Annotated in this window: 58 protein-coding genes (2 of these 58 cut by a window edge); 29 read left to right on the top strand and 29 right to left on the bottom strand. The window is 61.8% G+C overall.

Annotation, left to right across the window (positions count from 1 at the left end; translation table 11 throughout):
* The 6 genes from HRQ64_RS10760 to HRQ64_RS10735 all read left to right on the top strand — a co-directional run.
* Positions 1 to 480, top strand: the 3' portion of a protein-coding gene (locus HRQ64_RS10760; protein ID WP_172123277.1) for an SH3 domain-containing protein. The gene continues 27 nt to the left of window position 1, outside the view; the window shows 480 of its 507 coding nt (coding positions 28-507); its start codon lies beyond the left edge, outside the window; the stop codon is at positions 478 to 480.
* Between the two features lie 152 nt (positions 481 to 632).
* Positions 633 to 1,106 carry a BA14K family protein gene (locus HRQ64_RS10755; protein WP_172123276.1) on the top strand — a complete coding sequence of 158 codons (474 nt, stop codon included), beginning with the start codon at positions 633 to 635 and terminating at the stop codon, positions 1,104 to 1,106.
* A gap of 230 nt (positions 1,107 to 1,336) precedes the next feature.
* Positions 1,337 to 1,573: a hypothetical protein gene (locus HRQ64_RS10750; protein ID WP_172123275.1), complete on the top strand. Its 237-nt coding sequence runs from the start codon at positions 1,337 to 1,339 to the stop codon at positions 1,571 to 1,573.
* 101 nt (positions 1,574 to 1,674) lie between these two features.
* Positions 1,675 to 1,971 (top strand): DUF2934 domain-containing protein, encoded by a 297-nt coding sequence (locus HRQ64_RS10745; RefSeq protein WP_172123274.1) that lies wholly within the window; start codon positions 1,675 to 1,677, stop codon positions 1,969 to 1,971.
* A 268-nt stretch (positions 1,972 to 2,239) separates the two neighbouring features.
* Entirely contained in the window at positions 2,240 to 4,252 is a 2,013-nt protein-coding gene (ftsH, locus tag HRQ64_RS10740; protein WP_172123273.1) for an ATP-dependent zinc metalloprotease FtsH, read from the top strand.
* Positions 4,253 to 4,284: 32 nt separating this feature from the next.
* Positions 4,285 to 4,977 carry a VIT family protein gene (locus HRQ64_RS10735; protein ID WP_127753001.1) on the top strand — a complete coding sequence of 231 codons (693 nt, stop codon included), beginning with the start codon at positions 4,285 to 4,287 and terminating at the stop codon, positions 4,975 to 4,977.
* A 100-nt stretch (positions 4,978 to 5,077) separates the two neighbouring features.
* Here HRQ64_RS10735 and clcA read toward each other — a convergent pair whose 3' ends face one another.
* Positions 5,078 to 6,418, bottom strand: coding sequence for a H(+)/Cl(-) exchange transporter ClcA (clcA, locus tag HRQ64_RS10730; RefSeq protein ID WP_172123272.1), 1,341 nt, complete (start codon positions 6,416 to 6,418; stop codon positions 5,078 to 5,080).
* A gap of 890 nt (positions 6,419 to 7,308) precedes the next feature.
* On the opposite strand from clcA, the gene HRQ64_RS10725 reads away from it, so the two are divergent.
* From HRQ64_RS10725 to HRQ64_RS20165, 7 genes are all read left to right on the top strand, one after another.
* The gene (locus HRQ64_RS10725) at positions 7,309 to 8,472 is read left to right on the top strand and encodes a transporter substrate-binding protein (RefSeq protein ID WP_210258539.1); all 1,164 of its coding nucleotides are present in this window, start codon (positions 7,309 to 7,311) and stop codon (positions 8,470 to 8,472) included.
* The gene (locus HRQ64_RS10720) at positions 8,469 to 9,077 is read left to right on the top strand and encodes an ANTAR domain-containing protein (RefSeq protein WP_172123271.1); all 609 of its coding nucleotides are present in this window, start codon (positions 8,469 to 8,471) and stop codon (positions 9,075 to 9,077) included. The genes HRQ64_RS10725 and HRQ64_RS10720 overlap by 4 nt, the downstream gene beginning before the upstream one ends.
* Positions 9,055 to 9,969 (top strand): ABC transporter permease, encoded by a 915-nt coding sequence (locus tag HRQ64_RS10715; protein WP_172123270.1) that lies wholly within the window; start codon positions 9,055 to 9,057, stop codon positions 9,967 to 9,969. Before HRQ64_RS10720 ends, HRQ64_RS10715 begins: the two co-directional genes overlap by 23 nt.
* The gene (locus HRQ64_RS10710) at positions 9,966 to 10,886 is read left to right on the top strand and encodes an ABC transporter permease (RefSeq protein ID WP_172123269.1); all 921 of its coding nucleotides are present in this window, start codon (positions 9,966 to 9,968) and stop codon (positions 10,884 to 10,886) included. Before HRQ64_RS10715 ends, HRQ64_RS10710 begins: the two co-directional genes overlap by 4 nt.
* Positions 10,887 to 10,940: 54 nt before the next feature.
* Positions 10,941 to 12,557, top strand: coding sequence for an ABC transporter substrate-binding protein (locus tag HRQ64_RS10705; RefSeq protein WP_172123268.1), 1,617 nt, complete (start codon positions 10,941 to 10,943; stop codon positions 12,555 to 12,557).
* Entirely contained in the window at positions 12,547 to 13,491 is a 945-nt protein-coding gene (locus tag HRQ64_RS10700) for an acetamidase/formamidase family protein (RefSeq protein WP_172123267.1), read from the top strand. Before HRQ64_RS10705 ends, HRQ64_RS10700 begins: the two co-directional genes overlap by 11 nt.
* Before the next feature lie 64 nt (positions 13,492 to 13,555).
* Positions 13,556 to 15,328, top strand: a complete 1,773-nt coding sequence (locus tag HRQ64_RS20165; protein ID WP_248308203.1) for an ABC transporter ATP-binding protein — start codon at positions 13,556 to 13,558, stop codon at positions 15,326 to 15,328.
* 9 nt (positions 15,329 to 15,337) lie between these two features.
* Here the strand turns inward: HRQ64_RS20165 and HRQ64_RS10690 are convergent, their stop codons facing one another.
* The 4 genes from HRQ64_RS10690 to HRQ64_RS10675 form a co-directional block, all read right to left on the bottom strand.
* Complete coding sequence (locus tag HRQ64_RS10690) at positions 15,338 to 15,718, bottom strand: PLDc N-terminal domain-containing protein (protein WP_172123266.1); 381 nt, start codon at positions 15,716 to 15,718, stop codon at positions 15,338 to 15,340.
* A 131-nt stretch (positions 15,719 to 15,849) separates the two neighbouring features.
* Positions 15,850 to 16,890 carry a GTP-binding protein gene (locus tag HRQ64_RS10685; protein WP_172123265.1) on the bottom strand — a complete coding sequence of 347 codons (1,041 nt, stop codon included), beginning with the start codon at positions 16,888 to 16,890 and terminating at the stop codon, positions 15,850 to 15,852.
* A complete protein-coding gene (locus HRQ64_RS10680; protein WP_172123264.1) occupies positions 16,887 to 17,195 on the bottom strand; it encodes a hypothetical protein in 309 nt (102 codons plus the stop codon). Before HRQ64_RS10680 ends, HRQ64_RS10685 begins: the two co-directional genes overlap by 4 nt.
* Before the next feature lie 24 nt (positions 17,196 to 17,219).
* The gene (locus HRQ64_RS10675) at positions 17,220 to 18,119 is read right to left on the bottom strand and encodes a polysaccharide deacetylase (protein WP_127752991.1); all 900 of its coding nucleotides are present in this window, start codon (positions 18,117 to 18,119) and stop codon (positions 17,220 to 17,222) included.
* 216 nt (positions 18,120 to 18,335) lie between these two features.
* Between HRQ64_RS10675 and HRQ64_RS10670 the strand changes: the two genes are divergently transcribed.
* The 5 genes from HRQ64_RS10670 to HRQ64_RS10650 all read left to right on the top strand — a co-directional run bounded on the left by HRQ64_RS10670 (position 18,336) and on the right by HRQ64_RS10650 (position 24,727).
* The gene (locus tag HRQ64_RS10670; RefSeq protein ID WP_172123263.1) at positions 18,336 to 19,313 is read left to right on the top strand and encodes an asparaginase; all 978 of its coding nucleotides are present in this window, start codon (positions 18,336 to 18,338) and stop codon (positions 19,311 to 19,313) included.
* Positions 19,314 to 19,564: 251 nt separating this feature from the next.
* Complete coding sequence (locus HRQ64_RS10665; RefSeq protein ID WP_127752989.1) at positions 19,565 to 20,653, top strand: efflux RND transporter periplasmic adaptor subunit; 1,089 nt, start codon at positions 19,565 to 19,567, stop codon at positions 20,651 to 20,653.
* 4 nt (positions 20,654 to 20,657) lie between these two features.
* On the top strand, positions 20,658 to 21,863 hold the full coding sequence (locus HRQ64_RS10660) for an FtsX-like permease family protein (RefSeq protein WP_172123262.1): 1,206 nt from the start codon (positions 20,658 to 20,660) through the stop codon (positions 21,861 to 21,863).
* Positions 21,860 to 22,534, top strand: a complete 675-nt coding sequence (locus HRQ64_RS10655; RefSeq protein ID WP_172123261.1) for an ABC transporter ATP-binding protein — start codon at positions 21,860 to 21,862, stop codon at positions 22,532 to 22,534. Before HRQ64_RS10660 ends, HRQ64_RS10655 begins: the two co-directional genes overlap by 4 nt.
* 273 nt (positions 22,535 to 22,807) lie before the next feature.
* Positions 22,808 to 24,727, top strand: coding sequence for an FUSC family protein (locus tag HRQ64_RS10650; RefSeq protein ID WP_172123260.1), 1,920 nt, complete (start codon positions 22,808 to 22,810; stop codon positions 24,725 to 24,727).
* 9 nt (positions 24,728 to 24,736) lie between these two features.
* On the opposite strand, the gene HRQ64_RS10645 is transcribed toward HRQ64_RS10650, so the two are convergent.
* From HRQ64_RS10645 to HRQ64_RS10590, 12 genes are all read right to left on the bottom strand, one after another.
* Positions 24,737 to 25,969, bottom strand: a complete 1,233-nt coding sequence (locus tag HRQ64_RS10645) for an SLC13 family permease (protein ID WP_172123259.1) — start codon at positions 25,967 to 25,969, stop codon at positions 24,737 to 24,739.
* A gap of 70 nt (positions 25,970 to 26,039) precedes the next feature.
* On the bottom strand, positions 26,040 to 27,275 hold the full coding sequence (locus HRQ64_RS10640; RefSeq protein ID WP_172123258.1) for an ammonium transporter: 1,236 nt from the start codon (positions 27,273 to 27,275) through the stop codon (positions 26,040 to 26,042).
* 51 nt (positions 27,276 to 27,326) lie between these two features.
* Entirely contained in the window at positions 27,327 to 28,313 is a 987-nt protein-coding gene (gene yut / locus HRQ64_RS10635; protein ID WP_172123257.1) for an urea transporter, read from the bottom strand.
* Between the two features lie 18 nt (positions 28,314 to 28,331).
* Positions 28,332 to 29,267: an urease accessory protein UreD gene (locus HRQ64_RS10630; RefSeq protein ID WP_172123256.1), complete on the bottom strand. Its 936-nt coding sequence runs from the start codon at positions 29,265 to 29,267 to the stop codon at positions 28,332 to 28,334.
* A 4-nt stretch (positions 29,268 to 29,271) separates the two neighbouring features.
* Positions 29,272 to 29,916, bottom strand: a complete 645-nt coding sequence (ureG, locus tag HRQ64_RS10625; RefSeq protein ID WP_172123255.1) for an urease accessory protein UreG — start codon at positions 29,914 to 29,916, stop codon at positions 29,272 to 29,274.
* Positions 29,917 to 29,939: 23 nt separating this feature from the next.
* Complete coding sequence (locus tag HRQ64_RS10620; protein WP_248306961.1) at positions 29,940 to 30,653, bottom strand: urease accessory UreF family protein; 714 nt, start codon at positions 30,651 to 30,653, stop codon at positions 29,940 to 29,942.
* The gene (gene ureE, locus HRQ64_RS10615) at positions 30,650 to 31,294 is read right to left on the bottom strand and encodes an urease accessory protein UreE (protein WP_172123254.1); all 645 of its coding nucleotides are present in this window, start codon (positions 31,292 to 31,294) and stop codon (positions 30,650 to 30,652) included. The genes HRQ64_RS10620 and ureE overlap by 4 nt, the downstream gene beginning before the upstream one ends.
* A gap of 39 nt (positions 31,295 to 31,333) precedes the next feature.
* Positions 31,334 to 33,052 (bottom strand): urease subunit alpha, encoded by a 1,719-nt coding sequence (locus HRQ64_RS10610; protein ID WP_127752979.1) that lies wholly within the window; start codon positions 33,050 to 33,052, stop codon positions 31,334 to 31,336.
* 32 nt (positions 33,053 to 33,084) lie between these two features.
* Positions 33,085 to 33,498: an urease subunit beta gene (locus HRQ64_RS10605; protein WP_172123253.1), complete on the bottom strand. Its 414-nt coding sequence runs from the start codon at positions 33,496 to 33,498 to the stop codon at positions 33,085 to 33,087.
* Between the two features lie 16 nt (positions 33,499 to 33,514).
* Complete coding sequence (locus tag HRQ64_RS10600) at positions 33,515 to 33,817, bottom strand: urease subunit gamma (protein ID WP_127752977.1); 303 nt, start codon at positions 33,815 to 33,817, stop codon at positions 33,515 to 33,517.
* 352 nt (positions 33,818 to 34,169) lie between these two features.
* Positions 34,170 to 34,607, bottom strand: coding sequence for a CrcB family protein (locus tag HRQ64_RS10595; RefSeq protein WP_248305282.1), 438 nt, complete (start codon positions 34,605 to 34,607; stop codon positions 34,170 to 34,172).
* Positions 34,608 to 34,629: 22 nt separating this feature from the next.
* Complete coding sequence (locus HRQ64_RS10590) at positions 34,630 to 35,019, bottom strand: CrcB family protein (RefSeq protein ID WP_172123252.1); 390 nt, start codon at positions 35,017 to 35,019, stop codon at positions 34,630 to 34,632.
* A gap of 403 nt (positions 35,020 to 35,422) precedes the next feature.
* Here HRQ64_RS10590 and HRQ64_RS10585 point away from each other — a divergent pair, with 403 nt between their 5' ends.
* The gene (locus HRQ64_RS10585) at positions 35,423 to 36,022 is read left to right on the top strand and encodes a HupE/UreJ family protein (protein WP_172123251.1); all 600 of its coding nucleotides are present in this window, start codon (positions 35,423 to 35,425) and stop codon (positions 36,020 to 36,022) included.
* Between the two features lie 257 nt (positions 36,023 to 36,279).
* Positions 36,280 to 39,099 (top strand): cation-translocating P-type ATPase, encoded by a 2,820-nt coding sequence (locus HRQ64_RS10580; protein ID WP_172123250.1) that lies wholly within the window; start codon positions 36,280 to 36,282, stop codon positions 39,097 to 39,099.
* 35 nt (positions 39,100 to 39,134) lie between these two features.
* Here the strand turns inward: HRQ64_RS10580 and HRQ64_RS10575 are convergent, their stop codons facing one another.
* Positions 39,135 to 39,443, bottom strand: coding sequence for a hypothetical protein (locus HRQ64_RS10575; protein WP_127752973.1), 309 nt, complete (start codon positions 39,441 to 39,443; stop codon positions 39,135 to 39,137).
* A gap of 345 nt (positions 39,444 to 39,788) precedes the next feature.
* Between HRQ64_RS10575 and HRQ64_RS10570 the strand changes: the two genes are divergently transcribed.
* Both HRQ64_RS10570 and HRQ64_RS10565 read left to right on the top strand, forming a co-directional pair.
* Positions 39,789 to 40,034, top strand: coding sequence for a hypothetical protein (locus tag HRQ64_RS10570; RefSeq protein ID WP_172123249.1), 246 nt, complete (start codon positions 39,789 to 39,791; stop codon positions 40,032 to 40,034).
* Positions 40,034 to 40,474: a thermonuclease family protein gene (locus HRQ64_RS10565; protein WP_248308254.1), complete on the top strand. Its 441-nt coding sequence runs from the start codon at positions 40,034 to 40,036 to the stop codon at positions 40,472 to 40,474. The genes HRQ64_RS10570 and HRQ64_RS10565 overlap by 1 nt, the downstream gene beginning before the upstream one ends.
* Before the next feature lie 826 nt (positions 40,475 to 41,300).
* Here HRQ64_RS10565 and HRQ64_RS10560 read toward each other — a convergent pair.
* Complete coding sequence (locus tag HRQ64_RS10560; RefSeq protein WP_172123248.1) at positions 41,301 to 41,987, bottom strand: outer membrane beta-barrel protein; 687 nt, start codon at positions 41,985 to 41,987, stop codon at positions 41,301 to 41,303.
* A 409-nt stretch (positions 41,988 to 42,396) separates the two neighbouring features.
* Between HRQ64_RS10560 and HRQ64_RS10555 the strand changes: the two genes are divergently transcribed.
* Positions 42,397 to 43,446, top strand: coding sequence for a hypothetical protein (locus HRQ64_RS10555; protein WP_172123247.1), 1,050 nt, complete (start codon positions 42,397 to 42,399; stop codon positions 43,444 to 43,446).
* Positions 43,447 to 43,468: 22 nt separating this feature from the next.
* The gene (locus tag HRQ64_RS10550; RefSeq protein ID WP_172123246.1) at positions 43,469 to 44,158 is read left to right on the top strand and encodes an SOS response-associated peptidase; all 690 of its coding nucleotides are present in this window, start codon (positions 43,469 to 43,471) and stop codon (positions 44,156 to 44,158) included.
* A gap of 87 nt (positions 44,159 to 44,245) precedes the next feature.
* On the opposite strand, the gene HRQ64_RS10545 is transcribed toward HRQ64_RS10550, so the two are convergent.
* On the bottom strand, positions 44,246 to 45,400 hold the full coding sequence (locus HRQ64_RS10545; protein ID WP_172123245.1) for a DUF4214 domain-containing protein: 1,155 nt from the start codon (positions 45,398 to 45,400) through the stop codon (positions 44,246 to 44,248).
* 468 nt (positions 45,401 to 45,868) lie between these two features.
* Between HRQ64_RS10545 and HRQ64_RS10540 the strand changes: the two genes are divergently transcribed.
* From HRQ64_RS10540 to HRQ64_RS10520, 5 genes are all read left to right on the top strand, one after another.
* Positions 45,869 to 46,318: a MucR family transcriptional regulator gene (locus HRQ64_RS10540; protein ID WP_349236694.1), complete on the top strand. Its 450-nt coding sequence runs from the start codon at positions 45,869 to 45,871 to the stop codon at positions 46,316 to 46,318.
* A 267-nt stretch (positions 46,319 to 46,585) separates the two neighbouring features.
* Positions 46,586 to 47,257, top strand: a complete 672-nt coding sequence (locus HRQ64_RS10535) for a LuxR C-terminal-related transcriptional regulator (protein WP_172123244.1) — start codon at positions 46,586 to 46,588, stop codon at positions 47,255 to 47,257.
* 455 nt (positions 47,258 to 47,712) lie between these two features.
* Positions 47,713 to 48,363, top strand: coding sequence for a BTAD domain-containing putative transcriptional regulator (locus tag HRQ64_RS10530; RefSeq protein ID WP_172123243.1), 651 nt, complete (start codon positions 47,713 to 47,715; stop codon positions 48,361 to 48,363).
* 24 nt (positions 48,364 to 48,387) lie between these two features.
* Positions 48,388 to 48,942, top strand: a complete 555-nt coding sequence (locus HRQ64_RS10525; protein WP_172123242.1) for a hypothetical protein — start codon at positions 48,388 to 48,390, stop codon at positions 48,940 to 48,942.
* A gap of 88 nt (positions 48,943 to 49,030) precedes the next feature.
* Complete coding sequence (locus tag HRQ64_RS10520; RefSeq protein ID WP_349236693.1) at positions 49,031 to 49,537, top strand: MucR family transcriptional regulator; 507 nt, start codon at positions 49,031 to 49,033, stop codon at positions 49,535 to 49,537.
* A gap of 219 nt (positions 49,538 to 49,756) precedes the next feature.
* Here the strand turns inward: HRQ64_RS10520 and HRQ64_RS20160 are convergent, their stop codons facing one another.
* The 9 genes from HRQ64_RS20160 to HRQ64_RS10475 all read right to left on the bottom strand — a co-directional run.
* The gene (locus HRQ64_RS20160) at positions 49,757 to 50,161 is read right to left on the bottom strand and encodes a WGxxGxxG family protein (RefSeq protein ID WP_248308202.1); all 405 of its coding nucleotides are present in this window, start codon (positions 50,159 to 50,161) and stop codon (positions 49,757 to 49,759) included.
* Positions 50,162 to 50,356: 195 nt separating this feature from the next.
* Entirely contained in the window at positions 50,357 to 50,851 is a 495-nt protein-coding gene (locus HRQ64_RS10510) for a hypothetical protein (protein ID WP_172123241.1), read from the bottom strand.
* Entirely contained in the window at positions 50,848 to 51,123 is a 276-nt protein-coding gene (locus tag HRQ64_RS10505; RefSeq protein ID WP_172123240.1) for a hypothetical protein, read from the bottom strand. The genes HRQ64_RS10510 and HRQ64_RS10505 overlap by 4 nt, the downstream gene beginning before the upstream one ends.
* A gap of 30 nt (positions 51,124 to 51,153) precedes the next feature.
* Positions 51,154 to 51,516 carry a hypothetical protein gene (locus HRQ64_RS10500; protein WP_172123239.1) on the bottom strand — a complete coding sequence of 121 codons (363 nt, stop codon included), beginning with the start codon at positions 51,514 to 51,516 and terminating at the stop codon, positions 51,154 to 51,156.
* Positions 51,517 to 51,530: 14 nt separating this feature from the next.
* A complete protein-coding gene (locus HRQ64_RS10495; protein WP_172123238.1) occupies positions 51,531 to 52,241 on the bottom strand; it encodes a hypothetical protein in 711 nt (236 codons plus the stop codon).
* A 695-nt stretch (positions 52,242 to 52,936) separates the two neighbouring features.
* Positions 52,937 to 53,950 carry a late control D family protein gene (locus tag HRQ64_RS10490; RefSeq protein ID WP_172123237.1) on the bottom strand — a complete coding sequence of 338 codons (1,014 nt, stop codon included), beginning with the start codon at positions 53,948 to 53,950 and terminating at the stop codon, positions 52,937 to 52,939.
* A gap of 3 nt (positions 53,951 to 53,953) precedes the next feature.
* Complete coding sequence (locus HRQ64_RS10485; protein WP_172123236.1) at positions 53,954 to 54,175, bottom strand: tail protein X; 222 nt, start codon at positions 54,173 to 54,175, stop codon at positions 53,954 to 53,956.
* 1 nt (position 54,176) lies between these two features.
* A complete protein-coding gene (locus HRQ64_RS10480; RefSeq protein ID WP_172123235.1) occupies positions 54,177 to 54,614 on the bottom strand; it encodes a phage tail protein in 438 nt (145 codons plus the stop codon).
* On the bottom strand, positions 54,614 to 55,632 hold the 3' end of the coding sequence (locus HRQ64_RS10475; protein WP_172123234.1) for a phage tail tape measure protein. Its footprint extends 1,222 nt past the window's final position; 1,019 of the gene's 2,241 nt are visible here — the last part of the coding sequence; its start codon lies off the right edge, out of view; its stop codon occupies positions 54,614 to 54,616. Before HRQ64_RS10475 ends, HRQ64_RS10480 begins: the two co-directional genes overlap by 1 nt.

The raw sequence follows: 55,632 nt of genomic DNA, 5'->3' as shown, positions 1-55,632 counted from the left end.
GCCGGCGCGACCGCGCTGTCGGCCTTGCTGGGCTTGGGCGTCGCCGCTCAGGCTCAGGTGGTGCAAGGGGAGGAACATTGCGTCGTCAACATCCCCGCCACTGATGCGCTCAACGTCCGCTCCCGTCCGGGTGCCAGCAGCCGGGTCGTGACTACCCTGCCCTATGGCAGTTGCGGGGTCATGGTCATGGCGGCATGCCAGGGTTCATGGTGCCCCATCGAGGACGGGCACTATTCCGGCTGGGTCAACCGCCGCTATATCTCCATGGTATCGCCGGCAATCTATTGCGTCAGTGGCGTTGCGCGGAATGACGTCCTTAACCTGCGTGCTTATCCCTCCCCAAGCTCGCGCATCCTGACGGGCCTTAGCCCACGTGAATGCGACATCGCCTTCCTGCCCTATGCAGTTGGCAGCTGGCAGAAGGTGCGGGCCGCTGGCTGGGAAGGCTGGGCTAGCCGCCGCTATTTGTCAGGCCAGTGAGGAACACTGGGGCATCTCCTCGCCCGCGGCTTTATCGCCCGTTTGATGTAGATGCTCTCGATCTGTTGAACTTAATTTTCGTTCATACCCGAACGATTTATCCCCCGCGGCATTCCCTAATCATCGCGGTGGGCGAACAAGGAGCAAAAAACATGAAAAAGATTATGGCGGGCGCCTGCGCCGCTCTTATGGCAATCACCAGCTTTGGCGCAGCAAGCGTCCCGGCAGCAGCACAGCCGCTGCAAATCACTTCCGAAGCGCAGTTCCTCACTGTCCAGAACCGTGGATGGGATCGCGGTCGTGACCGTGACCACCGCCGTGGTGGCTTCGAGCGCCGTGGCAACTATGGCTACTATAATGGTCACCGTGGCTCGCGGGAACGCCGCTCGGGCTGGCGTCAGCACAATGGCTACTGGTTCCCACCGGCGGCCTTCATCGCTGGTGCCATCATCGGTGGTGCGATTTCCAACCAGAACAACAACAACAGCAATTCGGGCCCGGTCCGCATCACCCGCGAGCATCTGCGCTGGTGCGAAAGCCAGTACCGCTCGTACCGCGCTTCGGACAACACCTTCCAGCCCTTTAACGGGCCGCGCCAGCAGTGCGTATCCCCCTATATGCGCTAAGCGCGTCTAAAATCCTCCAGCGAGGCGGCTCTTCGGAGCCGCCTTTTTTGTTTTGGGCGGAGCTTACCGCGGCACCTGAACACTGGCGATCCGGAACCAAAACTGCCGGTCCGCCGCCGATTGATCCTTCCGGTGTGCATGTCGGTGCCTGCGGGCGATCAGCCCTAGACGGCGCAGCACCGGTGTTAAAAACTTGCCCCTCCGTGCTAGACTGCAGCTTTGGAGTGAGCATGAGTACCAGCGAGCAGCACGAATATCGGGTGGAATCCTACAACACCGATCCTGAGGGGCGCGCCCAGCAGTCGGAGGTGAGCACGGTATTCGCCTCCACCCCGGAAGCGGCCGCGATGAAAGTGCTGCACGAAGAACTGCACACCATCGGCGATATCACCCGCCTGCGCGCCCGGGTGACGCAACTCAACCAACCAAGCCCGGAGCGGGTCACGACGCTTTACAGCAAGGCGTGATCGCTGGTCCGCGTCCGGGAAACATCGGGCGCTAACCTGGGCAGCAATGGCCGAACCCTCCCCTTTTGTCGCGCATTTCGGGCGCTAAGGAGGAGATCCAAATGCCGACACTCGACGACGAAGACATCAAGCGCCGCGCGCACCAGATCTGGGAACGGGAAGGCCGACCCGAAGGACGTGAGTTCCAGAATTACATGGATGCCGTCGCGGAATTGACGGCGGAAGACGAGAACAGCTCGGATCGCCCGACCCAGGCGCTGTCCGGCCTCAGGACCAATCTGCAGCCCGGCGGCATTGCGCCGGTCGGCGGGGCGCCCAACGTGGGCAGCATTGGCACCGGTGGCGGCCAAACCGCTGGCAACGCCACCGGCACTGCGCGGGGCGAAAATTCCGAATAGCGCCAGGGCGCCCTTCTCGCGGCGACCGCGCCAGGGGCCCTAGCCCGCGCCCCTTGCCCGCTCCGTTTCGCCGCGGAGCGAGCGAGGCACAATCCTTAAGGATAAGTCCCGCCTTGCCCAGGTAGGAGCGGAACCAATGGTTTTCGCCCTCCGTTTGCCTGCATTGAGCTGAGGCGCACCACGCCCCGCCATTCCTTCAATCATCCAGTGATGACCGTAGCACATCGACTTAGACTTCGTTGTCCAGCTTAGCTTCAAGGTGGGATGAATGTCAGGAAACCAGGCCAGCATACCGCCGGAGCGCAAACCGCCCGAGCGCACGCCGACGGGCACCAAGCCGCAGCCGACAATGCCATCCCGGCGTACTTGGCTGTGGTTCCTGGCGCTGCTGGCAATCAACTATCTCGTCGTCAGTTTGTTGTTTCCGGCGCCCGGAGCCCCCGAGCCGATCTCCTACACGACCTTCCGTGCGGAACTGGCGCGCGACAATGTGGAAGCCATCCATACCCAGGGCGACCGGGTCGAGGGCAGGTTCAAGGCGCCCATCGAATGGGCGCCGCCCGCCACGGAGGGGCAACCCGCCGGCACCCCGCGCACCATTCAGGATTTTACCACCATCCTGCCCATGTTCGTCGACCCAGGGCTCGATACCGAGCTGATCGAGCATGGCGTGGATATCCGCGCCACCCCGCTCCAGACCGAACCCAATCTGTTTGTCACCCTGCTTTATGCCTTCGGGCCGGCCCTGATCATTATCGGGCTTTATGTCTGGCTGTTCCGCCGCGCCGCCAAGCAAGGCGGTGGCATGTTGGGCGGCATGGCCGGTATATCGGGGATCGGCAAAAGCCGGGCCAAACGCTTCGACAAGGAAACCGACAGCAAGGTTACCTTCAACGATGTTGCGGGCATCGAGGAAGCCAAGAACGAACTGGTGGAAATCGTTGATTTCCTGCGCAATCCCGCCAAATACACCCGCCTCGGCGGCACCGCGCCCAAGGGGGTTCTGCTCGTTGGTGCGCCCGGCACCGGCAAGACACTGCTCGCTCGCGCCGTGGCCGGAGAAGCCGATGTGCCGTTCTTTTCCATGAGTGGTTCGGAGTTCGTGGAAATGATCGTGGGCGTTGGCGCCGCCCGCGTGCGGGACCTGTTTCAGGATGCCCGCAAACATGCACCCGCCATCATCTTCATCGATGAGATCGACTCGATCGGTCGCGCCCGCGGCCAGGCGGTGCTCGGCGGCGCCAGCGAACAGGAGCAGACCCTCAACCAGATCCTGACCGAAATGGACGGTTTTTCTAGCCGCGAGGGCATCATCGTGCTCGCCGCCACCAACCAGCCCGACGTGCTGGACCGCGCCCTGCTCCGCCCCGGCCGCTTCGACCGCCGTGTCGTGGTCAATCTTCCCGACAGCAATGGCCGCGAAGCCATCTTCAAGGTGCATACCCGCAAGATCCCCTTGGCCGCCGATGTGGATCTTGCCCATCTCGCCAAAACCACGCCGGGTCTGTCGGGCGCCGATATCCGCAACCTCGTCAACGAAGCCGCGCTCCTCGCCGCTCGCCGCGAAGAAGAAGAAGTGCATCAAAAGGACTTCATCGATGCGCTTGAAAAGATCATCCTGGGTCCCGAGCGCCCCATCATCCTGAGCGAAGCCGACAAGGAGCGCGTCGCTTATCACGAAGGCGGCCACGCCATTCTGGGCCTCGTAGTCCCCGGCGCCGACCCGGTGCAGCGCGTCACCATCGTGCCCCGCGGGCAGGCCTTGGGCGTAACCTATCAGCGGCCCCTCACTGACCGCTACAACTATCCAGAGAGCTATCTCCTGGCCAAGATCGTGGGGATGCTGGGCGGGCGCGCCGCCGAAGAAATCGTTTATGGCACCCGCACCACGGGCGCGGAAAACGACATCGAGCAGGCCACCCAATTGGCCCGCCAGATGGTCACCCGCTGGGGCATGAGCGACAAGCTCGGCATGGTGCAACTGGCCCCGCGCCAGAACGCCTGGACCGGCCAGGGCATGCTAGGCAATGACAAGCCCTATAGCGAGGAAACCGCGCGGCTGGTGGACTCCGAAGTGCTGCGGATCATCAATGAGTGCCATGAGCAAGCCAAAGCCCTGTTGCGCGAACATCGCGGCAAGCTCGATGCCCTTGCCCATGCCCTCCTGGACCGGGAAACGCTTGACGAGCACGAGATTCTGGCCGTCACCGGCCTTTCCGGGGAAACCAACCAGCCAGACCAGCCGCCCCAGGAAGCGCTGACACCCGCTGGCGCCGACTAGATGGGGCTGCAGCCCCGCGCCAAGGAACCCTCATGGCCGCGCATCGGGAAGACCATGTTACCAATCGGATCGGCTGGCTGCGTGCCGCAGTTCTGGGCGCCAATGACGGACTGCTTTCAACGGCTAGCCTCGTTGCCGGTGTGGCCGCCGGCTCGGGCGACAGGACCGCTATCCTCCTCGCCGGACTGGCCGGGGCGATCTCGGGCGCTTTGTCGATGGCGGCAGGCGAATATGTTTCGGTCAGTTCGCAACGCGACGCCGAGCGCTCGGACCTTGCCCGCGAAACCCAGGAACTCCAAGCCGACCCCGAAGGTGAACTCAACGAGCTCACTGCCATCTATGCGTCGCGCGGGCTTGATGAAGCCCTGGCCCGCACCGTCGCCACGCAGATGATGCAACACGACGCGCTGGCCGTGCATGCCCGCGAGGAACTCGGCATCGATCAGGGCACCCTGGCTCGCCCGGTGCAGGCCGCCGCTGCTTCTGCCGCCAGTTTTGCCGCCGGCGCCATCATCCCCGTTGCCACAGCCTATTTCGCCGCTGCCGGTCAAACCCTGCTGCCGCTGTATGCGGTAACGCTGGCAGGGCTCGCTCTTCTGGGAGGGCTTGGTGCCTGGGCCGGCAAAACCCCGATCTTCATGCCCATGGTCCGGGTGGTCGGCTGGGGGGCGCTCGCGATGGTGATCACCTCGGCTGCCGGCTGGCTCTTCGGCGTCGCCCTTTAGCTGCCGGCGGCCCCGGGGCCACAATGCAGAGCCGGTAATCAGCCCGGCAAAAGCGCTTTTCGGCAAGCCCTTGCGCCGGGCCATCACCCCGGCGTCGCCGTTATCCATCATTGGCCGGCTTTGCCGGTGCTTTGATGCCGGCCAGCGTGAGCGTGCGCTCCAGCAACTGCTCGTAGATCGGTCGGCCGCCTAACCACTGCGCAGCCAGATTGGCTGCAAGGCAGGTGGTCAGCAGCGGCACCGTCGCGCCGTAGGCACCGGTAAGTTCGAGCGTCAACACCACCCCCACCATCGGCGCGCGGACCGAGGCGGTGAAAAGTCCGCCCATTGCGGCAATGGCAAAGGCCGCCGGCACCACGCCGGCATCGGGCATTGCAGCACTGGCAAGGGCGGCGAAGGCCAGCCCAACGCATCCCGCCAGCGACAGGATCGGCGCGAAGATCCCACCCGGCACGCCCGTTGAATAGCTACCGACCGTGGTGCAGAACCGCGCGGCCGCCAGGGCCAGCAGCACCACCACGCCGGGCTGCTCACGCACCAGTGCCGGGATCAGCGCTTCTCCGCCCGTCACCGTTTGTGGAGACAGGGCCAGCAGCGCCCCCACCAGCAGCCCGACCACGGCCGGGTACAGATAGGGCGCCCGTTCCTGCGCTGCTCCGGCAAAAGCCAGGGCCTTGAGGATGCAAGCGTTGAGCGCGACGCCCACACCACCAAGCACACAGCCGAGCAGCACGAACAAGGGCAGCATGGGCAACGGCACTTCCGGCGCAGCGAGCACAAGGTCCGGGGCAGCGCCGCCGATCCATTGGGTCACCACGGTGGCGAGCAGCGCGGCAATGATCACGCCCATATAGGTGCTGTAGCGATAGGGAAATTGCCGCCGCATTTCCTCGATCACGAACAAAACCGCGGCAATCGGCGAATTGAAGGCACAAGCCAAGCCCGCGGCCGCGCCCGCCGCCAGCAAGCCGCTGCGCTCCGTGGCCGTCAGCCCGAAGCGCGCCGAGACCATCGCCGCCACCGACGCGCCGATGTGGATGGTCGGCCCTTCGCGTCCCAGCACCAGCCCCGAGCCGATCGCCGCCGCACCGGCGAAAAACTTGATCGGCAGCACTCGCGTCCAGTGGATCTCGCGCAGGCCATCCATCGCCCCTTCCACTTCCTGGACACCGCTGCCGCTGGCCTCGGGCGCCCAATGGCGCACGAGCGCCACAGCTGCCACCGTTACTGTCATGGTGATCAGCGCTGCCGCGAGTACCAGCAGCGGCCCGTCCACAATTTGGCGCAGCTGCGCGGGCCATTGCAGCAGGGCATTGATCGCGAGGTGGAACATCGACCCGATCGTCCCCGCGATAATCCCCACCATCACGGCCAGGGCGAGATACCGCCGCTGCGCCCGGCGCTCGTCGGGTCTGGATCGTGCTGGAGCAGGATAGTCCATGCGTCCACCCCTCCGGGCCAACACTGCGGCGGCCCGCAGCTTCAAAGGCTGGCCAGCTCTGAAGGGTTACGCGCGAGGGCGGGAAACGAACCCCCTGCCGGGACAAGTTTGTTTAACCATGGTTTCCACTTCCATTCGCGCAGCCGGCATCCGCGCGCCGCCCTCCGGAATTCGAGGCTCCGCTGTGCACCCCACCACAAGGGCTCCGGAGGTCCAAAATGCGCGGAAATGCGCGGGAGCCCTCATGGTGAGTTGCGAAGCGTAGCGCAGCCTCGAACCACGAGGGCGGCCATCACCACCCCCAAAACTTATCCCCGCCCCCGAAAACCTCAGGCACAATCCCCTTGTTCCCGGGCAAGCTGCGCGGTCGCGACGAACGGTCGGTGCGGGAATATCGGATGGGTTTGGGGTCGCCCAAATTCCTTCGGGACGAGGATGATCCGGGACCGATTTCATCCCCCGGTCCATGAAGCCCCAGGGCTTCTGGCGTTTGGCACGGGTCTAGCCACGGACGGTCCTCACCGAAGAGTCTCCGATAGAACATGGGGCGAAGCTTGCTTCACCTTCTATTTCCCGCCGGACGACCGGCACCGAGGCGAACTTCGCCCCATGTCGCAGTTCTTGCTGCGATGCCCGCCTGCCCCATACCCGCACGGCCCAAGGCCGGTGCGGCTTTTAGTGCAGGCGCGTCAGCTCGCTGCCGCCACAATGTGAGCACTCTGCCCAATGGTTCGGCACCGCAACTTCTTGCCCAACACGAAGGCCTATTCTGATTGACTTGGCTCCAAGCCGGTGCTGCACTGCCAAGAACATAAGCCTTGCGGGCATTTGCGCCCCATTCGGACGACCATCTGGCCGCCGGGTGGGGCTTTTTTGTTTTGGAGCCTGGTTTGTCCGTTCTCGAACAAACTGTGACAGTTGGCCTACTGTTCTCCACCACCGGCGCCTATGCGGCGCTCGGGCGCGAAGGCCTTGCCGGGGCGCAGCTCGCCGTCCAGGCGCTTAATGCCAGCGGCACCCTGCCCTTCCGCATTCTAGCCGAGCATCGCGATCCGCATGGCATCACCGAGCGCTATGCCGGCATGGCGGCGGAGATCATTGCAACCGGCGCCCGCCATATCATTGGCTGCACCACTTCATGGAGCCGCAAGGAAGTTATCCCCGTGCTCGAAAAGCACGACGCAACCCTCTGGTACCCCTGCCCTTATGAAGGCTTCGAGTGCAACGAGCAGGTGGTCTATCTCGGCGCCTGCCCCAACCAGCACATCCTGCCGCTGCTGCAGCACATCCTGCCCCGCTTCGGCAACAACGGCTATCTTGTGGGCTCCAATTATATCTGGGGCTGGGAAACCAACCGCATCGCCCGCGACATCATCGAGCAGTCCGGGGGCTCAGTTGCGGGTGAACGCTATGCGCCTCTCGGCGACGCTGATCTCGGCCATATCCTGCGGGACATCCGTCTCAAGCGCCCCGACTTCGTGCTCAATACGCTGATCGGTCCATCTTCCTATTCGTTCCTCGAGGCGTATCATGCCCTGGGTGAGGCCGATCCCGATTTCTCCATGGAGAAGCGCCCGGTGGTGAGCTGCAATCTGGCCGAAGGGGAAGCGGCGCTGCTCGGCCACAAGGCCGCGGGGCTCTACACGATCGCCCCCTACTTCCAGGCCCTGCGGACATCAGCCAACCAGCATTTCCTCGGTCAGCTCGACGCCACCAGCCAGCCGGTCTCGGCCTTCTTCGCCCAGGCCTATAGCGCCGTCCAGCTGCTCGTCGCCGGCCTCCTTGCAGCGGAAACGGAGGACGGCAGATCCGTGCTCGCCTCGCTTAACCAGGCCACGCCCTCCACCCCCCTGGGGCCGCTGCAAATCATGGCTGCCAACAACCATGCCGTTCTCACCCCTCACATCGCCCGGGTCACCGCCAGCGGCGCGCTCGCCATCATCGAGCAGCGCGACGAGCCGATCGCACCCGAGCCCTATCTCGCCCATACCAGCCTCGTCGTTTCCGCCGCGGACCGGGTGCGCGCCGGCAGCAATTTGCGAGTGGTGAAATGAGAACGGCCGATCTCACCCCCAATTTCGTCGGCCAGCGCGCCGCGATCCTGCACCGCCCGCATGCCGTGGTCGACGCCATTGTGCGCCAGCTCGAACAGCTGGGCATCCGGCCAACCCTGTGCTGGCCCGAACTGCCCTCCGACTCCGCCACTGCCCCCGCCGACCTGCTGTTTTTCGACGCCGATATGGGCCACGACGGCCAGTTCCCCTGGCCTGCCGGCACCGCGCCCATGCCCACCATTGCCCTCATTGGCTCGGAAGCGCCCGGGCGGCTCGCTTGGGCTCTCCGGCAAGGCGCCGATGCGCATCTGCTCAAGCCGGTGGGCAGTGGCGGCATCTATGCGGCACTGGTGATCGCCACATCGGCCTTCCGGCAGCGCACCGCGCTCCAGGCCGAACTGTCGGGGCTACGCGACCAGCTCGCCGGCCGCCAGGTGGTGGCGGAAGCCACCGCGCAGCTGATGGCCGCAGGCGCCGGCACGGCCAGTGCGGCCTATGACATCTTGCGCCAGATGGCGATGAGCGAGCGCGTCACCATCGAGATCATGGCTGCCCGCTTGGTGCACCAGGAAGGGGAGCACAATGACCGACGTTCTCGCGCCTGAACTGGCGCCCGGCGGCGTTCCCGCCGCGCCGGTCAAGCCCGCTTCGGTGCTGTCCCAATTGCTCCATCGCCCGCTCGCGGTGATCGGCCTCCTCATCATCACCCTCGTCGTCGCAGCCGCGGTCCTTGCCCCATTGGTCGCCCCCTATGATCCGGGCGAGCAGTTTTTCGAGGGCCTCACCATCGAAGGCGCCCCGTTGCCGCCCAATGCGCAGTTCTGGTTCGGCACGGATCTCCTCGGCCGCGATCTCCTCAGCCGGCTGATCTATGGCGCCCAGACGTCGCTCACCATCGGGGTCGTCGCCAACGGCATTGCCGTGACCATCGGCGCGCTGGTCGGAATCACCGCCGGTTATTTCCGCGGCATCATCGGCACCGTCCTTATGCGCTTCACCGATCTGATGATGAGCTTTCCCGCCCTGCTCCTCGCCATCGTGCTCGCGGCGATCTTCCGCCCGAGCCTCTGGATCGTCGCCATCGTCATCGCCATGGTCAACTGGGTGCAGGTGGCGCGCGTCCTTTACGCCGAAACCAGCTCGCTGGCGGAACGCGACTTCATCACCGCCGAACGCTCGCTGGGTGCCGGCTCGGCCCTCATCCTCTTCCGCCACATCCTGCCCCATCTCGTGTCCACCATCATCGTCTGGGCGACGCTGGGGATCTCCACCACCGTGCTGCTCGAAGCCACGCTGAGCTTTCTGGGTGTCGGGGTGCGGCCGCCCACCCCCTCCTGGGGCAACATCATCTTCGAGAACCAGAGCTATTTCGCCTCCGCGCCCTGGCTCGTCTTCATCCCCGGCTTTGCCATCATCCTCCTGGCCCTGGGCTTCAACCTTGTCGGCGATGCGCTGCGCGACATTCTCGATCCCACCTCGCGGGGGCGCCAGCCATGACCCTTTATGTGCTCCGGCGTCTGCTCCAGGCCGTGCTGATCCTCTTTGGCATCAGCCTCATCACCTATGCCCTGCTTTATCTCCTCCCCGCCGATCCCGTGCGCCAGATCGCCGGCCGCAGCGCCACCGCCGAAACGGTGGAAAGCATTCGCCAGCAACTGGGCCTCGACCGGCCCGTTTACGAGCAATACTGGCGCTATCTCACCGGCCTGCTGCAGGGCGACCTCGGCCGCTCCTATCTGCAGCGCACCGAAGTGGCCGACCTCATCGCCTCGCGCTTGCCGGCGAGCCTCCTGCTGATGGCCGGCGGCATTTTTTGCGAGCTGGTGATCGGCCTCACGTTGGGCGTGCTGGCGGCAGTGCGGCGCGGTTCCGCCTTCGACAATGCCCTCATGGTGGCGTCCTTCGTCGGCGTGTCAGCACCGCAGTTCGTCGCCGGCATCCTGCTGCTTTATGTATTCGCCGTGCAGCTGGGATGGTTCCCCATCGGCGGCTACGGCACCTTCCAGCATCTGGTGCTGCCGTCCCTGACCCTTGGGCTGCTCGGCGCCGGCTGGTACGCCCGGATGATGCGCTCCTCCATGATCGAGGTGCTGCGCCAGGATTTCATCCGTACCGCCGAGGCCAAGGGCATCAAGCGCCACCAGGTGCTGCTGCGCCACGCCGTCCCGAACGCCATCCTGCCGATCCTCGCCATGATCGGCATCGATATCGGTATCTTCATGTCCGGCATCGTCGTGGTGGAAAGCGTCTTTAGCTGGCCCGGCATCGGCCAGCTCGCCTGGCAGGCGATCCAGCGCGTCGACATCCCCATCATCATGGGGGTGACGCTGGTTTCCGCCTGCGCCATCGTCATCGGCAATCTGCTCGCCGACCTCGCCGCCCCCTTCATCGATCCCCGCATCAAGCTGCGCTGAGCGAGGATCCAAATGTCCGTTCAAACAAACGCCGTTCAAGGGAGAAACCACAAGATGCGCAAATCACTGCTGGCGGGGGTCGCCTTCGCCGTCCTTCTCGCCGCCTCACCCACAATGGCGCAGGACGCCAAGCAGGGTGGCGCCATGATCGTCACCTATCAAAACGACGTGGCGACGCTCGATCCCGCCATCGGCTATGACTGGCAGAACTGGTCCATGATCAAGTCGCTCTTTGATGGCCTAATGGATTACGAGCCGGGCACTTCGACCCTGAGCCAGGGCCTCGCGGAAAGCTATGAGCTTTCCCCCGACCAGCTGACCTATACCTTCAAGCTGCGCCCCGGCGTCAAATTCCACAACGGCCGCGAGATGACCGCCGATGACGTGAAATACTCCTTCGAGCGCGTCACCGCTCCCGCCACCCAGAGCCCCGGAGCCGGCTTCTTTGCCTCCATCGAGGGCTTTGATGCGATGGCTGCGGGCGAAGCGACCGAGCTTTTGGGCGTTATGGTGGTTGATCCGCTCACGGTCTCGGTCAAGCTCACCCGCCCCGACGCGACCTTTCTCCATGTCATGGCACTCAACTTCGCGTCCATTGTCCCCAAGGAAGCGGTAGAGGAATGGGGCGCCGATTTCGCCACCCACCCCGTCGGCACCGGCGCCTTCAAGCTGGCGGAATGGACGCTGGGCCAGCGCCTTGTCTTCGAGCGCAACGCCGATTACTGGGAGCCGGGTCTGCCCAAACTCGACCAGATTACCTTCGAGGTCGGCGTCGAGCCCAGCGTGGCGCTTCTGCGCTTCCAGAACGGCGAGATCGACATGCCCGGCGACGGCATTCCGCCCGCCCAGTTCGTCCAGGTCAGCCAGAACCCGGATTATGAGGGCCTCATCGTTGAAGGCGGCCAGCTCCACACCGGCTACATCACCCTCAACGTCACCCAGCCGCCCTTTGACGACCTCAAGGTGCGCCAGGCCGTCAACATGGCGATCAACAAGGATCGCATTGTTCGTGTGATCAATGGCCGGGCCGTTCCCGCCAACCAGCCCCTGCCCCCGACCATGCCCGGCTATGCGCCGGACTATGAGGGCTATGCTTATGATCCGGAAGCGGCCAAGGCGCTGCTGGCCGAGGCCGGCCATCCCGATGGCTTTGCCACCGAGCTCTTTGTCTACAACACCGATCCCAATCCGCGCATCGCCCAGGCCATCCAGCAGGACCTAGCCGCCATCGGCATCACGGCCGAAATCAGCTCCCTCGCCCAGGCCAATGTTATCGAAGCCGGCGGCAATGGCTCGGCCCCGATGATCTGGTCGGGCGGCATGGCCTGGATTGCCGACTTCCCCGATCCCTCCAACTTCTATGGCCCGATCCTTGGCTGCGCCGGCGCGGTTGAAGGCGGCTGGAACTGGTCCAAATACTGCAACGAGGACCTCGACGTCCAGGCCGTTGCCGCCGACTCCGTGACCGACCCAGCCCGGCAGGCCGAGCGCGAGCAGATGTGGCGCGACGTATTCCTCGGCGTGATGGAGGACGCCCCCTGGGTGCCCGTCTTCAACGAGCAGCGCTTCACCCTTCGCTCCGAACGCCTCGGCGGCCCCGACGCCATCTTCGTCGACCCCGTCCACATCCCCGTCCACTACGATCACGTGTTTGCCAAAGATGTGCAGTAACTGCGACTACACCATTCACCGCGCGCATCATCATTTCGGGTGGGATCGTTCGATCCCGCCCGTGCAAACGGTGGCGCCCGGTTCAACTGTTCTGTTCGAGTGTCACGACAGCGGCTCGGGTCATTTTACCCCCGACAGCACCGTGGCCGATGTCCCCACGCTTGACTTCTCGAAGGTCAATCCCGTCACCGGCCCCATCCTGGTCGATGGCGCCCAGCCCGGCGATGCGCTCAAGATCACCATTGATGGCTTCCAGCCCTCGGGCTTTGGCTGGACGGCCAACATCCCCGGCTTCGGGCTCCTTGCCGATCAGTTCACCGATCCGGCGCTCCTGCTCTGGAAATATGATGCCGCCTCCATGAGCCCCACCTTGTATTCCGACAAGGGCAAGGTGCCGCTCAAGGCCTTCCCGGGCACGATCGGGGTGGCGCCCGCCGAGGCGGGCACTCATTCCGTGGTCCCGCCTCGCCGGATGGGTGGCAATCTGGACATCCGCGATCTCAGCACTGGCACCGTTCTCTACCTGCCGGTCGAGGTGGAAGGCGCGCTGTTCTCGGTGGGCGACACCCATGCCGCCCAAGGCGATGGCGAAGTCTGCGGCACCGCGATCGAGAGCCAGATGAACATCGCGCTCAAGTTCGAGCTGATCAAGGGCGCCAATCTTGCCTTCCCGCGCTTCACAACCCCGGGCCCGGTCACCAGCCATCTCGACACCGAGGGCTTTGAGGTCACCACCGGCATCGGACCCGACCTGATGACCGGGGCCCGCGCCGCCGTCGGCGACATGGTGGAGCTGCTGGGCAAGCTGCACGGCATCAGTGCCGAGGATGCTTACATGCTCTGCTCGGTTTGTGGCGATCTGCGCATTTCCGAGATCGTCGACATGCCCAACTGGGTCGTTTCCTTCTACTTCCCCAGGATCGTCTTTGAGTGACCCCCTGCCCAGCCATCGTGGCGACCAAGGCTTGCGCTCTCCCCTTCCGGGGGAGAGCCTAGCCATGGCGGCGCCGCTGCTTGCCCTGTCCAATCTGGTGATTGAAACCGCGGGGCCCCACCCGACGCGGCTGGTGGATGGGCTCTCGTTCACCCTCGAGCGCGGCAAGACCCTCTGCATTGCCGGGGAAAGCGGCTCGGGCAAATCGCTGACGGCATTGTCGCTGATGCGCCTGCTCGGCCCCGGCCTGCGGGTCAGCAGCGGCACCGCTCTCCTCGACGGCCAGGATCTGCTTAAACTAACACCTGAACAGATCCGCCAGGTCCGGGGCCGGCGCCTCGGCATGATCTTTCAGGAACCCATGACCTCTCTCAACCCGATCCAGACCGTCGGGCAGCAGCTGGGCGAGGCCATCAATGCCCATCAGCGCCTGAGCGCCGCCGACACCGCCCACCGGGCGCGCGAACTGCTCGACCAAGTGCAGATTCCCGAACCCGCCCGCCGGCTCAAGCAGCATCCGTTCGAGCTCTCCGGCGGCATGCGCCAGCGCGTGATGATCGCCATGGCGCTGGCCCAAAGCCCCGACCTCATCATCGCCGACGAGCCCACCACCGCCCTCGACGTCACTGTCCAGGCGCAAATCCTTGCCCTCTTGCGCAAGCTGCAGGCCGAGACCGGGACGGCTATCATCCTCATCACCCACGATATGGGCGTCGTCGCCGAAATGGCCGACGACGTGCTGGTGATGCGCAAGGGCGTGATGGTAGAAAGCGGCCCGGTGGGCCAGATCTTCTCGTCGCCCCAGGCGGACTATACCCGCGCCCTGCTTGCCGCCGTGCCGCGCCTTGGCGAGATGACCGGCACCACAACCCCCAAGCGCGCCTCGGCTCCGGCGCCAGCTGAGAAACTGATTCAACCCGCTGGCAGAGTCGTTGAGGTAAAGGACCTAACCGTCCGCTTTGACATTCGTTCTGGCCTCTTTGGCCGCGCGGGGCAACGCGTCCACGCCGTCGAAGGCATCTCCTTCGGGCTCGATGCGGGGGAAACGCTGTCCCTTGTCGGCGAAAGCGGTTGCGGCAAGTCCACCACCGGCAAGGCCTTGGCCAATCTCGTGCCCTTCCGCGGCGACGTCGTCGTCAATGGCTCCAATCTCAAAGGGCTGTCTGCTCGCGAGATGAAGCCGGTGCGCCGCGACATCCAGATGATCTTCCAGGATCCCTATGCCTCGCTTGATCCGCGCATGCGGGTCGGTGACCTCGTAATTGAGCCGCTCCATATCCATGGGCTGGCGCAAGGCAGCGAACTCCAGGACCGCGCCGCCGAGCTTTTTGACCAGGTCGGCCTGCCGCGCGACGCCCTGCGCCGCTATCCGCATGAATTTTCGGGTGGCCAGCGCCAGCGCATCTGCATTGCCCGCGCCCTGTCGCTGCAGCCCAAGGTGATCATTGCCGACGAAAGCGTTTCAGCGCTTGATGTTTCGGTCCAGGCGCAGGTGCTCGATCTGCTGCAGGATCTGCAAAGCCGGTTCGGCATCGCCTATCTTTTCATCTCGCACGACATGGCCGTCGTCGAGCAGATCAGCCACCGCGTCGCCGTGATGTATCTGGGCCGCTTCGTCGAGATCGGCACGCGGGCGCAGATCTTCGAGAACCCCCAGCACGCCTATACCAGGCGCCTGCTGTCGGCGGTGCCGATCCCCGACCCGGCCCGCGAGCGGCGGCTGTATCTGCCCTTTGGCGATCTGCCCAGTCCTGTCCGCCCCCTTGGCTACGAGCCGCCGCCGGTCAACTGGCGCGATGTGGGGCACGGCCATCTCGTTGCCGAGGAAGCGGCGTGATCTGCCGGACTAGGCCAGCGCCTTGGACTTGATGCGGCTGAACTCGTCTTCCGATATAACGCCCGCTTCCCGCAGGGCATGCGCATCGGCGATTTCGGTGGCGGGAGAACGCCCGGCAACCGAGCGGATATAGTTCTCCGTTTCTTCGCTCATGCGCTGCAAGTCCTGATTGCGGCGGATCGTCATGCCGCTGCCGCGCACCACCAGGTAAACCAGCGCCGTTAGTACTGGAAAGATCAGCAGCGCGATGATCCAGACGGCCTTGGCAAAGCCGCTGAGGTCGCGGTCCCGAAAGATGTCGGCGATGATCTGGAACAGCACCATCAGGTACGAGATCAGGAAAAAGCTCCAGAGGATCAGCCACAGGAACTCCCAAAAGTCGGAAGACATTTGCTACCTCGCGAACACTCTCTTGGTGCTCTCACCATTCCATTGCCGGGCTCTTGCGTCTTGCTCCAAAGCTGATCGTGCCTATTGGCCGGTTAGTGGAAATAAGCAAAGAAGCCTCGATTTCTTCGGTGCTATTGCGCCGCCTGTTCCGGCTGCTCCTCTTGCTTTGGCAGGCAGAACGCTGCGAGGGAACGCTGCATGACGTTGCGATCCAGCCCCTCCCCGATCACGACAATCCGGGTCCGCCTGACACCATCGGGCCAGGCGGGTAGATGCAGCGGCTTGTGGATGAGGTGCTGCACGCCATGGACGACCACCGGCGTTTCCGCCCCCTCAATGTCGATCAGCCCCTTGAGCCGCAAGATCTTGCGCCCATGGCTATGGATCAACATGGAGAGCCATAGGGCAAAGCGTGGCCAGGCAATCGCCTGATCGGCCTCCAGCACAAAGGTGCCGATACTGCCGTGCTGACCCGCCTCGTGTCCGTGATCCTGACCTCCATCAACGCCGAGCCAGGGCGCTACAGTTGCCACCCGGCTGGCGGGGTCGTTGAGCGTATCGAGCAGCAAAGCTTGAGCTGGCTCCCCCATTTCGTCGAGCACCACGACATTGGCGGCCCCGTTGTTACGGGCGAGTTGCTGCCGCAGGTCCGTCAATGCCGCCGCGTCCGCCAGGTCACCCTTGCTGATGATGATATGGTCGGCGACCGCCACCTGGCGCCGGGACTCCGCAAAGCCCGCAAGATTCCCCATCCCATTGGGCACATCCACCACGGTTATGACATTGCCCAGCCGCAGATGATATTTCAGCATCAGGTCGGCGCTGAGTGTCGCGATGATCGGCGCGGGATCGGCCAGTCCCGTGGTCTCGATCACGAGCCGGCTGAACGGGCTGATCTCGCCCCGCCGCACCCGCTCGAACAGCGACAGGATGGTGTTCTTGAGGTCGACCCGGATAGTGCAACAGATGCAGCCGCTTTTGAGCAGCACCACACCATCATCAACCGGCTGCACCAGCAGATGATCGATCCCCACCGCGCCGAACTCGTTAATGATGACGGCGGTGTCGGCCAGCGCCGGTTGCGCCAGCAGCCGGTTGAGCAGCGACGTCTTCCCCGCCCCCAGAAAGCCGGTGATGAGATGGGCGACCACCGGCTCCCGAACGCCGCTCATCGCCCCTTCGCCTCCAGTTGTGCCAGCACCGCCGGGTCGAGCGGATCGCAGGGCCGCCCGATCAACTTCTCGGCCTCAACCCACACGGCGCCCAGATTGTCGACCACCGCCATCTTGCCGGTTCGGCTGCGCAGCGTATAGCGCCCCGCCCAGCTCTCGAGCTTGAGGCCGAACAGTGCCAGCACGTCGTTGGCCGCCACGGCCCGCAGGTGCCGATCCGCTGCGGGCCGGGTTGCACCCGAGGCTTCACCGGGCCCGCTGGTCCAGTGGTCGGCATGATTGAGCACGCCGCATAATCCGCACATGCCGCCTCTCCTTTTCCCCGCCGATCAGGATTGCGGCCGCGCCGTGCCGCTCTTGGGGTAGCGCTGGGCGAAATCGGCCGCAATCTCCTCCATGGGCACGAACTTTACGCCCTCAAAGCCCTTCATGTAGTTGAACAACCGCTCATGCATCTTGAGCACATGCGGCTTGCCCGACACATCGGGATGGATGGTCAGCGGAAACACCGCATAATCATAGTTCTCGTAGACCCAGTCGAACTGGTCGCGCCACATCTCCTCGATATCGCGCGGGTTCACAAAGCCATGGCTGTTGGGCGAAGCCTTGATGAACATCATCGGCGGCAGATCGTCGAGGTACCAGGAGGCCGGAATCTCGATGAGATCGGTCTCTTCGCCTTGCGTATAGGGCTTCATCCAGGTCGAGGGGTGCTGAGAATAGTCGATCTTGGTCCACTGGTCCCCCACCGTCACATAATAGGGGTGGTGGTCGTTGTGCATCAGGGAGTGGTCGTAAAGGATGCCCTTCTGTTTGAGCAGCTCGTTGGTTTTGGAGCCGAACTCCCACCACGGCGCCACATAGCCGCGGGGCGGCTTGCCCGTCAGTTCGGTGATGAGAGCCACGCATTTGTCGAAGATCGCTTCCTCCTGCTCGGGGGTCATGGCGATCGGGTTTTCGTGGCTATAGCCATGCATGCCCACTTCATGGCCCGCATCGGCCACGGCCTTCATTTCCGCCCGGAAGGACTCGATGGAGTGGCCCGGAATAAACCAGGTGGTCTTGATGCCCCATTTCTCGAACATGCGCAGCAGGCGGGGTGCCCCGACATGGCCGGCAAAGGCGCCGCGCGAAATATCGCAAGGGCTGTCTTCGCCGCCATACGAGCCGAGCCAACCTGCAACGGCATCCACGTCGATCCCATAGGAAACGAAGATTTCCTTAGCCATGTCCTATCCTTCCCAGATGCAGTTCCAAGTGCTTCAACGGTCCAGTTGGGATGGAGTATACAGGCCAGTCTTTCCGGGGAAACAGCAAGATCGCTATGAAATCCGGGCAAAGCGCGACAAAGTTTAGGCTTTGGCAGGCGGCAAACATTAATGCCCGGCCAGTGACATCGGTGTATATGTTGGCTCGGCTATTTGGTGCGGAGAAGTGTTTGCCCGATGAGTGCGGTTTGCTTGATCACCACGGGCGGCACGATTGCGTCGCGCCGGAACGCGGCAACAGGTGATGTGACAGCAAGCATCAATGCAGCCGATTTGCGCGCCACCCTGCGTGATCCGCTCGACGGCATAGATCTGCAGGTCGACGATTTTTGCAATGTCGGCAGCTACGCCTTTGATCTTCCGCTCGCCTTTGCGCTCGCCCAGCGCATCAATGAGCGCTTGGCCGACCCGGCCTGCGATGGCGTTGTCGTGACCCACGGCACCGACACGATGGAAGAAAGCGCTTACATGGCCGACCTGCTGCTCGCCTCGGACAAGCCGGTGGTGTTCACCGGCGCGCAGCGCGCGGCCGACCAGCCCGATACCGATGGTCCACGCAACATCGCCGACGCCGTCCGGCTTGCCGCCGCGCCCGCCGCCAGTGGTCTGGGCGCCACCATCTGCTTTGAGGGGGAATTCCACGCCGCGCGAGACGTCACCAAGACCCACACCTCACGCGTTGACACTTTCATGTCGGGCGAACATGGCAAGCTGGGCGAAGTCGATGGTCAGCACGTCGTGGTCCAGCGGCGGCCAACGCTGCGCCGCTCCTATGCGCCCACTTCGGTCGAGCCTGATATTGAGCTGATCAAGCTCACCATGGGCGCGACGGATCGATATATCCGCTATGTCGCCGATAATGGCTGCAAGGCCATCATCCTCGAAGGCTTTGGTGTCGGCAATGCGACCCCCGCCATCGCCCAGGCCGCCGCGCAGATCGTTGCAGGAGGAACACCGGTGATCCTTACCTCGCGCTGTCCCCGCGGACGGGTGAAGCCGGTTTACGGCAATGGCGGGGGCAAGGATTTGTTTGATGCCGGCGTGATCTTTGCAGGCGACCTCAACGGCGTCAAAGCCCGCATCCTCGCCTCGGTCCTGCTCGGCGCCGGAGCAGACGTCGATCTGCGCACCGAGATGGAGTTCCTCGGCGGCTAGCTGGGACGCACGGGTGCCGGACCGGTGTGATCCCGGGCGCTCGTGATCCGCTCCGCTTGACGCATCGCATCACCGGTACGAGCGCCGGCAGACTCGCCCGCCAATGCAACTAACTGATGGCGGGCACCGTAGCTCTGCAAGCCTCGTGTGATCTCAGGTCGGGGCTTTCCGTCCAGGTTGCGCCTGCCTAATTCGCCGCCGCAGAACGATGTGGTAACGCATTGGACTTCCAATATCAGTTGAGACCATAAATGGCTGCCCCGACCCCAGCAGACAAGCCTGATCGCAAGCGCCGCTGGTCCTGGTGGCAGGTGCTCCTCGTCGTCGCGGTGCTCGCAGTTGGCCTCTATGCGGCTCTCGCGCGTCCCTGGGAGCCAAAGCCCGCCCCAGTCGCGGTAGAAAACCTCGCCATGGGGCCGTTCTCCCAGGTGCTCGCCGTCAATGGGCGTGTCGTCGCGCGCGAAACGGTCACCGTGCGCTCGGCAGTGTCTGCCTTGGCGGTTGAGGTTCTGGCCAGTGAAGGCGATCTGGTGGCGGCCGGCGATGTCTTGGTGCAACTCGAGACCAGCCAGCCCCAAACCCTCGTGGGCCAGGCGCAGGCGGCGCTTGATGCGGGGATGGTCAGCCAGGCCCAAGCCAAAGCCAATGCAGATCGGGCGATTGCCTTGGGCGAAAATGCCACCCGCTCGGCCCGGGAGGACGCCGAACTGGCGCTTTCGGCCGCGACCAATGAGGTCGCCCGCCTGCAGGCCGCGCTGGAACAGGCGCAAAGTCAGCTCAAGCAATACACGATCGTGGCGCCGCTAACGGGCACGGTGCTGGATCGCAATGTGGATCGGGGCCAATTGGTTGATCCGCAAACCGAGCTGTTCATCATCGCCGATATCGCCGACTTGCAGGTCGAAACCGATATCGACGAGCTCTACTCCTCTCGGATCAGAAGCGGGCTCAAGGCACTGCTCAAACCCGTCGGCGATACCGTGCCCCAGCATGGCAGTGTCGTTTTTGCCTCCCCAACCGTTGACCCGGCGACCGGCGGCCGTCCAATCAAGCTCGCATTCGACCAACCGGTGGAGCTGCCGGTGGGCCTGACCATCAACGCCAATATCATCGTGTCGGAAACCGATGCCGCCCTGACCGTTCCCCGCGGCGCCATTGTGACCGAAGGCACCGACAGCCATGTGCTGGTGTTGGAAGATGGCGTCGCAATGGTGCGCCCGATCGAGTTTTCCGATTGGCCTGCCCAACGGGTCATCGTCACCGCCGGTCTCGATGAAGGGGATCAGGTGATCCTCGACCCCACTGCGGTGCAACCCGGTCAAAGCGTAGTCGCGGAGTAGTGCCATGCTTTATGGCCTCAAGATCGCCCTGCGCTACCTGACGGCCAGCAAGGCGCAAACCAGCCTCTTGATTGCCGGCGTTGCGGTGGGGGTCTTTGTCTTCATTTTCATGAGCGCCCTGATTGGCGGGCTCGCTGTCTTTCTGGTGCAGCGCACTGTCGGTGACATCGCCCATGTCACCATCGAAGCGCCCGACAGGAACCCGGCCGTGCTGGTTCCCGAGGTCGCCGGGCCATTGGTGGTGGAGCAGCGTGCCACCAGCCAGCGCGCGCAATTGCGCACCGCCGACGCGTTCCTGCCCACCATCGAGGCTATGACCGGCATCACCGCGACGTCCCAACAGATCGTAGGCAACGGCTTCCTTGTGCGCGGCCTCATCACCGCTCCTGTCAGCGTGGTCGGGGTCGAAGCCAACAAGGTTTCGGCAATTGCCGATATCGGGGGCGCGCTGATCGAGGGCAGCACCGATCTGACCAATACTGGCATCATCATCGGCAGCATGCTGGCCGATGATCTCGGCATCGGCATCGGCCAGGTGGTGCGGCTTGAATCCGAGCGCGGCGTCGAGCGGCCGCTGGTGATCAGCGGCATTTTCGAGCTGGGCGTTGAAAGCCTCGACCGCCGAACAGCAATTATTGGCCTTTCCACCGCCCGGACCCTCTTTGAGCTGCCGCAGGGGATATCGCGCATCGAAATCAAGCTCGACGATCTCAACCAGGCCAATGCCTATGCTGCCCGGATCGCCGCCGAGACGGGCCTAAAGGCGACCCCTTGGACGCAAGGCAATGCTCAATTGCTCGACGGGCTTCGGGCGCAAGCCAGTTCGGGCAATCTCATCAAGGCTTTCGCCTTGATCACCATCGTTATTGGCGTGGCCAGCGCACTGCTGCTCTCGACTTATCGGCGCCGGCCCGAGATCGGCATTATGCGGGCGATGGGTGCCAGCCGAGGTTTCGTCATCTTCGTCTTCGTCACCCAGGGCGCGCTGATCGGCATTCTAGGCGGGCTGATCGGCGCCGGCCTTGGCTATGCCGTGCTGTCGCCCTTCCCCGTGCCTGAACTCGCGCCTCCCGGCGGTTTGCCGGTGGATGTGCGCCAGGGTGCCTATGGCCTTGCGATTGCCCTCACCGCCATTGGCGCCATCGTCGCTTCGATCCTGCCAGCCCGCGCCGCCGCCCGGGTCGATCCCGTCTCGGTGATCGGCCAATGAGTGCGCTCCTGGAAGTTCGGGACCTGGTCAAGACCTATGGCGAAGGCGAGGCCGCAACCCGGGTGCTCAAGGGTGTCAATCTGCAACTGGAAACCGGCGAGTTGTCGGCGCTGCTCGGCCCATCCGGCTCCGGCAAGAGCACGCTCCTCACCATCCTTGGCACCCTGATGCAGCCCACTTCCGGGCAACACGAAATGCTCGGTGAGGATCTCACCAGCGCCAGCGATCGGGACCTCACCGAGTTCCGCAACCGCCATATCGGTTTTGTCTTCCAGTTCCACCACCTGCTGCCCGACTTCACCGCCCTCGAGAACGTCATCTTCCCCGCCGCGGTGCAGGCTGGACGAGAGACGGTCGCTGCCCGCCAGCGCGGCCGGGACCTGCTGGTTCGAGTGGGGCTCGAGAGCCGCATGGATTTCCTCGCGACCAAGCTCTCGGGCGGGCAAAAGCAGCGCGTCGCCATCGCCCGCGCCCTCATGAACCAGCCCGAACTGGTTCTGGCCGATGAACCCACCGGCAATCTCGACCGGGGGTCCGCCATGCAGGTCATGGAGTTGATCCGCGAAATCAACGAAAAGGAGCAGACCACCTTCCTGATTTCTACCCATGACGAAAACATCGCCGATCTCTGCAAGCGGCGCATCCGCGTGTTGGACGGACGAGTGGAATAGCCGCCGGTTGGCTCAAACTTGAATCCAGTTTTTCGCCAATCACGCCGCCGATTACCCGCACGCCATAAGTGTCTATTGAGCCCACTGGGGTAGACTCCGTTCGATCTCGGCTGCCTGCTTGCCAACAAATAGACCCGGAGCATAATTAGCCCCACGACTGGCAGAACCGGATAACTGCTCGTGACCGGCGGCGCGTGCGAACCGGTATGGTGCCAACACCCCGGTTCACCATCGATCAACGGGTGGCTCCTTACCTGGATCGGCACCAATGCCATGGACCCGCTTGCCAAGCTGAAATTATATCTCGTTTCGTCGGATCCCGGGCATGTGGGACTTCGCATGGGCGTGCGCGTCATGCTGACCGTCGCTGCAGTCTGCCTCGCCCTTTTCGTTTTGGGTCGCTGGGTCCCCATGAACGCGCCATCCTATGTGCTTGGCATGATCACGGCGATCCAGGGCGCTGCCCAAATCAATGATCCCACAATTGGGGAACGTGCCGTAACCCGGGTCTATGCTGCGCTGGGCGGTTTCATTGCCATTGCCGGCATATCGCTGGTCGAGAGCTCCTTGGTTCTGGTCGACCTCTGGCTCCTGATCGTCATCTTCGTTGCCACCTATTCGCGCCGCTTTGGTCCCCGCTGGCAGGCGGTTGGCGTGTTCACCTTCATGTGCGGGGTGGTCGGCGCTTTCCTCAGGGCTCCGGAACGCGATCTGGTGGAAATCGCTCTCGCCCTGCTTGTTTCCGGCGTGGTTGCGCATCTCGTGCGCAACTATGTCGTGCCGGAAAGGCCGTCGCGTGACTTCCGCCGCGTCGTTGCTGGTACCCTTTCACTATCCCAGCAGCTGCGGCAGCTAATCGGGGCGGTCAGCGCTACACAGAAGGACATGCGCTGGAACGATGCCCTGCTGATCGCGGGTTGGCTGCGCAGCGACATTCGCATGTGCCAGAACTACTTGCCCTTGAAGGTGGAAGGGCCCCACTCCGAGCGGAACTCGGACATCGTGCTGCGGCTGTTGGATTTGCAGCTGGCGACCGAGACGGCGCTGGCCGCGTCCTCGGCCAGCGCCTTGCGCCGACCGGAAGCGGATCCGGGGAGTGTCAAGCGCGAGCTGGACGAGATGCAGGAGACCGAGCGGCGGTTGCAGGACGCCGTTGCCCAGTTGCCGGCTTCCTTCCCCGAGGGCGCGAGTTCGGTTCCGCGCATGCCCCCGGCCAAACCGCTGCCGGCGCGGGGCGAATGGCTCAACGACGCGCAGTTTCGCCTCGCCATCCAGGTGACGCTAGCCTGTGCGATCGCCATGGTGGGCGGACGACTAATCTCCTCGGACCGCTGGTTCTGGGCAGTCATGGCCGCATTCCTGATCTTCATGAACACCCAGTCGGCGGGCGCCGTGGCAGTCCGGGGCATCAGCCGGGCCATGGGCACTCTCGCCGGCATAGTTCTGGGTATCGGCCTCGCTACGCTCGTCCGTGGCGATCTCTACCTGACCATTCCCCTGGTCGGCATCTCCATATTCGGTGCGTTCTATCTGGCGCGGATCTCCTATGTAGGGATGAATATCTGCATCAACGTGGCGATTTCGCTCATCTACGGCCTGGTGGGCATCTTCAGGCCCGAACTCCTCGTTCTTCGTTTGGAAGAAACCGCGATCGGCGCAGCGGCGGGGATTTTTGCGGCGCTGGCTGTGCTGCCGGTCCGAACGGCCAGTACGGCGGATCGAGCGATGAACCGCCTCTATCTGTCCCTCAAACAGCTCACGGCGGCGATCATCAACATAGGGGCGGACCAGCAAAATGAGTCCATGACCGCCGTCGCCAGCGCCGTCGACAAGGCCTTCGCCGATGTGGTGAAAGCCTATGATCCCATGCGCAGTTTCTGGGCCATGGGCACGGCTGAAGCCAAGACCCGCAATCCTCTGAGGCGAGCCTATCTTCTCGCGCATGCGGCGCATCTGCTCGAGCACAGCTTCCGCCAAACCCGACCCACTGACACAGAACTCCAGGAGCTTGCGGCGATACAGGACCGCCTGGCGATCATTGCGGGCGAAGGCACCGCCGCCGATCTGCCCGCCTCGGCCGCCGACGACAGCCTCAAGGAGCACGAGACCGAGCTCGCCATTGCTGACGAGCCAGTCAGGTATGCCCTCGAGATCATGTCCGAAATCCTGCGCCAGGTCGAAGCTGGCGAGTGATAAGGTCCGTCAAACAATCAGTAACCAAATCGCGGCCATGGCCATGGTCAGCACGGTGACGATCGCACCCGCCTTGGAAAACTCGGCAAAGGAAATCGTGAAGCCATAATCCTTGGCGCGCTCCACCATGATGATGCCCGCCAGACTCCCGAACACCACGAGATTGCTCGAGAAGTGCGTGCCCAACGACAGCGCAGCCCCGTATTGTGCGTTCCCCTGCGAATGCAGGTAAGGCACCAGCATCATCACGGCTGGGTTGTTTCCCACAATGTTGCTGACAATGCTGCTCACCCAGAACAGGGTGAAAGGCTGGTCCAGATCGATGCCGCCATGAGCCAGCTGCGCGAGCAATCTCTGGGGGAGCCCGGTGGCCGACACCGCGGCATTGACGACAAACAGGCCCATGATCAGCAAGAGCAGGTCGCCATCGACCTCCTTGAGCATGTCCCGGGAGGAAACGCGCCGGCTCAGCAGGAGCAAACCGGCAGCGGTTAACGCGATCAGTTCGCGTGGCCATGGACTGAAGATGAAGGCGATCACCACGGCCAGCGCCACCAACACGGCCTTCGCCGTTTCTCCCACCGAGAACGGCGTGCTGGCAAGCTCGTCCACCGGCCGCTTCTTGTCGGCGGACTGAGTGAGTTGCCAGCGGCCGCGATACAGCCAACTCACGACGATCCAGATGATCGGCAATGACAAGAGCGCAGGGACCGCAGTGATCTCAGACACGCCGGCGAATGACAGGTTCAGCTTCTGGGCGGCGATCATGTTCTGGGGGCTGCCAATGATCGTGCCGGACGCGCCGGCATTGGCCGCAAAACAGAAGCCCAGCAGAAAGGGTATCGGATTAAGCTTGCGGCTGAGGGTGATGGACATCAGCAGCGGTGTCATGGCGACGGCCACCACGTCATTGGTCAGGAATGCCGCGAGCAGCCCTCCCACCACGATGAGGATCGCCAGCAAGGCCCGCGGCGACACAGACGCGGCGGCAACTTTCCGCGCCGTCCAGCCGTAAAAGCCGGAGACCACGAAGGCGGCGGAAACCACCATGAGGCCAAAGAGCATGCCGATGCTGGAATAATCGATGGAGTCCCAAGCCGCCTTCGGGTCGATACTGCCGGCGGTCATCATGGCGAGCGCACCGATGATAGCCGCGCCAGTTCGATCCACCTTGAGGCCCGGCAGGCCCCCTAGTGCCATGGCCAGGTAGACCAGAAGGAAGATCAGGATCGTGAGGTCCATGGCCGTCTGGGTCCATCTAACCGGAGTTGAGCCTGCTGCCGAGCGACTGCCCGGCAGCGCTTGGCGCCGCCTAGTTGTCCGTGCCCGATTTGATGTTCCACAGGCTGTAAGCCTGCTCGCCGTAGAGCTGTTCATCCAGCCCTTGCCGTTGCACCTCTTCTGGCACACGCAGCTTGCCGAAGCGGTCGATCAGGCGGAGGATGATGCTGGTGACCACGGCCGCATAGATCACGACAATCAGGATGCCCAAGGCCTGAACCAGCAGTTGGCGCGGTCCGGCCGAAACGGCATTGATGTGAGGGCTCGCGAGCAGCCCGATCAGAAGCGAGCCGGTGATGCCGCCCACGCCATGCGCCCGGAAAACTTCCAGTGTGTCGTCGACCTTGAGCCAGGACTGGATGTATTTGGCGAAGTAGCAGGCCGTGGCGCCAATGGCCCCGATCGCCAGCGCCGCCATTGGCTCCACATAGCCTGAAGCGGGCGTTATAGTGGCCAAACCGGTGACGGCACCAACCAGAATGCCCGAAAAGGTCGGGTGCCCGGTCTCGCGCCATTCCCAGAACATCCACACCAGCATCGCAACAGAGCCTGCGAGCATTGTGTTGGTGAAGGCATAGGCCGCGAGCGCGTCGGCGCCATAGGCTCCCCCGGCATTGAAGCCGAACCAGCCAAACCAAAGAAGACCGGCACCAAGGGCAACGAGTGGCAGGTTGGCCGGAGCTGATTCTACCCCAGCCGTGGCGCGCTTGCCCAGGTAGCGGGCTGTGACAAGCGCCGATACGCCGGCCGAGGCATGGATCACGATACCGCCGGCAAAGTCGACGACACCCAGGCGGGACAGGAACCCGCCGCCCCAAATCCAATGCGCAACCGGGAGATAGACGATGATGGTCCACAGCGCGATAAACCAGAGATAGGCGCCGAACCGGATCCGTCCGACAAAAGCCCCTGTCATCAAAGCTGGCGTGATAATGGCAAACATCATCTGGTAGCCAAAGACCAGGATGAATGGCACATCGCCGGCATAGTTGGCGTTGGGCTCCACCCCCACATTGAACATGCCGAAAAAGCTGCCGATATTGCCGATCATTCCCCCAAGGGAAGGCCCGAAAGCGAGGCTGAAGCCGCCAAACACCCAGATGATCCCCACGACCCCGATGCAGATGAAGTTCTGGATCATGATGGAGAGAACGTCGCGTTCCCGCACCAGCCCGCCGTAAAACAGTGCCAGGGCCGGCGTCATCATCATGACAAGGGCAGTGCAGATGAGCACAAAGGCGGTATCACCCGGGTTGATGGCACTCATGGCTGTCTCCGCCCTCGCATTGATCGTTATGAACTAGCACCCCCCCGATGCTCACGACTTGTCATCTATCAAGAAGTGCGCTTGCACGGGCTTGTGCGGATGCGGCGTTGCGCGGCTTCTGGGCGCAATGAACAGATAAAGGGCGAGGACATAGGGTGCCGTGTAGGACGGCAACCCGGTAGGCGCCATGATGACGTCGAAGGCGGCCTGCAAGAACACAGTGGCGATCGTCGCGAGGACCGCATAGGCCGCCACCGGACCCGAGGGCTTGAGGAACACCGTGCCAATGGCAATGGCGGTCAGCACCGGGCTGAAACCATAAAGCCCCTGCGACACCACCGACGGGTCCGCTCGCATCATGATGGCGGTGGCGAGCGCGATCAGCGACCCGGCAATAGCCGCGATCCCGGCAGGTCGCGAGGCAATGAAAATCCCGACCAGGATTATGACGCCGCTCACCCAGCTGCCGAGCAGATAAACCTGCCCAATATTGCGGAAGAAGATCTCGCCGAACTCGAGGGCGCCGGGGATGGCGGCGGCGCCCGAGGCATAATCGGTCGCAAGCTTTGGCGTCTCCCCCACCACGTGAAGCGAGCCGAAACTATAGGCTCCAGCGAGCAACAGCCACGCCGTCAGCACGAACGGACCCGTCGAGCCTGGAATGCCCCAGCTCCTCGTGAGCGTGGCGCTGAAGGCACTGGTCACCACGGTGCTGATTGCGGCACCGACAATGATGTAGAACCAGAGTTCTGGTGACACAGCGATAAAGGTTGGCAGCGCCACGCCGACCAGGATGCCGTTGAAGCCGAACAAGCCCGAGCGGTAAGAATCGGGGTCCGCCTCGAGCACCTTCGCCATGGCGGTCGCAACAACCACGCCCAGAACGGCGCCCGCCGTGATTGCCCATTGCCCCGTGTCGTAAGAGGCGTACGCGATCGCTATGAAGAACAGCGCTCCGGTGAGGGCATTCTCCATGAAGAACACCTGGCCCGCCCCTTTGAGGCAGACCAAGCCGAAATTATCCTTGCTGATGCTCATGGCCGAAGCCCTCCACCCTCACCGCCACAGGAACTGTTCAGGTAGGGTGCGGCCGCGCGCCTCCTCTCGGACGACGCGCCAGAACCTCCTGACCTCTGCCCTCACGTCGTAGCTTTCCACGCCAACTGCTCGAAACATCAGGCCGGCCGCATTGGGCAGCATGGAAACACCGGACATGGCCCTCGGCGCGTTAGGCGTGGCGTTCACCTCCACGCGCTCCCGGATCCGGGCTGCCGTTTCGGGAGGAGTGACGCAGACCACATTGGCAAAGGCGTCATAGCCGCGGCTTACCGCCGGCAGATCGAAAGTGTTGTTGTCCTTTTCGATCAGCACCTTCTCGGTGAAGATCGCCTTGCCCCCAGGCCGTCTGGCACTGACCTGCATGGAGAGCAGATCAAGGCCGAAGCGCTCGGAGGCATGGTGATGCTTGCGCCCGCTCATCAGCATCTCGCCATAGAGCAGCGTCGCGCTCTCATCGATGACGATGTCGGTCTGGTTGATGTAGCGGGAGTCCCGGTAGGGAATGGTGAAATCGGGCAGGTATTCCAGATAACTGCCCGCAGCCAGCGTGAGATGCTGGTGTTGCGAGGCATAGTTGGCGTCCATCCGGTGGATGCGGTTGGCCCCCTGCGAGGTGACATGGGCGCAGGCGCCCTCCCCCACATCGATGCTGATCCGGTAGCGATCGCCCTGGAGCACGCCACCGCCGATCGAAATGATCGAGCAGATCGGCAGCTCCGGCATGGCTTCGTCCCAGTAAAGGGCCTGCTGCACGAGGAGCGGCGTCACGCGATAAAGATCGTGCAGGATCGAGCGCCCGTTCCGGAGCGAAAAGCCCAGCCGCAGCTCCCCTATCTTGCCGGGCCCCGCAGCGCGCATCTGCGCCGGCTCGGTGTGGAACCCGTTGAGCTCGCGCGCCGCATCCAGCCGCAACAATGACTCGTGCAGGCCCATAGCCCTACCCCGCCGCAGCCATTGGCGTCGGTTTGACGTCGAACAGGGCCATGTCCATGATCAGATCCATGAGCCCGTCCACCCCTTCCCCGGTCTTGCAGTTGGTGAAGACGAAGGGCTTGCTTCCCCGCATCAGCTTGGAGTCGCGGTCCATGACCTCAAGGCTCGCACCCACATAGGGGGCGAGATCGGTCTTGTTGATCACGAGGATGTCGGACTGGCACACGCCGGCGCCGTTTTTGCGCGGGATCTTGTCGCCCGCCGCCACGTCGATGACATAGATGTAGAAGTCAGCCAGCGCCGGGCTGAAAGTCAGGGTCAGGTTGTCGCCGCCCGATTCAATCAGCACGACATCGCTGTCGGGATAACGCTGCTCGAGCTCCTCTACCGCGGCGATGTTCATCGAGGGGTCTTCGCGCACCGCCGTATGGGGGCAGGCACCAGTCTCGACCCCGACGATCTTTTCCTCAACGAGGATGCCGTTAAGCGTGCGCCGGACCTGCTTGGCGTCTTCGGTCGTCACCACGTCATTGGTGATGATGAGAGGCCGCACGCCCATCTCGATGAGCCGGGGCGTGATGATTTCGATGACTGCCGTCTTGCCCGAACCAACCGGGCCGCCAATACCGATGCGCGTGATCTTCTTCATATCCTGCTCCTTAGTCGGCCGCTTCAGTTCATGAACAGCCGCAGATGAGTTCTGGTGTGATGGGCCACGACGACGTCGTAGACCGGGGCAAAGCTCGACATTTCTTCGAGCTCGAGCGTGTGGATGGCCCGATAGTGCCGCTCCACCGATCCCTGGGCGGCAAAGAGAATGCTCTGCGTCGTCAGATGGTCGATCCGCATCAGCCGCAGCGCAGCGTTGAGGATCATCGAGGACAGCCCGTATTGATGCAGGGTGAAGGCCTCGGCCTCGTTGACGCCCATTCCGGCAAGGCCAATGGCCTGCGCGACGGGAAAGCAGCCTGGCGTTTGCTTGCTGTTGATATCGTCGAGCCAACGCTGCAGCAGGGGCACATGCGTGATCGCCAGCGCCAATTCGGCAAATTTCTTGCCCATGCGCGAGAGCATCAATTGCTGCTCTTCGCCGACCCGGCGGATCCATAGGGCGTCATCGGCCTCGAGGAGCCTGTCATAATCTCCGGCACTCGCCGCCCGATGCGCATGCAGCAGCGCGACCCCATCGCTATGGGCTGCCTGGCGCAAGATGACCTCCAGATAGTCCTTGAGGCTTTGGGGATCGGTGACGATCTCCAGCTGCACCGCCGATTCAAGCCCCTGCGAAAACGCAAAGGCCCCGACCGGCAGCGTGGAGTCGGCAAACTGCAGCAGTCGCGCCAGCCGACCCATATCCGAGGCAAACCACTTGGCCCCCGCGTTCATAGAAGCACGCCGTGGTCATGCCGGTGACCGTGGTGATGGTTGTGATCATGGTGGTGGTCATGGTCATGCCCGTGATCTTGGTCATGGCCGTTGGCCTCTTGGTCATAATGTTTGTGCGGTGACGCGTCCGCCCCAGCGAACAGCAGACGCGCTTCGCTGGGATCGAGGCGCTCGGCCACGACCTCGCCCGGCTCGAAATGCATGGTGGCGTGGCGGAAGGCATGGGTGCGCATCACCGAGGACATCACCTTCCGATCCACCGAAACCGGCACATAGATCGTCGTGCCCTTGATCACTGCGGGCCAATGCTGGTTGCCCAGCCCGTGGCCGAGTTCGAAGCCGATGCTGAGGATCTCGGCGGCCGACATGCCTTTGAAGTCCTCCATTTCGATGACCATCACCTCGCGCATGGCAATGGTCGCCACCACGATCCGGCGCGCGACGGGGTCGTGATAGAGCACGTCCCCGTCATGCAGATGTTCTGAGCGCGGCAAGGAGATCGCCAGTTCCAGCCCACTCTCAGTGCGCTTGCGCAGCCGGCTCTTGGGCGCTTCCCATTGTTCGAGCACCAGTTGCTCGACCTCGGCACCCTCCCAGTTCCGGTCCTTGATATTGCCAAGCGTTTTCTCGATCAGGATCATCGTTCCCTCCACTTCATCCCCAAACAACCCGTCGCTGCGTCAGCTGAAGAAGTGCAGCTGCGCCAGCGGCAGGCTCGTGGCCGGCTCGACGGTCGCGTGCACGCCATCCACCGTCACCGCATAGGTTTCCGGGTTCACCTCGATCACGGGCAAAGCACTGTTTCGCACCATGTGCGCCTTGCCGATGGTTCGGGTGGCGTAGACCGGCACAACGTTGGACTTGAGGTCGTAGCGATCCACGATCCCGTCGTTGAAAGCCGCGTTGGAGGTGAAGGTGACGCGGGATTTCGGCAGCGCCGATCCTTGCCCGCCAAACATCGGCCGGTAGCTCACCGGCTGGGGCGTGGGGAGCGAGGCATTGGGATCACCCATCAGCCCCCAGGAAATGAAGCCGCCCTTGATTACCATCTTGGGCTTGGCGCCAAAGAAGGCTGGCTCCCACAGCACCAGGTCCGCCATCTTGCCCACTTCAACCGAGCCGATCACCTTGCTGACGCCCTGGGCGATGGCGGGATTGATGGTCACCTTGGCGACGAACCGCAGCACGCGCTCGTTGTCATTGTTGGAGCTGTCGCCCGAATAAGGGCCACGCCGCTGCTTCATCAGATGGGCGGTTTGGACCGTGCGCATCCAGCACTCGCCAACGCGGCCCATGGCTTGGCTGTCGCTCGAGATGATGGAGATGGCGCCAAGATCATGCAGCACGTTTTCCGCCGCGATGGTCTCGGGCCGTACCCGGCTTTCGGCGAAGGCCACATCCGTCGGGATCTTCGCACTGAGATTGTGGCAGATCATCGTCATATCAAACAGTTCCGCCTGCGAGTTGATCCCGTATGGCAGGGTCGGATTGGTGGAACTGGGCAACACATTGGGCTGCCCGGCGACGCGGATGATGTCGGGGGCGTGGCCGCCGCCGGCGCCTTCGGTGTGATAGGTGTGGATCGTGCGCCCTTCGAACGCGGCGATCGTGTTCTCGACGAACCCGCCTTCGTTGAGCGTATCGGTATGGATGCAAACCTGCACGTCCATCCGGTCGGCAACCGTCAGCGCCATCCGGATCGCGGCGGCCGTACTGCCCCAGTCCTCGTGGATCTTGAAGCCCATGGCTCCGGCCCGGATCTGCTCTTCGAGCGGTGCCGGTGACGAGCAGTTGCCCTTGCCCAAGACCCCGGCATTGACCGGCCAGGCATCAAAAGAACGCAGCATCATCTCGATGTTCCAGGTGCCGGGCGTGATGGTGGTACCATTGGTGCCATCGGTCGGCCCGACGCCACCGCCAAAGAGCGTGGTGATGCCGTTGCTCAGCGCCGCTTGCGCCTGTTGGGGCGAAATGAAGTGCACATGCGCGTCAATGCCGCCGGCGGTGAGGATCAGGTGCTCGCCTGAAATGGCGTCGCATCCTGGCCCCAGCGCCAGGCCGGGCGTGACCCCGGACATGACGGAAGGGTTGCCCGCCTTGCCGATGCCGCAGACCACGCCGTTCTTGATGCCAACATCAGCTTTGATGATGCCCTGGATGGCATCAATGATGGTCACATTGGTGATGACCAGGTCCGGTGAGCCGGCGGCGCTTGTGAGCTCGTTGTCAAAACCCATGCCGTCGCGCAAGGTCTTGCCACCGCCATATACGGCTTCCTCGCCATATACCCGCAGGTCCTTCTCGACCTCGACGTAAAGGTCGGTGTCGCCGAGACGGATTTTATCGCCAGTGGTCGGACCATAAAGGTCCGAATATTGCCGCCTTGAGATCTTCGCCATGGTGTGACCCGTTCTTGAAGTAGCTGTTCAAATTATTGGGGGGTGTTCTTGAAGCCGTAGCGCTCGACCCGCTCCATCGCGTCAGCCAGGCGGGGCCGCTGGTCGTCATAGCTCTCATCACCAACCCAGCCATTGACGAGGCCATTGAAGCCGATGACGCGCTGCTTGCCCTGAAAAGGGATCAGCACCACTTCCTTTTCGTCGCCGGGCTCGAAGCGCAGCGCGGTCGTGGCCGGGATATTGAGGCGCTTGCCGAAGGCCTGTTCGCGGTCGAACTCCAGCGCGGAGTTCACTTCGAAGAAATGGAAGTGGGACCCGACCTGGACGGGCCGGTCGCCAGTATTGCGGACCTTGAGCGTATTGGTCGGGTAGCCGGCATTGATCTCGATCTCGCCATCCGCGAGCACCAGCCCGCCAACAGGAGTATTCGTGGTCTCGGTGGCCATTGAACCACTCCTTTGCTTATTGGATCGGGTCGTGAACGGTGACGAGGCGGCTGCCATCGGTGAACACCGCTTCGACTTGGACGTAGGGGATCATGTCCACGACACCCTCCATGACGTCCCCGCGGGTGATGGCTTTGCGCGCAATTTCCATGACTTCCTCGAGCGTCTTGCCGGCGCGGGCATTGTCGAGCGCGCTGGCGGCGATCAAGGAGACGGCCTCGGGATGATTGAGCTTGAGCCCATCATCCTTTCGGCGCTGCGCGACCATGGCCATCATGTAGATCATGAGCTTGTCGGTCTCTCGCGGCGTCAGGTGCATCTCTAACCTCCGACATGGGTGAATTCTGGCGACGTCGTCTCGTCTTAGGCTGCAACAGGCTGGCTGCCACGCCCCGATAAAGAACAACGCCCATAAACAAAGGGTATGCCTCGCCATCGTGTAAGTAAATCTGCAACCCGACTGCTTCGGGTGCGATACTGAACGCGTACTGAACACAGAACAACAGCAATATAAGAAGTTCTATTTTGTCTTTGTCGCCGTTTTGTTTGGCATTGTCTCGGTTGCGATACGAGCTTCATGCATGTTCATCCGCGATGGACACGGTGACATCGCACGACTTATATTCACGTCTTTCAGTTGGAGAAGAACTACGGACCCGCAGTCGCGGGAGTCAGGTGCCGCCGTCGCTTTGCCGGCTCAGCATCTCGCCAGCCCTCAACCCAAGCAGCACCGCGACAAAGCCAATGAGAAGGCTCAACACGGCGTAGAGCAGGCCCACGGAGAGCCCGATCGTTGAGGTCGTGAGCAGCACAAAGGTCGCGTAAACAAAGCTGGAAAAGGTGGACATGCCACCCGTCAGGCCCGTTCCGACAAAAAGGTTCGCTCGCGTCCCGATCGCGCCGTGCGAATGCAGGCCGTTCACCATCCCCAGGACAAAGGACGCCACGATGTTGGCCACGAAGATGGAATAAGGAAAGCCATCGCGCCCGGTCGGCACCCAGAGCATGAGCAGTTCCCGGATGGTCGCCCCAACGGCGCCGCCCAGGAATACCAGGATGACCGTCAGGACCAGGCCGCTGTCCTGTTTGCTTTGTTCGTTGGAAGCCATCAACCCAACTCCATCTGCGGACTTAGCCAGCAAGCCGCGCCAGCTGCGCGCCGGCACCTGCCGCGAGAATGCCCAGAACCACCGAGCCCAGCAGATAGCCGACAGTCTTGCCGGGGCTGCCGGAGTGATAAAGCTTGGCGGCATCGAGCTGCATGGTGCTGAACGTGGTGTAGCCACCCAGAATGCCCGTTAGGACGCCCGCGTTCAGCAGGCTCCCATAGCGGTCATGCCACTCCACCGAGAACAGCACTGAAAGAAGACCGATCACGAAGGCACCGGTGACATTGATCAACACCGTCGACCATGGAAACCCACCTGGCCCCTGCTCCTTGACGAGCTTGCCCACAAGCCACCGGAGCACCGATCCAATACCGCCACCACCGGCTACGAAAACAAGGTCAGAAAACTGCATTGTGTCGATCCGCTGGTGATATCGGCGTGGTTCGAGCGACCGAGGCGATCCGCTGGTTCGGCAACTCGATGCGTTTGATCACTATGCTCCGGAACACGCCGCGGGATTTGACCACCGTCAAAAGTGCTCCGCACGAAACGACTATAGCTTGCGCGGAGGGTCGGGCGGCTGCGGCTGGTGTGCAGCTGGCCCTGTTTGATCGAGGTCGAGTTGGGGTGATAATAATCGAGAGCACCCCGCTTAACGCCTCCAGATCATTGGAAAGAAGTGCGGAGTATCAAGATCAACACACCAGTCGATTTTACTTGTTGTGGACGGAAAATCAAAAGAACTCCCCCACACCCTCTGAATAGAAGTTGTCCCACTTAGATTCCCGGGCGGACCAAGAACAGGAGACACGTCCATGGCATTCAAATCAGCAATCCGGGTCGCGGTGGCGGCGGTTGCCTTGCTTCCAACGGCAGCGTTTGCCCACCCCGATATCGGGGAAAGCAGCGGCATCATGCACGGCCTCGCGCACCCGGTATCCGGGCTCGACCATATTCTGGCGATGGTGATGGTGGGCGTGCTGGCCTATCAACTTGGGGGCCGGGCCTTGTGGCTGGTGCCGGTCACTTTTGTTGCGGTGATGGCGCTGGGTGGCGGTTTGGGCATCGTCGGCATCCAGGTGCCAATGGTCGAGTTGGGCATCGCCCTTTCGGTAATCGTATTGGGTGCCTGTGTCCTGATGAACATCAAGGCGCCTGTTGCCCTGGCAATGGGGCTCGTGGGCTTCTTCGCCGTCTTCCACGGCTATGCCCACGGCGCAGAAATGCCGGCGGGATCGGGCGGCCTCACCTATGCATTTGGCTTCCTTGTCGCCACCGCGCTGCTGCATGTAGCGGGAATTGGCCTCGGCTTCCTCATCGGCAAGGCTGGCGACAACTACGGCTCCGCGGTGGTCCGCTCGTCCGGCGGTCTCGCAGCAGTCGCTGGCCTCGGCATCCTGACCGGCGTCTTGTGATCGCCTGACCGCGGCCAAGGGAGTTCATTATCTAGTCGTTGCAAGGCTTCCTCTCTCCCAGGGGAAGCCTTTTGCGTTTCAGGGTATCGCGAGCAGACATCCCGGGACCCGCGGTGACTTGATGGAAGTCAAAGCCGCCGACGCCGCGACAGGCATGATGGTGGTCCAACCCGACGCCCGCTAAGCCAAACCAGAGCTCCGCCGCTGCTATGGCTCCATCCTCGGCGTTTGGCTGCCCCGAGCGAGGAGCGAGCAAGATGATCATCTCCGCCGATAAGCTGGCTCTCGACCCGGCCCTGGAGCAGCCCGACGCGGTGGTGGATGCTCTCCGAAGCGATCCCGAGCGCGGTCTTGCGCAAGGGGAGGCGCAGCGGCGACTAGAGGCGAACGGCTCCAACGAACTGCGTGCGGTTGCACCTGTACCGAACTGGCGGCGCTTCTTGAGCCAGTTCGAGGACCCGTTGATTTACCTGCTGCTCCTGGCAGCCCTGGTTTCATTTGCCGCGTGGCTGCTCCAGGGGCATGAACCTCTCCCCATCGACGCCATCGTCATCGCCGCAATCGTGCTGCTGAACGCTGTGCTCGGCTATATCCAGGAGACTCGGGCAGCGGATGCGGTGGCGGCACTTGCCAGGATGACGGCCGTTACCTCTTCGGTCATTCGCGACGGGGAACGGCGGCGGATACCCAGCGCCGAGTTGGTGCCCGGCGATCTGCTCCTGCTCGAAGAAGGCGATGCTGTGGGCGCAGACGCCCGCCTGATCCAGGCGGCTGCGCTGCGCGCTCAGGAAGCCTCCCTCACCGGTGAAAGCGCTTCGGTCGCCAAGAACACCCGCCCCCTTGAGGCGCCGGCCCCTCTCGCTGAGCAGACCTGCATGGTTTTCAAGGGCACCGCGATCACCCAAGGCAGTGCCCTTGCCGTCGTAACGGCAACCGGCATGCAGACCCAGATGGGTCTCGTGGCCGGCATGCTCCACGCCACGCCTGAAGACCAAACTCCGCTAGAGCGAGAAGTCTCGCGGCTGGGGCGCACCCTTGGTCTGGCGGCGGTCGGCATTGCCCTGGTTGTGGTCGCCACCATCATCGCCATCTCCGACGTAAACAGCCCGGACGCTCTTGTCACGATCATGCTGTTTGGTGTGTCGCTCGCCGTGGCCGCAGTCCCCGAGGGCTTGCCGGCCATCTTGACGCTGGTGTTGGCCTTGGGAGTGCAGCGGATGGCCACGCACAAGGCTGTTGTCAAGAACCTCTCCTCAGTTGAGAGCCTGGGTTCGGCAACCGTGATCTGCTCAGACAAGACTGGCACGCTGACCCAGGGTGAGATGACCATCGAACGTGTGGCCACGGCTTCGGGCGTCACCCACATTACCGGGGTCGGTTATGAGCCGCGGGGACAGGTGCTCGGGCCGGGGAACATAGCGCCCGAAAGCCAGCTAAGGGCGGAGCAGATTGTGGTGATCGGCGGCGGCAGCCTTGTCAACAATGCCGCGCTCCGGCAGATCGATCAAGACCGCTGGGAGGTCGAAGGCGACCCCACCGAGGCAGCTTTCCTCGTGGCGGAAAGGAAGTTCGGCATCCACGAGCGCCGGCGACGGCGGTTTCGTCGCATCCGAGAGATCCCGTTCACCTCCGAGCGTAAGATGATGTCCACGATCGCCAGTGATCGCGAGTGGGGGGATCAACCGGTTCTCGTCACCAAGGGTGCGCCTGATGTGCTGATGGCGCGCTGCACGCAGATCCGCGTCGGTATGGACACATTTCCGTTTGAGGCAATGCGACGTCGGCGAGCCCAAGCCGATATCGAAAGGATGTCAGCCGACGCGCTCCGCACTCTCGCCGTGGCCTACAAGCCACTGGAGCGCAGCGAGCAACAGGAGGACCTCGAGGCGCTTGAACACGACCTGATCTATGTCGGCAGCGTGGGCATGATCGATCCGCCGCGCGAGGAAGCTGCTGCCGCCGTGGCCGAGGCCCACGGTGCTGGCATCCGGATCGTTATGATCACCGGCGATCATCCGAGCACGGCCCTGCGCATCGCCTCCCAGCTCGGCATCGTTGATGCCGACGCTCCCGTTCTGACTGGGGGCGAGCTTGACGGCATGGATGACGCTGCGCTGACTGCCGCCGTACGCAACACGTCGGTGTTCGCGCGCGTGGCCCCCATCCACAAGCTCAAGATCGTCGACGCCCTGCAGGCGGATGGCGAAGTGGTGGCGATGACGGGTGATGGGGTCAACGACGCCCCTGCCCTAAAATCCGCTGATATCGGCATTGCCATGGGCATCGCCGGCACCGAGGTGACCAAGGAGGCCGCTGAAATGATCCTGGCGGATGACAACTTCGCTACCATTGTGCGGGCCGTGCGCGAAGGCCGGGCAATCTTCGAGAACATCCGCAAGTTCCTGCGCTATATGCTATCCTCCAATATCGGCGAAGTGCTCACCGTGTTCCTGGGCGTAGTCGGCGCGAGCTTTATCGGGCTCGATGCTGCAGGCGAAGGTCTGGTGCTGCCGCTCCTCGCCACCCAGGTCCTGTGGATCAACCTGGTTACCGATTCGGGCCCAGCGCTGGCCATGGGGCTCGATCCCGAAACGGACGACGTCATGGCTCGTCCGCCACGCTCCCCAACCCAGCCCGTAATCGACCGGAGCATGTGGGCGGGCGTGCTTTATAGTGGCGTCATCATGGCCCTGGCGAGCCTGTTCGCCATCGACTTCTACTTACCCGGCGGCTTTGTTGAAGGAACCGCCTCCCTTGAGGAGGCACGCACCGCCGGGTTCACCGCCCTGGTACTGGCGCAACTCTTCAATTGCTTTAACACCCGTTCAGATACCGCCAGCGCATTCCATCACCTGTTTCTCAACCACTGGTTATGGGCTGCAGTGGCATTGTCGCTGCTGTTGCAGGTGGCGGTGATCCACGTACCGGCGCTGAACTACGCCTTCGGCACCGTCCCCCTGACCTTCGAGCAATGGCTCTTCTGCACGCTTATGGGCAGCATGGTCCTCTGGCTCGGGGAAGTGCGAAAATGGGTCAGCGCTCAGTTTGGGCAGACTGGAGATTCTCGTTTGCAGTAGATCTCACCGCAAGGCTGCAGAGGAGTGACCAGTTCTCAGCGCATCTCAGCCAAAGCGGCGCTGATGTCCCGCTCCAGCAGGTCCAGTTCGTTCAGCGCGATATCGATCCCTCGAGCCAGATCGTCGGACTTGGTCGGGACGAGCGCAGTAGCCTCAGCCAGAGAAGTCCGTTCCGACCGGATCGCGTCAAGGGTCCGCGTGGCAGCAGCGATCTGGTCAGCATCATGGGTGCCCACCTGCCGACTCTCGCTGCCAGCGCCTACGAAGTGAACGGCATCGGCGGACCATGTCCCTATGGACTGCCGCACAAGTTCAAACTGCATCTTGAGATCGTCTTCAGTCATCGCCACTCCGTGGGTTGCTCCCCCTGAACGGCTGCAGCCCGGATGAGTTCACCAGGTGCTTTGATGATGCTGTCAGTTCCTGCTGACGCATCGCCCGCGAGGACAACGCAAGGCTACTCCCATGTCCTGCAGGCGAGCGGTGGTCGCCAAACGCTAGAGGGAGCCTGCGAGAAGGGGAATGGTGGGCGATGACGGACTGCACTTGTGCAGACATTTCAACACGTTAGAACGTTTTAGCACCCCTAAAAGGACCTATGTGGCCCATTGAAACTTAAGGGCTTTTTCGCAAAGTTTCTAACTTTCAGCAGTGCTTGATCGGCCCCCTACAGCCGCATACCATGAGGGATGAGCCTCAACATCACCATCGACTTAAACGAACCCAACCGCCTGCTCGACTGCCAGGTGCGCGTGATCTCCGTAGAGGAGCACCACCTTGGCATTCTCGAACTGGACACGGACCAGGGTTTTCTCCCGATCTCGGTCAACCGAAGCGCAGCGGCCACGCTGATCACAGCGCTGGCCGAGTTCATGGCCGCTACAGAGGTGGACGAAGAAATCCCGATCGCCAACGACGATGACCCGGTGGATTGATGAAGCGCTCCTTACTGCTATTGGCCGCCGTATTGATGCTGCAAGCTGCCCTGCCCGCGGCAGCTCAACCTAATCCTCGACTGCGCCTAGAGATGTGCGGCAACCAGCCAAACACGGCAACCAAGACCTGCGTAGTCGATGGAGACACGCTTTGGCTCGCCGGCGAGAACATCCGCCTGAAGGACTTCGATACGCCGGAGCCTCAGAGCAGTATCTGCGGTGGGGATCGGGAGGTCGCTCTGGCCAAGCAGGCAAGCGCTCGGCTTCTGGAACTGCTCAACTCAAACGAGTGGACCATCGAGCGCTTCGGCCTCGACAGCACCCGCAGCAAGCGCCGCCTCGCCACCATCAGGATAGGCGACCGGGATGTTGGGGACATTCTGATTGAGGAACGTCTAGCCCGACAATGGCCTGATGGCGAAGAATGGTGGTGCGACTGATGGCGCGAGTGCCGAGCATATCGAGGATCAGACCAGGTCGCGCCAATTCCTAAGCGAACTTGATCGCAACTCGTGAACTCAGCGAAGGCAAATGACTTGGCAGAGGCTTAGCGCCTGAGAGGCCATCCTTCTTCACCTGTTCGCGTCAATACCTCGTCGTTCCGTGCCCACCTGGCGCGCCATAGGAACGCTTTACCTACCCATCTTTACCGTCTTCGTTCTTTGTCTCTAACAGCGGTACCGCATATGCGATTTAGTACGCTGGTGAAACGTCGGCGAAGGGTGCGGCAGTATGAGCAGAGTGCCTATGTTCTTAAGGGTGGCCGCATCTGCCGCCCTGTTGACTACTGTGGCTTGGGCCCAGGAGTCACCGTTCGTCCGTCCGAATAGCGTCAGCACCGATGAGCTTATTTTCACAAGTGTCGGGTTCTGGATCAACGCCCAACGTATTTGCGGTATTGGATACGACCCGGAAGGCTTAAACGCCCAGCTCCAACTGTCCGCGCAACTTGTCGAAATGTCAGTACCATCCCTCATGCAGAGGGCGCAGAAATTCGCTGACTACGCTGCTCCACACGTAACCAACGCCACTTGTAGAGAGGCTACCAAACAGGCCAAGCGCATGGGGATTTTGGCCGGTTACAAGCCGCCAAAGCTTCAAACGCCCGCTCCTGGCTCGTTGTCTGAATAGCGGTGCGGCATCAATGAGCGCGTGAATAACCCCACTAGGCTGAGAGCTCGATCAGGGCCGCTGGTGGCTGGTGCCCCTCGCCCGTGCCTGGCCATCTGGCGAAGAGTGGTGGTGCGACTAAGCTCGTCCTAACGCTCAAAAGCGCATGTTTAAGCCGCTTGTAATCTTGTGGTATGCGATGGCATCCGCAAGCGAGAAACCACCAGAGCCGGCGAGTTCGAACTCACCAAAGTTGGTATAGCTGTACTCCGTTTGCAGAGTGGCGTGCTCGCCTATCGCATACTCGTAACCGACGCCAACAACATAGCCAATGCGCTGATTGTCATTGATCCCGGGCACTTCGTCACCGTCGGCTTCGATTACTACGGAGCCTACTGCGGCACCGCCGTGAGCGTAGAAGAGGTTGTTCTTTTGGGTGACGCCAAGGCGCCCCCGTATGGTTGCAACGCCTCGAAGCGTCTCCTCAATGGTGCCGCTCCCAATCCCGTTGAGGCCGCCCTCTGCCTTGATGCCGATGTTAGTTATGGCGACGTCAGCAATTGCTCCCACCAAGAAGTTCCCCTGAGTGTAGTCGAACCCCGCGCGGATCCCGGCCTCAAGCCCGCCGGCAGTCAGACTCAAGTTCCCGATGTCGGGCTCGCCGGAATACTCAATCTGGCCACTGGCGATACCGCCGAAGACGCCAAGATACGGGCGGCTCCAGGGGTTCGCGTCTTTGTTTGGCTCAGCGTATACCGGCCCTTCGACATACAAAGGCTCGTCAGCGGCGAATGCCTGCCCTGCTGATAGCGCCAAGAACATAGTAACAAGCATCTGCTTCATGTGAGCCCCCACAAATCAATAAGGCATAATGACTAGGTTAACCTTAATAGACCTTGAACGGGGTTTCATTTGTGGGAACGATACGTTTGCTTGCGAGCGCAAGAAGTGGAGCTTCACTTGAGAGTACCAAGCATACCGAAGCGCAAGCCCGATGTGCTGGACGAGGTGGAGAAGCTTGTTGGCCCGGCGGTCGTGGCCGAGCTCGAGGACCAGGCGTGGTCGCGTCACTTCCTCGATGAACTTGACCGAATAGCCGATAAGATTGCAAACCAGCCGAAGGTCTAGACTTCGAGCACAAGGTCAATCACCATCTGAATTCGGGACGTTCCTGACAAAACTGAGTTGTCCCCGCCCTTTAGACGTATTGACCGCTGGCTTTTGCTTCAGTTTTCCTTGTATTGGAGAGATCATGTGCGCAACGATCATCTCCTTTAAGCCCGGTGTACACCGAGATCAGGCCCTTGCCGACCTGCAGCGGGTCCAGGACCTATTACAGCGCTCCGGTCTGAACTTGGACACCGAGATCGGCCGCACCGAGGATGGTGATCCCTGGGTCACATTCTGCGACCCTGAGACAAACGACGTGATCGTAAACGTCGTGCTCGAGGAAGGGAACGTGGTCGCTCAAGGGCCGGCGTTCATTAGTCGGGTAAAACTACAGGAGATCGAGGCAGCACTGCGCGGCTTGCTCCGTTTGATGAAGATCGACCCGGGTATTAGCGACATCAGCCGCTTGATGCTGCCGATATTCGTCGCCCTCACCGCGCTGCACCTGTCTGATGCCGACGCAAGTGGTGACTGGCCGGAGCTCGGCGTCATGAACATACTCCATACGCCTGCAGTTTCCCTGATCACCGCTGCAGCTCTTATAGAACGCGTCGTTGAGGCCGCCGGCGTTGTTCTGCAAGACACCCTCGGCATCGGCCCCGAGGAGCAACCAGCCCCGGAGCCACAGGTGCTCGAATTGTCGTCGGGCAACCTGACCGAAGCAGAGTTGGAGCAGATGTTTGCGGCAGATCAGGACCCTATGTTCATGCCGCCTGATGACTTGTTAGTCCAAGTTGAGGACGCAACAGCGGTAACGGCCGAGATACCACCTCTGCTGGAATGGGAACGGGCCCACATCATACTCTTCTCGCCGGTCGACCCCTCGCCTGCCCTGGTTTCCTCCATCTTCTTGCGAGACGTACGCCCATTGAAACTCCCTGAGCCTATCAGTTTGGACATCGAGGGCTTGATAATAATCGACGAACTGTCACCAGAGGAGAGGACGGCGGTCATCGATCAGTTTTACGCGGAGGCCACGTCGAAGGTATATCTTGAAACCCGAACCCAGTGGGTCGTTTATGCTGAAGGAGTCGACGAGAGCTACTTGTTCAACCGGGAGGATGGCTCACAGTTAGTTCTAGTTGGGTTGGCGCCTCAGGTCGCTGCCTCAGCGGATATGTTGTCCCCCTAAGAAGGCGCTCGGTGACGTACTGATGTGTGGCCGCTTCACCAACGAGATGACTTGGGCAGATCTCCACGCCCTCTACAAGCTCAGCGACGAGCTTTACCCCGTGGCTCCCTCCAATATGCAGCCGCGCTATAACATCGCCCCCACGCAGGTCGTGCAATTCGTTCATCTGGACAAAGCCAAGAACCGCGAGCTCAACCAAGGTCGTTGGTGGCTGGTGCCGTTCTGGGCCCAAGAAGTGCCCAAGGCCACGATGTTCAATGCCCGCATAGAGACCATCGACACTTCCCCAGCCTTTCGCGAGCCCTTCAAGAACCGCCGCTGTCTGATCCCGGCGGATGCCTACATTGAGTGGACGAAGAACGTCGACGACGGGGGCAAGGACCCTTGGCTCCTCTACTTGCCGGAGCATCGCGGCTTCAGCTTTGCCGGCCTTTGGGCGCACAATGACAACCTGGGCGTTACTAGCTGCACCATCATCACCGCGCCGGCCGTGGAGCACCTAGCGCACATCCATGGCCGCATGCCGGTCATCTTGGAAGAGAGCTCCTACGACGCCTGGCTAACGGGCGATGCTCAAGGCGACGATGCGAAAGCACTGCTGCTCGACAATCACCTGGATAGCGAGCTGCAGTTCCACCGGATTGGACGTGCTGTGAACAACAGCCGATACGAGGGAACGGACGTGAAGAAGCCCTTGGTTAACCCGTTGTGAGCCATTCACTCCGAGGCCCGCGGCGCCCTTGACCAGTCGACCGTCTACCACCGCGGGACAGTTACATCCCTCTCGATTAATCAAGGGTCAGACATCGGGTACACCGACCAGCTGGATGTGAGCCTCACTTACGAGGTCGCCCAGTGTGCTGCCCGGTCCGCGCTCGTACATCTCGAGGCGAACATCGTGCCTGTCACCGGCGCTAATCGTCCCGGCGAAAAAGTCGCGGATGCCCTGGGTTACGCCAAGTTGGCCTCCGTCGCCCGTCAGCACGCTCCCATCCTCCCCTTTCCAGACGTAAGGGGACACCTTTGCGCCGCCATAGATGGGGGCGCCGCCTCCCTCGGTGCTAAGCGTGAACTCTTGCCACTCCACACCTTCGCTTTCGTCTTGGTCAACGAGTAGTTTGAAGACGTAATCGCGAGTTAGATCCGGCTTCAGACTGGTCCGCGTCTCGTCCATGTCCATCCCTACAGCGTACGCAATCAGGGGATCTTGGCCGTCCTCCACCTCGAATACGGTGATCCTCTCACCGTCCTCGTAGTCTACCGGGTCGGGCTCACCGCCGGACGAAGTTCTAACATCCAGGGCGAGTTCAACGTTTTCATTTTCAAGAAAGGAAATCGCCCGGAGCATATTATCGGCGCTCTCCCCACTTAGATAAAAGTTGCCGATGTTGTCTGGGTCGGTGGCATAAAGCTGGCCGTAGTCGTATTCTGTTGCTCCTCGCCCCGTACCAATGGCTTCAAAGAACCGGACCGCTTCCGAAGGTGTCCGTACTGAGCCAGCCTCCTCATCGACCTCTGCCAAGTAGTCGCGGCCTAGTTCGGCCGCTTCAGCACCCGTGTAGGTTTGGCTCTCCTGCGGCGTGTCCAGAGCCTCGGTGAAAATGTCTGCTGATGCGATCTTGTTCTGGATGACGGTCAAGTCACTACCCGTCGCCCCATCCATGATCTTGATCGCTATGGTATTGATGGCTTCGTCGCCGGCCGCCAGTTCAGCTGTGTAATAGGCTAATCCCGCCGCGTCAGGCTCCCGATTGAACAGCGACTGATATATGGCCGAAATAATTTCCTCGGGTGCCGCGTTCGCGAAGCGGTCCAGATACTCCGGCTCTCCCGCCAAGTTGCCGATGGCGCTCAGGTCTTGACCATTGTTCGTTAGACCGTTGTAGAAGGCGAGCCCACCTGGATCTGCAGGTCTGCCGAAAAGCGCCACATACACCCCTTGAATGCTAGCCATTTGTGTTTTCCTCCCCAAGCCTTGTCCTCCATGTGAGGGGGCGCTCTGGCGCATGCCCGGACAAGTCACATTTCGATTTAAACTGGTGACAAAAAGGGTGTGGGTAGGCCAGTCGCGATTAGGACAAACCGCTAATCTTCGGCGTTAAAGCGCTGCCGACAACGCGCCGGGCTTGATGAAACCCCGAAGTTGCTGCCACAAGCACAGTACATTCGGGTCTTTGTTGGCACATCGCCGATAATGCGCGCACTTTATTGCGAATTTATCCTGATAAAGAGCGTTGTTGTCTGTTCCAAGCTAAGGAACTAGGCGGCTCCCGCCGAGTTTCTGTTGGTGCCTCATCTTTATCCGCTCCCTTTTCGATCAGTTCGACTTCTAAGCGCACCAAGGGAGTTCAATCGGTCGCATATAGACTGGCGCGAATATATCGCGACCACTTCCTCGCGGACCGAAATCACGGAGGCTCTGGTGGCTGAAGAACGTAGAACCGGGCCAGACTTGCTTGCTCTTACAGGCGAGATTGTTGCTGCCTATGTGCAGCACAATTCGATTAGCACCACGTCACTTCCGCAGCTGATCCAGGAGGTGCATCAGACACTGAGCGGACTGGAAACTGGAGCGACCCCGCAGGCTCGACCTCCGCCTGAGCATCTGACCCCGGCGGTTCCGATCAAAAGATCTTACACCGCCGATTCTGTTACCTGCTTGGAATGCGGAAGGAAGTTCACGTCGCTCAAACGGCATATACGCGAAGCTCACGGCTTGGGGCCGGAGGAATATCTATCGAAATGGAACTTGCCGCGCAATTACCCGATGGTGGCCCCAGCGTACGGGCAGCTACGCTCCGAGTTGGCAAAAACCGGCGGATTCGGTCGACGGCTGGTGAGTCAAAACAGTAGCCGCAAATCAAACCGATAAGGTTGCGGGCTCGGCGGAAGAGTTGGCACTTACACATGATGAACATGCCGGACGGGCCCTGCACGCGCCTGGTCATTGTAGACTCCGGCTAGTGACCGCAAGCGATGCAGAACAGCGCCGAACTTTAGCGTGTCCGATCTCTTCACCACGCCTCGTCACGGTAGTGTGAATGGAGGAGTGCCTGCGCGTACCAAAAGGTACGAATAATCCTACTATTAAGTTTGGTATAATTGCGTCAAATTACTTATGGCCAACGTAGGGGACGCTATGGAGATCAAGCAATTTGTGGAGGAGATCCTTTCGAACCGCTACATTCCGCTAGTGCACGTAGTGAACTCCGACCCGCTTTTGTCTGACCAGATCTCTGCAGTACTATTGATCACCGAACTGCGCGTGGAGATGTTCAAAACTGCCGCAGAATTCGCGATGAATGTGTCCAGCAATCTGCCTGATGCAGTAATTATGAACATGCAGTTGGACGACAGAGATGGCATCCTCCTTCTTGACTGGTTCTTAGGCGTACAATCCGCAGCGAAGATCCCCGTGATTATGGTGGGCGATAATCCTGACGCGGTTAAGGTGGTTCAAGCTTTTAAGATGGGTGCGGCAGACGTTCTGACCACTCCAATTAGCGCATCAATGCTGCTGCACGGCCTGCGAGAACTCATAATGTTGCCGCGGACCCCGGCCGTGCCGCCGCGGAGCCCGACACTGGTCCCGAGTCTTGACGATTTCCCCGCATTGAAGGGCTTAACGCCGAGAGAGCTTGAGGTCCTAAGGCTGATTGCCGAGGCGTTGACCACCAAGGAGATCGGGCGAAAGCTACTGATCTCTCCCCGCACCGTCGAAGTTTATCGTGGACGGATATTAGAGAAGCTGCAGGCCCGCAACGCTGTGGATCTGATGCGGATCATCGTCAACCGGAAGCTCCCGGAATAGCAGGATGTGGTGGCCGAACCACCTTAGTATCACGTGAGTGCCGCGGCCCTGCCCTGCAGCACCGGCAGCGATACCGAAATACCAGCTCACTGCCATTTTTCCGGCTAGGCTTCCGTGCTCGCCTACGTCGCTCGGCCATCCGGGGAACGGCGAACTGGCTATTCCGAGGAGAGGGCGCAACGCGGCTTAGGTCGGACGGGCTAGCAGAACCTCATTGTTCCAATCTAGGTGATCGACAGGGGTAAACGGCTCTGGTTTGTTCAGGAGAGCCTAGTGCGAATCGTGCCTATCAGCCGCCTGGCTTACATGCTGCATGAGCAGCGTAAGCCGGACCTTAGGGGAACATGATGTCCGCGCTAAACGACCCGACTCCACCAATATCCGTCTTTGTCTTCGGCAATTACCATGTCCAATCGTCTGGCAGGTTGACCACTCCCCCGCTCCACTTGCTGCGAGTGCTGATTTTTGTGTTGCTGGAGGGGCAAGGCAAGCCTGTCTTGAGGCGGCATATCCGCGACCTGATCTGGTCCGACAGCGGCTCCGAGCAGGCCAACGCCGACATTCGCCAAACTATGGGTCGCATCCGCAAGTTCCAGCAAGATCACAACTTTGAGTTGCTCTCGGCTGACCCCCAAACGGTCTGGCTCAACCCCGACCAGGACATCTATATCGATCTGGCTGAGTTCATAGGTCTCGTTGCAAGCCCCAGCCCAAAGGCCTGCGTGCGGATGTGCGAAATCTACAGGGGTGACCTGCTGGGTTCGTCTGGCTCGGCGGGAAATGGGTTCGAGGACTGGCTTGCATTCCAGCGCACCGCCTTGCTCCGTCAATTTAACAGCGCGATGTCACAGGCCCTGGAGATCGGGACCGAACTGACCCCGCAGGAACGCTATCTTTGTGCGTCCCGTTTGCTGCAGCTGGATCCCTGTCATGAAGGCGCCCACCGGGCTCTGATGTCCGACGCGGCTGCGAAGGGGCAGTTCTCGCTCGTTAAGCAGCTCTTCAACGCTTGCAGCAAGCAGCTGCACGAGGAATTGGGAGTTGGACCCGACGACCACACCATCCGGCTTTATCAAGAACTGACCGGCAGGAGCCCGACCAGCTAGCGGAAGCTTCAGGAGGCAATCACGGTGGACGACACTGGTATCGTGATCATCGTGGGGTGCATCGAAGACCTCTTGTCGATCTTCGGATCAGCAACCGGCCTTTCGCCCCAGACCGGGGAGCGGGCTAAGCACGCGTTGGATCGCATTCAGGACACCCTGGAGCCCATAGTTCAAGGTTATGTTTCCGCGCTAGCAAAGGCCGAGAGCGATGCGATCCAGGGAGTGAACGTTTCGTTAATCGTTGCCGACATGAGGTTTGCGAGGACGCATTTTTCGGTCGGCAGGGATGAAATTGATGCGCAGATCGCGGTAGCGAGTAAGTCAGGGCTACCAGCCAACTTGATGTCGTACTTCGACTCCCTGAAATCTGTATTTCAGCCCGACGGCACACTCACTCAGCGCACCACTATGTTCTCAAGCTTCCTCGAGGCGATGAGCGTTCTCGAAGGCAGTAATTCCTTCCCTGATGCGGAGTTTGCTGCCCGTACTCTTCGTGAAGCCATGCAAGGGAACTGGAGAGAGCACATCAAGCGGTATCACGCCCTTCTCGCGGTGATCGAGACTGAGAAGTTTGGCTGAAGCCTCGTCGGCGCCCGAGAGTGCGGACCAAGCCCTTGGCTGTCCCCGATCGGTGGCGTGGAAGGCAGGGGCGTGCAGGCCTCAACAGGTGGCGTACGACATAAAAGCCGCAGCAGATTTAGCTTGCGCAGCTGGTGGTGATGGCTTCATTACGCCGCCAAATCACCGGGAGAATTTAGTGTCTGATCAGAATAATGGACCGAGCCTAGTCGGTCTGACGAGCGAGATTGTTGCAGCGTATGTAGCGCATAATTCCCTTGGTATGACGCATCTGCCTTCGCTAATCCAGCAAGTACACCAAAGCCTGAGCGTACTGGCAACAGGTGCGGCCGAGGAGGCTCCGCCTGAGGTCCAGACACCGGCCGTCCCGATCAAGAAGTCCTACACGGCGGACGCAATTACGTGCCTGGATTGTGGGAATAAGTTCAAATCCCTGAAACGCCACATCAACAGTGATCACGACCTGACGCCGGATCAATACCGAGCCAAGTGGAAGTTGCCCAACGACTACCCAATGGTCTCTCCAGCTTACAGCCAGAGAAGATCTGAACTGGCCAAGACGCATGGATTGGGTCGGCTGGCCGCGGAAAAATAGGGCTTAAATAAGCGTACTTTTCCGTTCCAAGCGTGATCGCTAAGGACACCCGGAGGCCTTCCATTTGGCTCCCCCGCGCCCAAGCCCATCCACCTTTATCCGAAGCGCGCGTTGAAGCACCGCCACTCAGGGGCTGCTGCGCGTGGTGGCGACTGTAGGAAAGCAAAAGCCGCGCAGCTTGCTTCAGCTACGCGGCGAATCCGGAATGGTGCTGAGAGGCTAGTTGCTTGTGGTCGTACGCGTGTTCGTAGTGTCATGACGACGCCCGCGTAGGCCGAGAAGGCCAGCAAGTCCGAGCAGGCCCAGCCAGCCCATGTCAAAGCCACCGTCGTCATTTTCGTCGACTTCCACCACAGCCGGCGCGGTAGGCGCTGGCGTGGCCTGAGCGAAGGCAGCTACGGTGCTGGCGGAAAGCAAAGCAACAGTAAGAACAACTGCAAGGGGGCGAGTTTTGATCATGTTTAGCTCCAAGGTTAGCTGGACCTCGTTGGCCAGGAGCAATTCAAACTCACGGCCGTGTGAATCGTTGCTTGCCTCATGTGCATGTCCATGACGTGCTTTATTGCGGAACTCCGAAGGCCCGGCGCCGTTGACGCCGTGCAGATTAGAGCCTGCACGTTCCAAGGACTCCTTTGGCGGGGGCCCCAGCTCTGGGAAGGGCTGGGGTCGTCCTTACACGCCGTCCCCATTGAACCACCACATCCCACCGATGCCATGGCCCTGCCCCGTCGCAGGGTAAGCATTTCCAAAATACCACCAGCCGTCCGCGGATCTTGCTAGGCTCCCATTGGCAGGGCTCAGCGCATGTCGGGCAGTACATCACTGCGCAGACGCCGCGCTGATAACCTCCACATCCTCTGTCTCGAGCAGAAGCGTCTTGGTGATCTGGCTGGTTTGCTCGGTCATGGTGAAGGTCAGCCGCAGGCGGTATCTGCCGATCGGCCAGTCGCAATCATCGAGCCCCGCAAGCGTTGAAACCTCGGTACTCACGCTCACCGGAATGCCAGCGGGATAGAGCACCGTCGCCCCGCCTCCGCTGCACAGTACATTGCCATCGTCGGCATTGCGCGAGGAAACGGCCACGCGCACCAGCATGTCGTGTGTAGGCGTGCCCACGAAGTGGATGCGCGGCTCAGCGGGATAGACAGCCTCGCGCGCGGCGAAGCCCTCGATCATCAGCCATTCGCTGGGGGCCTGCTGCTGAATGGAGGCGAACCGGCTTGCAGCTTGGAGGTCGCGAATAAAGTCGGCCGTGAAGATAACAGCGCCGGCAAGAGCAACACCGCAAACGGCGGAAATGATGGTGCGCCTCATTTTCCGATCAGGCCCCTCACCCAATCTTCGATGCCCGCTCGAAACGTCAGGTAGAAAGCCAACGCCCCACCAAAGAAGAGGATAACCTGCTTGGCGCTGGCTCCCCACCTTCCCAGGGTCTTCCAGGCCATCATGAATTTCGCCCATTCCTTAAGCACCTCGGCTTCGTCGCGGGTGAACACAACGACATCATCGGGTTTCTCCTCACGAAGGGCGTCGGCCAGATGCTGCATTACGCGGCGCTCGGCATCGGACATTGGTTCTTTGGTCACTGATCGAAGCCCTTCGTAGGGTGAGCATGGCTACCTGCCCCGGACCATGTCGATGATGGTGCGCGAGCGCGGCACGGGAGCAGTCTTGGCGATAGCCTCTACCTTGGCTGCAGCCACGCTCTCCTTGGGCAGGATGATCTGCTGCGCGTCGGCGGTGACCACCTGCGGACGGACAGTGGAGCGCCAAGACTTCCACTGGCTCCAGAGATAGAGGGCAATGGTGGCGACTGCGCCGAGGGAGACGTTCTGCCAGCCGCCGACGAAGATCTGGTTGATGGCCTCCTTCCCCTCGGGCGGGAGCGACATGTAGAGGAACGCCAGGGTGCCACCGAGGCCGCCCAGCTCCTGAGCCCGGCGCCAGAGCCAGCCCAGGACGATGTTGTTGCCGATCATGTTTGCTGCGCCTCCTAGCGCCAAAAAAAAGCCCCGGCGATTGCCAGGGCGATGAGGATGATGAGCACGGTGGCGATGATACTCGGCCACTTTCCGCCGCTAGCATCGTCCTGGTGCGTGTCGACTACAAGAATGTCGGGCCGAGAGGGCGCGTGCGGGATGTCGTCCTGCGGCGGTGCTGACACGGGGCCGTTGCCGGCAGCCTTCGCCTTTGCAAGGATCGCCTCGACTTTCGCGGGCTCCACCAGCGACTTGTTGAGCCCATCACCTGCATAATAGGACTGCCCGCGCGTAACTTTGCGCTCCTGACCCTGAGTATCAGCCAGCACCGGTAGCGACGCCCATTCTTGAGCCAAGCGTTTGCCGAACTCCACCAGGCCGATCTTGCCAGCCATGAATTGCTCGTAACCGCGGCGTTTTAGCAGATGATAGCCGAGCCGGTCCTGCAGGTTGGCGTCGAACACCTGCCCTACCCCCAGCCGAAGCTGCTGCCTGAGGCCTTTGAGCGTGGCATTCATGAACTGATAGCGACCCGCTGCCGAGGACTTGAACCGTTTGGTCCAACTTGGACCGGCTGCGATCACCTCGTTCACCGTCATCTGCACGAGGGGCTTGGGAAGCACCCGCTGATTGTTGCCGTAGAGCGTGCCGTATCCTTGAGGAGCTTCAATGCCCCCGATGAAGTCGAGCAGGATCGCGGCGCCGGCTGGTACCGTTTTGTCCATGGTTCACCTGTGATGTTGGGATTCAGTCAAAGAAAAAGGCGGCTCCGAAGAACCGCCAGTCAGGTCTGTGTTTCTCGCCCTGCCGACAACGGGGCTTCTACGTTCGCTCAACCGATCACCGGATGCGAACGAAACAGTAACCATCGGGCGCAATGACGCGATTTCCGTAAGGTTGTCGGAAGTCAGTTAACCTTTGTAGCTTCGGAGAAGCGCATGCTCGTAGCGTCAACGAAGCGGGGGGCTTCAGATGCAACTAGACGTGCTCATATCAAGACGCGAACCGTGCAGTCCGCCTACGCTGCTTGTCGTAAGAAACGGCGGGGGACAGTTCATTCCTCACCACTTGCAGCACGTTGACTGGCAGCACTTCGCCACCGTTCCAGCAGATGAGATGATCCTCGGCGCCAGTGCAGGCAGAGTCCGTGCAGAAGTTGAGCGAGACGGTTACTCAATCGTGCAGCCTGGCAGTTAGGCCCCCATTAGCCGCACCAAGGGCTGGCAGATAAAATCCCGCCCGAGCGGGCGAATGGCGCTATGCTGGTTACGCCTCGTGGCCCAACCTCCATTAGAGGCAGGGCGCCTGCCGTTGACTCGGGGGAAATGGCAGGCGCTTTACTACCGCCGATTGCGGCAAAGAAAAGCAAAAGAGAGGCTTGCCCCTCGCGAGTGGCCTTACCCTAGCCGGTAGTCGCAGGCTATCGATCGTCCTTGCCGGCGCCACCCTCCGGCTGTTTCAGATCAAGCGAGGTCGTAGACCCGCCGCCCCGATCTGCTTTGTGGGTGACGCCTGCAATGCGGTACGAGCCGTCAACGCCGGGCCGCGCACCTGAGAGCATGAATGTCCCTTCGGCCTGGGCGGTGACCTCGAGGTCCAGTTCTACTGTCCCTTCCCCACCTTCGCGCTTGCTGTCGCTCTTCCGACCTTCGGCAATGCCTTGGGCCTGTCCCTCGTCGGCTGCCAGAGAGCGGACTTCATTGATCGCGTCGGCGCCCTCAATCTCGGTATCTAGGCTGACCGATTTGAATGAAGCGGATGGTCGGTCAAAATACCGGCTCACCCCCGACTTAAACGAACGCCTGGTGGTTAGCGGAGCGATGTCCCAGCTGATGACGTTACCGGGAACCCGCCCAACAACGATCGGCATTGTGCCGCCACCTGCGCTTTCACCGGTGCCGCGCTTGGCCAGCACCGCTTTGTCTCCGCGGATCTTGAACGTCGCGCCCAGTTCGCGCGCCAGCTTCTGGCCCATGTGCAGGAAGCTAGACGCGTCAGCTGACCAGTAGTCGCGCGTTATCTCGGCTAAGGCTGGGTCAATGACCATTGAGAGCCCGGCCCTTCGAGCAGCCTTGCCTAGGAACTGCTGTAGCGTTGCGTCGTCCATATGGTGCGATTGGGGCTCCTTGACCTTGCCCTTTGCATCGAAGCCCTTGGCTGTGACCTTCAATGTGCGTCCGCTGCCGCGCGATCCCGACGACCGCACCGTATCTACAGTGCCGGAGAAAACGGCCGCACCCTGGAGATAGACCTGCACCTTGGCGCCATCCTTCGGCAGCTTCAGCTGGCCGCCGCTGTCGTCGAAATCCAACGAGCACGTATCGCTGGCAGTGCCGTCCTTGTCGGACACCGTGATGCCAGTGAGAAACGGGCGCATGCCGTCGGTCATATCCTGACCATCGACAAACACCTTCCACGAGACTGTCCAAGCCATGGGTCATCCAAACAGTGATACGACGGGGCGAGCGCGGAACGGGTCGGCCGCAGGCCTGTCCGGAATTGTCACCGTGGCGCCGAGCGGGATCATTGGGCCCAAGTCCGCAAGGCCGGGATTGAGCACAAGCGCCTGCTCCAGCAGAGATTGTCCTGCGGGCCCATAGGCCTGGAACAACAGCAGATCGAGGGTCATGTTCGGGCGCGCGATGGTGAAGCTCTGCATCTCAGCGCCCCATCGCCCCGAACAACGAAAGGATCGATCCGATGATGTTCGGAGATCCCCCTTCGGGTCCTACCTTCACCAGGCTGATAGTGTGCTTCACGACGAAGCCCACCCCGTCGCGCATTAAGTCGCTGTGGTTCTCCTGAATGCTCTCGATGGCGAACCACCCGAACATTTTGCCATCGCCACGCATCACCGGAAGCCTCTGCCCAGATCGACGGAAGCCATGCGCCACCTCGAGCTCCGTCAACCCACCCGTTTTGAACGGCAGCAGTTGGCCGGAGAGGGTGATCTTGTCATCCCCCTCCCCCATGAACTCGCGGCCTGGCAGAGAGCCCATCAACGGCTTGGTGGCGAAGTCAGCCGCTGCCGAGCGAGCCACGTCATCGACACTAAACGGCCGCGTGTCGAGGGTGAGAGAGCCGATGGAATACAGCATTACGCCACTCCCCATTCCGTGTCGGCCTGGATGCCGCTGAAGGCGTCTCGGATCTGCCGGCCGAACTCTTGGGCGATGTCCTGGGCACTGGCGTTCGCCCCGCCCTGGATGATGATGTTGCCGAAGCTGATGGTGGCGCCGCGACCACTACCCAACATGGCTTGCGTTTGCGGTGCAGTGTGCACAAACCCGGAGCGGTTCGGAGTAATCAGCTCCGGCCCTTCCTCACCGACGAGGTAGGTTGTGCCACCGGCGATTGGACCACCAGCAGCGAACCCACCGCCGTAAGTTCCCGGCTGCCCAGTAGCGCCCGCTGGCGGCGTTGCGGGACCACTCAGCGCTGTGTTGCCCTGCCCTCCGCCAAACAGCCCGCCGAGCATGCCGGGCACGCCCGAAAAGACACCGCCGATCTGTCCCGGCAGACCTCTCAGCCAAGCCATGAACTCTTCCCACTTCGCGGCGATCCCATCCCAGAGGGACTGGATAATCTGCGAGCCGATCGCTGAGAGATTGATGCTGGAAAAGACAGCCGATATTTGGCTCCCGAGTTGCCCAAAACGCGCAGGGACCGATTGAGCCGCCGATACAAGCCGATTGAAGTTGGCAATGGCAGTGGCCACGAATGCGCCAACAGCTAACCCGGCTTGAGCGCCCCATTGCGTCCAGGCTGCACCGTTCATCTCACCCGTTAGCCCGGCGAACAGGGCGCTAAGTGTTCCAACCGCGTCAATGATGGGCTGCAACACAGGGGCGAGTGGGCCGACCGCAGCCATGAAGGCGGCGCCGAAAGCGGTGAACATTTCCGCCAGGCCGAACCAGTTGTTGTAGATCCAGGTGCCGGCCATCGCCACGCCGACCAGAAGCGCACCAATGCCGGTGCTAATCACCGCGAAGCGCAGCGCAAGCAGCGCGTTCTTGACGAGGTTGAGCGGGTTCAGCAGTGCCAACACACCTGCCTCCGCCTTTACAGCCACAAGCCCAAGGCTCAAGACCCCACCTTTCATCCATAGCAGTGCGA

The organism is Devosia sp. 919 (assembly GCF_013185965.1).
Taxonomy (GTDB): Bacteria; Pseudomonadota; Alphaproteobacteria; order Rhizobiales; family Devosiaceae; genus Devosia.
This window is presented reverse-complemented; position numbering and strand designations above follow the sequence as displayed.

Bases quoted from the DNA above. Each gene is read 5' to 3' on its own strand.
- HRQ64_RS10750 (WP_172123275.1), top strand. From the start codon at position 1,337: ATGAGTACCAGCGAGCAGCACGAATATCGGGTGGAATCCTACAACACC.
- HRQ64_RS10755 (WP_172123276.1), top strand. From the start codon at position 633: ATGAAAAAGATTATGGCGGGCGCCTGCGCCGCTCTTATGGCAATCACC.
- HRQ64_RS10675 (WP_127752991.1), bottom strand. From the start codon at position 18,119: ATGGCTAAGGAAATCTTCGTTTCCTATGGGATCGACGTGGATGCCGTT.
- HRQ64_RS10610 (WP_127752979.1), bottom strand. From the start codon at position 33,052: ATGGCGAAGATCTCAAGGCGGCAATATTCGGACCTTTATGGTCCGACC.
- HRQ64_RS10560 (WP_172123248.1), bottom strand. From the start codon at position 41,987: ATGAAGCAGATGCTTGTTACTATGTTCTTGGCGCTATCAGCAGGGCAG.
- ftsH (WP_172123273.1), top strand. From the start codon at position 2,240: ATGTCAGGAAACCAGGCCAGCATACCGCCGGAGCGCAAACCGCCCGAG.
- HRQ64_RS10580 (WP_172123250.1), top strand. From the start codon at position 36,280: ATGATCATCTCCGCCGATAAGCTGGCTCTCGACCCGGCCCTGGAGCAG.
- HRQ64_RS10630 (WP_172123256.1), bottom strand. From the start codon at position 29,267: ATGGGCCTGCACGAGTCATTGTTGCGGCTGGATGCGGCGCGCGAGCTC.
- HRQ64_RS10655 (WP_172123261.1), top strand. From the start codon at position 21,860: ATGAGTGCGCTCCTGGAAGTTCGGGACCTGGTCAAGACCTATGGCGAA.
- HRQ64_RS10645 (WP_172123259.1), bottom strand. From the start codon at position 25,969: ATGGACCTCACGATCCTGATCTTCCTTCTGGTCTACCTGGCCATGGCA.
- HRQ64_RS10735 (WP_127753001.1), top strand. From the start codon at position 4,285: ATGGCCGCGCATCGGGAAGACCATGTTACCAATCGGATCGGCTGGCTG.
- HRQ64_RS10640 (WP_172123258.1), bottom strand. From the start codon at position 27,275: ATGAGTGCCATCAACCCGGGTGATACCGCCTTTGTGCTCATCTGCACT.
- HRQ64_RS10665 (WP_127752989.1), top strand. From the start codon at position 19,565: ATGGCTGCCCCGACCCCAGCAGACAAGCCTGATCGCAAGCGCCGCTGG.
- HRQ64_RS10565 (WP_248308254.1), top strand. From the start codon at position 40,034: ATGAAGCGCTCCTTACTGCTATTGGCCGCCGTATTGATGCTGCAAGCT.
- HRQ64_RS10550 (WP_172123246.1), top strand. From the start codon at position 43,469: ATGTGTGGCCGCTTCACCAACGAGATGACTTGGGCAGATCTCCACGCC.
- HRQ64_RS10575 (WP_127752973.1), bottom strand. From the start codon at position 39,443: ATGACTGAAGACGATCTCAAGATGCAGTTTGAACTTGTGCGGCAGTCC.
- HRQ64_RS10490 (WP_172123237.1), bottom strand. From the start codon at position 53,950: ATGGCTTGGACAGTCTCGTGGAAGGTGTTTGTCGATGGTCAGGATATG.
- yut (WP_172123257.1), bottom strand. From the start codon at position 28,313: ATGAGCATCAGCAAGGATAATTTCGGCTTGGTCTGCCTCAAAGGGGCG.
- HRQ64_RS10705 (WP_172123268.1), top strand. From the start codon at position 10,941: ATGCGCAAATCACTGCTGGCGGGGGTCGCCTTCGCCGTCCTTCTCGCC.
- HRQ64_RS10555 (WP_172123247.1), top strand. From the start codon at position 42,397: ATGTGCGCAACGATCATCTCCTTTAAGCCCGGTGTACACCGAGATCAG.
- ureE (WP_172123254.1), bottom strand. From the start codon at position 31,294: ATGATCCTGATCGAGAAAACGCTTGGCAATATCAAGGACCGGAACTGG.
- HRQ64_RS10480 (WP_172123235.1), bottom strand. From the start codon at position 54,614: ATGCTGTATTCCATCGGCTCTCTCACCCTCGACACGCGGCCGTTTAGT.
- HRQ64_RS10570 (WP_172123249.1), top strand. From the start codon at position 39,789: ATGAGCCTCAACATCACCATCGACTTAAACGAACCCAACCGCCTGCTC.
- HRQ64_RS10585 (WP_172123251.1), top strand. From the start codon at position 35,423: ATGGCATTCAAATCAGCAATCCGGGTCGCGGTGGCGGCGGTTGCCTTG.
- HRQ64_RS10605 (WP_172123253.1), bottom strand. From the start codon at position 33,498: ATGGCCACCGAGACCACGAATACTCCTGTTGGCGGGCTGGTGCTCGCG.
- clcA (WP_172123272.1), bottom strand. From the start codon at position 6,418: ATGGACTATCCTGCTCCAGCACGATCCAGACCCGACGAGCGCCGGGCG.
- HRQ64_RS10680 (WP_172123264.1), bottom strand. From the start codon at position 17,195: ATGTGCGGATTATGCGGCGTGCTCAATCATGCCGACCACTGGACCAGC.
- HRQ64_RS10620 (WP_248306961.1), bottom strand. From the start codon at position 30,653: ATGAACGCGGGGGCCAAGTGGTTTGCCTCGGATATGGGTCGGCTGGCG.
- HRQ64_RS10595 (WP_248305282.1), bottom strand. From the start codon at position 34,607: ATGGCTTCCAACGAACAAAGCAAACAGGACAGCGGCCTGGTCCTGACG.
- HRQ64_RS10745 (WP_172123274.1), top strand. From the start codon at position 1,675: ATGCCGACACTCGACGACGAAGACATCAAGCGCCGCGCGCACCAGATC.
- HRQ64_RS10545 (WP_172123245.1), bottom strand. From the start codon at position 45,400: ATGGCTAGCATTCAAGGGGTGTATGTGGCGCTTTTCGGCAGACCTGCA.
- HRQ64_RS10510 (WP_172123241.1), bottom strand. From the start codon at position 50,851: ATGAGGCGCACCATCATTTCCGCCGTTTGCGGTGTTGCTCTTGCCGGC.
- HRQ64_RS10600 (WP_127752977.1), bottom strand. From the start codon at position 33,817: ATGCACCTGACGCCGCGAGAGACCGACAAGCTCATGATCTACATGATG.
- ureG (WP_172123255.1), bottom strand. From the start codon at position 29,916: ATGAAGAAGATCACGCGCATCGGTATTGGCGGCCCGGTTGGTTCGGGC.
- HRQ64_RS10670 (WP_172123263.1), top strand. From the start codon at position 18,336: ATGAGTGCGGTTTGCTTGATCACCACGGGCGGCACGATTGCGTCGCGC.
- HRQ64_RS10485 (WP_172123236.1), bottom strand. From the start codon at position 54,175: ATGCAGAGCTTCACCATCGCGCGCCCGAACATGACCCTCGATCTGCTG.
- HRQ64_RS10660 (WP_172123262.1), top strand. From the start codon at position 20,658: ATGCTTTATGGCCTCAAGATCGCCCTGCGCTACCTGACGGCCAGCAAG.
- HRQ64_RS10700 (WP_172123267.1), top strand. From the start codon at position 12,547: ATGTGCAGTAACTGCGACTACACCATTCACCGCGCGCATCATCATTTC.
- HRQ64_RS10720 (WP_172123271.1), top strand. From the start codon at position 8,469: ATGAGAACGGCCGATCTCACCCCCAATTTCGTCGGCCAGCGCGCCGCG.
- HRQ64_RS10535 (WP_172123244.1), top strand. From the start codon at position 46,586: ATGGAGATCAAGCAATTTGTGGAGGAGATCCTTTCGAACCGCTACATT.
- HRQ64_RS10650 (WP_172123260.1), top strand. From the start codon at position 22,808: ATGGACCCGCTTGCCAAGCTGAAATTATATCTCGTTTCGTCGGATCCC.
- HRQ64_RS10710 (WP_172123269.1), top strand. From the start codon at position 9,966: ATGACCCTTTATGTGCTCCGGCGTCTGCTCCAGGCCGTGCTGATCCTC.
- HRQ64_RS10685 (WP_172123265.1), bottom strand. From the start codon at position 16,890: ATGAGCGGCGTTCGGGAGCCGGTGGTCGCCCATCTCATCACCGGCTTT.
- HRQ64_RS10715 (WP_172123270.1), top strand. From the start codon at position 9,055: ATGACCGACGTTCTCGCGCCTGAACTGGCGCCCGGCGGCGTTCCCGCC.
- HRQ64_RS10500 (WP_172123239.1), bottom strand. From the start codon at position 51,516: ATGATCGGCAACAACATCGTCCTGGGCTGGCTCTGGCGCCGGGCTCAG.
- HRQ64_RS10495 (WP_172123238.1), bottom strand. From the start codon at position 52,241: ATGGACAAAACGGTACCAGCCGGCGCCGCGATCCTGCTCGACTTCATC.
- HRQ64_RS20165 (WP_248308203.1), top strand. From the start codon at position 13,556: ATGGCGGCGCCGCTGCTTGCCCTGTCCAATCTGGTGATTGAAACCGCG.
- HRQ64_RS10590 (WP_172123252.1), bottom strand. From the start codon at position 35,019: ATGCAGTTTTCTGACCTTGTTTTCGTAGCCGGTGGTGGCGGTATTGGA.
- HRQ64_RS10690 (WP_172123266.1), bottom strand. From the start codon at position 15,718: ATGTCTTCCGACTTTTGGGAGTTCCTGTGGCTGATCCTCTGGAGCTTT.